The 55,183-nt window shown below is 65.6% G+C and carries 52 protein-coding genes and 1 pseudogene (2 of these 53 only partly in view); 31 read left to right on the top strand and 22 right to left on the bottom strand.

The features are described from left to right. Positions 1 to 1,646: the 5' portion of an NHL repeat-containing protein gene (locus Q9Q79_RS02155; protein ID WP_043033944.1), read on the bottom strand. The gene continues 436 nt to the left of window position 1, outside the view; only the first 1,646 of its 2,082 coding nucleotides appear in the window; its start codon is at positions 1,644 to 1,646; the stop codon falls past the left edge of the window. Between the two features lie 165 nt (positions 1,647 to 1,811). On the opposite strand from Q9Q79_RS02155, the gene Q9Q79_RS02150 reads away from it, so the two are divergent. Then, positions 1,812 to 3,332 carry a hypothetical protein gene (locus tag Q9Q79_RS02150; protein ID WP_109338020.1) on the top strand — a complete coding sequence of 507 codons (1,521 nt, stop codon included), beginning with the start codon at positions 1,812 to 1,814 and terminating at the stop codon, positions 3,330 to 3,332. Positions 3,333 to 3,380: 48 nt separating this feature from the next. Here the strand turns inward: Q9Q79_RS02150 and Q9Q79_RS02145 are convergent, their stop codons facing one another. Both Q9Q79_RS02145 and cycA read right to left on the bottom strand, forming a co-directional pair. Further along, the gene (locus tag Q9Q79_RS02145; protein ID WP_012479002.1) at positions 3,381 to 4,157 is read right to left on the bottom strand and encodes a lytic transglycosylase domain-containing protein; all 777 of its coding nucleotides are present in this window, start codon (positions 4,155 to 4,157) and stop codon (positions 3,381 to 3,383) included. Between the two features lie 231 nt (positions 4,158 to 4,388). After that, the gene (gene cycA, locus Q9Q79_RS02140) at positions 4,389 to 5,762 is read right to left on the bottom strand and encodes a D-serine/D-alanine/glycine transporter (protein ID WP_005412098.1); all 1,374 of its coding nucleotides are present in this window, start codon (positions 5,760 to 5,762) and stop codon (positions 4,389 to 4,391) included. A 230-nt stretch (positions 5,763 to 5,992) separates the two neighbouring features. Here cycA and Q9Q79_RS02135 point away from each other — a divergent pair, with 230 nt between their 5' ends. After that, positions 5,993 to 7,609: an EAL domain-containing protein gene (locus Q9Q79_RS02135; protein WP_049395143.1), complete on the top strand. Its 1,617-nt coding sequence runs from the start codon at positions 5,993 to 5,995 to the stop codon at positions 7,607 to 7,609. Positions 7,610 to 7,930: 321 nt separating this feature from the next. Here the strand turns inward: Q9Q79_RS02135 and Q9Q79_RS02130 are convergent, their stop codons facing one another. Next, a complete protein-coding gene (locus Q9Q79_RS02130) occupies positions 7,931 to 9,115 on the bottom strand; it encodes an MFS transporter (RefSeq protein ID WP_060380814.1) in 1,185 nt (394 codons plus the stop codon). Further along, positions 9,112 to 10,290: a serine hydrolase domain-containing protein gene (locus tag Q9Q79_RS02125; RefSeq protein ID WP_201862337.1), complete on the bottom strand. Its 1,179-nt coding sequence runs from the start codon at positions 10,288 to 10,290 to the stop codon at positions 9,112 to 9,114. The genes Q9Q79_RS02130 and Q9Q79_RS02125 overlap by 4 nt, the downstream gene beginning before the upstream one ends. Before the next feature lie 228 nt (positions 10,291 to 10,518). On the opposite strand from Q9Q79_RS02125, the gene Q9Q79_RS02120 reads away from it, so the two are divergent. Together Q9Q79_RS02120 and Q9Q79_RS02115 are read left to right on the top strand one after the other, a co-directional pair. Continuing rightward, positions 10,519 to 11,418: a LysR family transcriptional regulator gene (locus Q9Q79_RS02120; RefSeq protein ID WP_049459182.1), complete on the top strand. Its 900-nt coding sequence runs from the start codon at positions 10,519 to 10,521 to the stop codon at positions 11,416 to 11,418. 225 nt (positions 11,419 to 11,643) lie between these two features. Beyond that, positions 11,644 to 13,251 carry an ATP-binding cassette domain-containing protein gene (locus Q9Q79_RS02115; RefSeq protein ID WP_012478998.1) on the top strand — a complete coding sequence of 536 codons (1,608 nt, stop codon included), beginning with the start codon at positions 11,644 to 11,646 and terminating at the stop codon, positions 13,249 to 13,251. Between the two features lie 105 nt (positions 13,252 to 13,356). On the opposite strand, the gene Q9Q79_RS02110 is transcribed toward Q9Q79_RS02115, so the two are convergent. Next, on the bottom strand, positions 13,357 to 14,682 hold the full coding sequence (locus Q9Q79_RS02110) for a GTP-binding protein (RefSeq protein ID WP_012478997.1): 1,326 nt from the start codon (positions 14,680 to 14,682) through the stop codon (positions 13,357 to 13,359). Between the two features lie 69 nt (positions 14,683 to 14,751). Here Q9Q79_RS02110 and Q9Q79_RS02105 point away from each other — a divergent pair, with 69 nt between their 5' ends. Continuing rightward, complete coding sequence (locus tag Q9Q79_RS02105; RefSeq protein ID WP_049418630.1) at positions 14,752 to 15,126, top strand: MerC domain-containing protein; 375 nt, start codon at positions 14,752 to 14,754, stop codon at positions 15,124 to 15,126. 76 nt (positions 15,127 to 15,202) lie between these two features. Here the strand turns inward: Q9Q79_RS02105 and Q9Q79_RS02100 are convergent, their stop codons facing one another. Beyond that, a complete protein-coding gene (locus tag Q9Q79_RS02100) occupies positions 15,203 to 15,487 on the bottom strand; it encodes a metal-sensing transcriptional repressor (protein ID WP_049417847.1) in 285 nt (94 codons plus the stop codon). Between the two features lie 50 nt (positions 15,488 to 15,537). Here Q9Q79_RS02100 and dmeF point away from each other — a divergent pair, with 50 nt between their 5' ends. Further along, positions 15,538 to 16,503: a CDF family Co(II)/Ni(II) efflux transporter DmeF gene (dmeF, locus tag Q9Q79_RS02095; RefSeq protein WP_049417849.1), complete on the top strand. Its 966-nt coding sequence runs from the start codon at positions 15,538 to 15,540 to the stop codon at positions 16,501 to 16,503. Positions 16,504 to 16,591: 88 nt separating this feature from the next. Here the strand turns inward: dmeF and Q9Q79_RS02090 are convergent, their stop codons facing one another. Next, entirely contained in the window at positions 16,592 to 16,876 is a 285-nt protein-coding gene (locus tag Q9Q79_RS02090; RefSeq protein WP_012478993.1) for a hypothetical protein, read from the bottom strand. 90 nt (positions 16,877 to 16,966) lie between these two features. Between Q9Q79_RS02090 and Q9Q79_RS02085 the strand changes: the two genes are divergently transcribed. From Q9Q79_RS02085 to Q9Q79_RS02075, 3 genes are all read left to right on the top strand, one after another. Continuing rightward, positions 16,967 to 17,383 carry a hypothetical protein gene (locus tag Q9Q79_RS02085; RefSeq protein WP_012478992.1) on the top strand — a complete coding sequence of 139 codons (417 nt, stop codon included), beginning with the start codon at positions 16,967 to 16,969 and terminating at the stop codon, positions 17,381 to 17,383. A gap of 67 nt (positions 17,384 to 17,450) precedes the next feature. Further along, complete coding sequence (locus Q9Q79_RS02080) at positions 17,451 to 17,774, top strand: hypothetical protein (protein WP_049417851.1); 324 nt, start codon at positions 17,451 to 17,453, stop codon at positions 17,772 to 17,774. 127 nt (positions 17,775 to 17,901) lie between these two features. Next, positions 17,902 to 18,744 carry an MnmC family methyltransferase gene (locus Q9Q79_RS02075; RefSeq protein ID WP_201862339.1) on the top strand — a complete coding sequence of 281 codons (843 nt, stop codon included), beginning with the start codon at positions 17,902 to 17,904 and terminating at the stop codon, positions 18,742 to 18,744. Between the two features lie 3 nt (positions 18,745 to 18,747). Here the strand turns inward: Q9Q79_RS02075 and Q9Q79_RS02070 are convergent, their stop codons facing one another. Beyond that, on the bottom strand, positions 18,748 to 19,716 hold the full coding sequence (locus Q9Q79_RS02070; protein ID WP_076739370.1) for a polysaccharide deacetylase family protein: 969 nt from the start codon (positions 19,714 to 19,716) through the stop codon (positions 18,748 to 18,750). Positions 19,717 to 19,812: 96 nt separating this feature from the next. Between Q9Q79_RS02070 and Q9Q79_RS02065 the strand changes: the two genes are divergently transcribed. Continuing rightward, positions 19,813 to 20,955 carry a hypothetical protein gene (locus Q9Q79_RS02065; protein ID WP_076739369.1) on the top strand — a complete coding sequence of 381 codons (1,143 nt, stop codon included), beginning with the start codon at positions 19,813 to 19,815 and terminating at the stop codon, positions 20,953 to 20,955. On the opposite strand, the gene Q9Q79_RS02060 is transcribed toward Q9Q79_RS02065, so the two are convergent. Next, positions 20,952 to 21,614 (bottom strand): hypothetical protein, encoded by a 663-nt coding sequence (locus Q9Q79_RS02060; RefSeq protein ID WP_076739368.1) that lies wholly within the window; start codon positions 21,612 to 21,614, stop codon positions 20,952 to 20,954. The genes Q9Q79_RS02065 and Q9Q79_RS02060 overlap by 4 nt on opposite strands. A 133-nt stretch (positions 21,615 to 21,747) precedes the next feature. Between Q9Q79_RS02060 and Q9Q79_RS02055 the strand changes: the two genes are divergently transcribed. Then, the gene (locus tag Q9Q79_RS02055) at positions 21,748 to 22,428 is read left to right on the top strand and encodes a hypothetical protein (protein WP_076739367.1); all 681 of its coding nucleotides are present in this window, start codon (positions 21,748 to 21,750) and stop codon (positions 22,426 to 22,428) included. A gap of 91 nt (positions 22,429 to 22,519) precedes the next feature. On the opposite strand, the gene Q9Q79_RS02050 is transcribed toward Q9Q79_RS02055, so the two are convergent. Further along, the gene (locus Q9Q79_RS02050) at positions 22,520 to 22,693 is read right to left on the bottom strand and encodes a hypothetical protein (RefSeq protein ID WP_005412082.1); all 174 of its coding nucleotides are present in this window, start codon (positions 22,691 to 22,693) and stop codon (positions 22,520 to 22,522) included. A 9-nt stretch (positions 22,694 to 22,702) separates the two neighbouring features. After that, positions 22,703 to 23,515, bottom strand: coding sequence for an alpha/beta hydrolase (locus Q9Q79_RS02045; protein ID WP_076739366.1), 813 nt, complete (start codon positions 23,513 to 23,515; stop codon positions 22,703 to 22,705). 221 nt (positions 23,516 to 23,736) lie between these two features. On the opposite strand from Q9Q79_RS02045, the gene Q9Q79_RS02040 reads away from it, so the two are divergent. Continuing rightward, positions 23,737 to 24,216 (top strand): DUF4440 domain-containing protein, encoded by a 480-nt coding sequence (locus Q9Q79_RS02040; protein ID WP_076739365.1) that lies wholly within the window; start codon positions 23,737 to 23,739, stop codon positions 24,214 to 24,216. A 76-nt stretch (positions 24,217 to 24,292) separates the two neighbouring features. Then, positions 24,293 to 24,685: an XVIPCD domain-containing protein gene (locus Q9Q79_RS02035; RefSeq protein ID WP_099531127.1), complete on the top strand. Its 393-nt coding sequence runs from the start codon at positions 24,293 to 24,295 to the stop codon at positions 24,683 to 24,685. A 66-nt stretch (positions 24,686 to 24,751) separates the two neighbouring features. Here the strand turns inward: Q9Q79_RS02035 and Q9Q79_RS02030 are convergent, their stop codons facing one another. The 3 genes from Q9Q79_RS02030 to Q9Q79_RS02020 all read right to left on the bottom strand — a co-directional run bounded on the left by Q9Q79_RS02030 (position 24,752) and on the right by Q9Q79_RS02020 (position 28,042). After that, a complete protein-coding gene (locus Q9Q79_RS02030) occupies positions 24,752 to 25,897 on the bottom strand; it encodes a YncE family protein (RefSeq protein WP_076739363.1) in 1,146 nt (381 codons plus the stop codon). A 160-nt stretch (positions 25,898 to 26,057) separates the two neighbouring features. Continuing rightward, positions 26,058 to 27,014 (bottom strand): hypothetical protein, encoded by a 957-nt coding sequence (locus Q9Q79_RS02025; RefSeq protein WP_201862341.1) that lies wholly within the window; start codon positions 27,012 to 27,014, stop codon positions 26,058 to 26,060. Between the two features lie 101 nt (positions 27,015 to 27,115). Continuing rightward, positions 27,116 to 28,042, bottom strand: coding sequence for an XVIPCD domain-containing protein (locus Q9Q79_RS02020; RefSeq protein ID WP_076739817.1), 927 nt, complete (start codon positions 28,040 to 28,042; stop codon positions 27,116 to 27,118). A gap of 214 nt (positions 28,043 to 28,256) precedes the next feature. On the opposite strand from Q9Q79_RS02020, the gene Q9Q79_RS02015 reads away from it, so the two are divergent. From Q9Q79_RS02015 to Q9Q79_RS01995, 5 genes are all read left to right on the top strand, one after another. Beyond that, entirely contained in the window at positions 28,257 to 29,126 is an 870-nt protein-coding gene (locus Q9Q79_RS02015) for a hypothetical protein (RefSeq protein WP_201862343.1), read from the top strand. 21 nt (positions 29,127 to 29,147) lie between these two features. Continuing rightward, on the top strand, positions 29,148 to 30,473 hold the full coding sequence (locus Q9Q79_RS02010) for an XVIPCD domain-containing protein (protein ID WP_076739819.1): 1,326 nt from the start codon (positions 29,148 to 29,150) through the stop codon (positions 30,471 to 30,473). A 90-nt stretch (positions 30,474 to 30,563) separates the two neighbouring features. Continuing rightward, complete coding sequence (locus Q9Q79_RS02005; protein WP_099479136.1) at positions 30,564 to 30,779, top strand: hypothetical protein; 216 nt, start codon at positions 30,564 to 30,566, stop codon at positions 30,777 to 30,779. Positions 30,780 to 31,265: 486 nt separating this feature from the next. Next, complete coding sequence (locus Q9Q79_RS02000; protein WP_071306540.1) at positions 31,266 to 31,634, top strand: hypothetical protein; 369 nt, start codon at positions 31,266 to 31,268, stop codon at positions 31,632 to 31,634. A gap of 624 nt (positions 31,635 to 32,258) precedes the next feature. Further along, entirely contained in the window at positions 32,259 to 33,146 is an 888-nt protein-coding gene (locus Q9Q79_RS01995) for an HNH endonuclease signature motif containing protein (RefSeq protein ID WP_076739822.1), read from the top strand. Positions 33,147 to 33,154: 8 nt separating this feature from the next. Here Q9Q79_RS01995 and Q9Q79_RS01990 read toward each other — a convergent pair. Beyond that, positions 33,155 to 33,504, bottom strand: a pseudogene (locus Q9Q79_RS01990) (integrase core domain-containing protein); the annotation flags it as partial. Here Q9Q79_RS01990 and Q9Q79_RS01985 point away from each other — a divergent pair. The 3 genes from Q9Q79_RS01985 to Q9Q79_RS01975 all read left to right on the top strand — a co-directional run bounded on the left by Q9Q79_RS01985 (position 33,504) and on the right by Q9Q79_RS01975 (position 36,240). Then, positions 33,504 to 33,707: an ATP-binding protein gene (locus tag Q9Q79_RS01985; protein WP_224481893.1), complete on the top strand. Its 204-nt coding sequence runs from the start codon at positions 33,504 to 33,506 to the stop codon at positions 33,705 to 33,707. The pseudogene Q9Q79_RS01990 and the gene Q9Q79_RS01985 sit on opposite strands and share 1 nt — an antisense overlap. A gap of 261 nt (positions 33,708 to 33,968) precedes the next feature. After that, positions 33,969 to 35,330 carry a hypothetical protein gene (locus Q9Q79_RS01980; RefSeq protein WP_201862344.1) on the top strand — a complete coding sequence of 454 codons (1,362 nt, stop codon included), beginning with the start codon at positions 33,969 to 33,971 and terminating at the stop codon, positions 35,328 to 35,330. 61 nt (positions 35,331 to 35,391) lie between these two features. Next, a complete protein-coding gene (locus tag Q9Q79_RS01975; protein WP_180856280.1) occupies positions 35,392 to 36,240 on the top strand; it encodes a DNA adenine methylase in 849 nt (282 codons plus the stop codon). Between the two features lie 782 nt (positions 36,241 to 37,022). On the opposite strand, the gene aceE is transcribed toward Q9Q79_RS01975, so the two are convergent. After that, the gene (gene aceE / locus Q9Q79_RS01970; protein WP_201862348.1) at positions 37,023 to 39,710 is read right to left on the bottom strand and encodes a pyruvate dehydrogenase (acetyl-transferring), homodimeric type; all 2,688 of its coding nucleotides are present in this window, start codon (positions 39,708 to 39,710) and stop codon (positions 37,023 to 37,025) included. Positions 39,711 to 40,278: 568 nt separating this feature from the next. Between aceE and Q9Q79_RS01965 the strand changes: the two genes are divergently transcribed. Both Q9Q79_RS01965 and Q9Q79_RS01960 read left to right on the top strand, forming a co-directional pair. Further along, positions 40,279 to 40,839 carry a PadR family transcriptional regulator gene (locus Q9Q79_RS01965; protein WP_012478969.1) on the top strand — a complete coding sequence of 187 codons (561 nt, stop codon included), beginning with the start codon at positions 40,279 to 40,281 and terminating at the stop codon, positions 40,837 to 40,839. Between the two features lie 59 nt (positions 40,840 to 40,898). Next, positions 40,899 to 41,696: a siderophore-interacting protein gene (locus tag Q9Q79_RS01960; RefSeq protein ID WP_201862350.1), complete on the top strand. Its 798-nt coding sequence runs from the start codon at positions 40,899 to 40,901 to the stop codon at positions 41,694 to 41,696. 93 nt (positions 41,697 to 41,789) lie between these two features. Here Q9Q79_RS01960 and Q9Q79_RS01955 read toward each other — a convergent pair whose 3' ends face one another. Further along, positions 41,790 to 42,611 (bottom strand): hypothetical protein, encoded by an 822-nt coding sequence (locus Q9Q79_RS01955; protein WP_165711204.1) that lies wholly within the window; start codon positions 42,609 to 42,611, stop codon positions 41,790 to 41,792. A gap of 209 nt (positions 42,612 to 42,820) precedes the next feature. Between Q9Q79_RS01955 and Q9Q79_RS01950 the strand changes: the two genes are divergently transcribed. Further along, positions 42,821 to 43,222: a hypothetical protein gene (locus Q9Q79_RS01950; RefSeq protein WP_201862352.1), complete on the top strand. Its 402-nt coding sequence runs from the start codon at positions 42,821 to 42,823 to the stop codon at positions 43,220 to 43,222. Positions 43,223 to 43,398: 176 nt separating this feature from the next. Here the strand turns inward: Q9Q79_RS01950 and Q9Q79_RS01945 are convergent, their stop codons facing one another. Continuing rightward, a complete protein-coding gene (locus Q9Q79_RS01945) occupies positions 43,399 to 44,106 on the bottom strand; it encodes a YceI family protein (RefSeq protein ID WP_005407837.1) in 708 nt (235 codons plus the stop codon). Between the two features lie 86 nt (positions 44,107 to 44,192). Then, a complete protein-coding gene (locus Q9Q79_RS01940; RefSeq protein WP_005407836.1) occupies positions 44,193 to 44,783 on the bottom strand; it encodes a malonic semialdehyde reductase in 591 nt (196 codons plus the stop codon). Positions 44,784 to 44,909: 126 nt separating this feature from the next. Between Q9Q79_RS01940 and Q9Q79_RS01935 the strand changes: the two genes are divergently transcribed. The 6 genes from Q9Q79_RS01935 (at position 44,910) to Q9Q79_RS01910 (ending at position 48,848) form a co-directional block, all read left to right on the top strand. After that, positions 44,910 to 45,869, top strand: coding sequence for a mitochondrial fission ELM1 family protein (locus Q9Q79_RS01935; protein WP_049417673.1), 960 nt, complete (start codon positions 44,910 to 44,912; stop codon positions 45,867 to 45,869). A 153-nt stretch (positions 45,870 to 46,022) separates the two neighbouring features. After that, positions 46,023 to 46,253, top strand: coding sequence for a hypothetical protein (locus tag Q9Q79_RS01930; protein ID WP_005407834.1), 231 nt, complete (start codon positions 46,023 to 46,025; stop codon positions 46,251 to 46,253). Between the two features lie 48 nt (positions 46,254 to 46,301). Further along, positions 46,302 to 47,153: a DUF2145 domain-containing protein gene (locus Q9Q79_RS01925; protein WP_201863673.1), complete on the top strand. Its 852-nt coding sequence runs from the start codon at positions 46,302 to 46,304 to the stop codon at positions 47,151 to 47,153. Between the two features lie 19 nt (positions 47,154 to 47,172). Then, positions 47,173 to 47,667: a hypothetical protein gene (locus Q9Q79_RS01920; RefSeq protein WP_005407832.1), complete on the top strand. Its 495-nt coding sequence runs from the start codon at positions 47,173 to 47,175 to the stop codon at positions 47,665 to 47,667. A gap of 32 nt (positions 47,668 to 47,699) precedes the next feature. Beyond that, a complete protein-coding gene (locus tag Q9Q79_RS01915; RefSeq protein WP_049397247.1) occupies positions 47,700 to 48,212 on the top strand; it encodes a hypothetical protein in 513 nt (170 codons plus the stop codon). 75 nt (positions 48,213 to 48,287) lie between these two features. Beyond that, positions 48,288 to 48,848, top strand: coding sequence for a queuosine precursor transporter (locus tag Q9Q79_RS01910; protein WP_201863681.1), 561 nt, complete (start codon positions 48,288 to 48,290; stop codon positions 48,846 to 48,848). A 632-nt stretch (positions 48,849 to 49,480) separates the two neighbouring features. Here the strand turns inward: Q9Q79_RS01910 and glnE are convergent. Next, entirely contained in the window at positions 49,481 to 52,276 is a 2,796-nt protein-coding gene (gene glnE, locus Q9Q79_RS01905; RefSeq protein ID WP_201863683.1) for a bifunctional [glutamate--ammonia ligase]-adenylyl-L-tyrosine phosphorylase/[glutamate--ammonia-ligase] adenylyltransferase, read from the bottom strand. A gap of 421 nt (positions 52,277 to 52,697) precedes the next feature. On the opposite strand from glnE, the gene Q9Q79_RS01900 reads away from it, so the two are divergent. Continuing rightward, the gene (locus Q9Q79_RS01900; protein WP_005407828.1) at positions 52,698 to 54,212 is read left to right on the top strand and encodes an acetyl-CoA hydrolase/transferase family protein; all 1,515 of its coding nucleotides are present in this window, start codon (positions 52,698 to 52,700) and stop codon (positions 54,210 to 54,212) included. Positions 54,213 to 54,385: 173 nt separating this feature from the next. On the opposite strand, the gene Q9Q79_RS01895 is transcribed toward Q9Q79_RS01900, so the two are convergent. Further along, on the bottom strand, positions 54,386 to 55,183 hold the 3' portion of the coding sequence (locus tag Q9Q79_RS01895; RefSeq protein ID WP_201863685.1) for a VOC family protein. 567 nt of this gene lie beyond the right edge of the window; only the last 798 of its 1,365 coding nucleotides appear in the window; the start codon falls outside the window, past its right edge; the stop codon is at positions 54,386 to 54,388.

Genomic DNA, 55,183 nt, shown 5'->3' with positions numbered 1-55,183 from the left:
TCGCTGCCGGCGGCCATCGGCTGGTCGTTGTCATCCAGCAGCGCCACATCGGTGATGCGCGGTGCGAAGTGGTCGGCGTAGTTGTGGAAGCCCAGCGCCACGGCATTGGTCTCGAAACCACCGGTACCCACGGCCAGGTGCACGTGCGCCTGGTTGTTGATGCTGCCCAGGCGGTCGCCGACGTGGATGCGCATGCCGCGGCGCACGCGCATCCGCTCCAGCTTGCCCTGCTCGTCATACAACGCCTGCCAGCGCGCATCGTAGGGCTCATCGCGCGGGGTGCGGCCGACCCGCATGTGGATGTACTTGAGGCGGTCCACCGCCAGGCCCTCGGCCTGCTCACCCAGGTTCCAGGCGGCCACCGGGCTGCTGATCTTGCCCTCGGCAATCGCCAGTACGGTCTGGCCCACATCACCGCGCACGTCGAAACCGCCATGCAGGTGGTGGCGGCTCTCGCCGGTGAAGTTGCCGCGCACCTCACCCAACGTACCGACCACTTCATGCCAACCGTCCTGCGGTGCCAGCGGCCAGCGACCGCCCGTCTCCGGCAACGCCGCATCGGCAGCCGGGCCGACCAGTGCCGGTGCCGGTAGTTCGCCCACCGGCAGCGGGCGCAGGCGATGCAGACGGTAGCTGGCGGCGTCGGCCACCAGCACGCTGCCATCGGCATCCATCGCCAGCCCGCTGGGGCGGGCCAGGCGCGGCAGGCGACCATTGCCAACCAGCGCGATCTGGTGACCCTGCGGCGTCACCTGCACGATGCGGCCATCAAGATCGCCCACGTACAGCACGCCATCGTGGGTGGTGGCCAGCGACAGCGGCCCATTGATCACGCCACCAGCGGCGACCACGGTGCTCACCGTGCCGTCGGCGCCTACGCGGCGCACCGCGTTGTTGAACAGGTCGGCCACCAGCAGCGCGCCCTGCGCATCGAAGGCCAGCGCCACCGGCGTATCGAAGCGCGCAGTGGCGCCCGTGCCATCGGCCAGGCCGGGCCGATCGCCGCCGGCCAGGGTGCGCACGTTGCCATCAGTACCGATCACCCGGATGCGGTCATTGAAGGTATCGGCCACGTAGACCTGGCCCTGCGCATCCACTGCGATGCCCATCGGCGCATCGAAGCGTGCCTGCGCGGCAGGGCCATCGGCGTGGCCCTGTTCACCACCGGCCAGCGTGGTCACCTGGCCATCGATGCCGATGCGGCGGATGGCATGGTTGCCGGTGTCGGCCACATACAGGTTGCCCTGCGCGTCGGCGGCAATGCCCGAAGGCGTATTGAAACTGGCCTGCAGTGCCGGGCCATCAACGCGTCCCTCGCCCTGCCCGGCCACCGTTTCAACGCGGCCATCGGGCAAGCGGCGGCGGATCCGGTTGTTGTCACCGGCATCGGTGAAATAGACGCTGCCATCGGCACTGCGCAGCAACGCGTACGGATCGGCGAAACGTGCCTGCGCGGACGCGCCATCGCGGTCACCCGGGTGGCCATCGCCGGCCAGCGGTTCGATCTGCGCGGTCCACGCCAGCGGCGTTGGAACCGGACCCGCCGGTTCAGCCAGCGTATGCAGCGGTGTCTCCCACCAGGTTGCGGCCAATGCCACTACCGTCGCCAATGCTACGCCTGCCGCCATCCATTGCCACCGTGCCATCGTGCTGCGCTGCCTGCCTGCTGTCTGAAGAGGCACCGACAATAGTCGCTGAACGCACGATCCGCCATGGCCAATCGTGCGGTCAAACGCCAGAGTTCCATCCATCGCGCTTGTTCTCGCTGGCTGCAGCGGGTTCAATGCGGTTCCCACGGATGGAAATCCTCCATGCCCCGCATCCTCCCCGTCGCCGCCCTGCTGTTTGCCGCATTGGCCAGCACATCCGCCACTGCTTCGATCACGGTGGTGCCGCAGAAGCCGGCCGTCACCGCCGATGCGATGCACCAGGCCTATGCCACGCGATGGGATGAAGCCATCCAGCAGTCGCGCAGTGGCAACACGCTGGGCGCACTGATCGCAATGGAACGGCTGATGGAAGATCCGATGCTGGATGATTTCGATGCCGAACACCGCGGCCGCGCCGCGCAGGTGGCCGGCTGGACCGCAATGGTGCAGAAGAAGCCGGATCAGGCCCGCCGCTACCTGCAGCGCGCACAGGAAGCACTGCCGGACGACGCGCAGATCCTGCTGACCCTGGTCTCGGTGGAACTGTCCGAGAACCAACCGGCACCTGCCACGAAGCACCTGGTGCAGGCGCTGAAGCATGCCGACGCGCCGTTGCCGGTGGACCACCACGCGATCAACTACCTGCAGTTCCGCCTGCGGGACCAGCCCCAGCAGCGCATGGAACTGCTGCAGGCGCTGTTCGACAACGGCTGGAAGAGCGGCGGCCTGGAACCCACCGGGCTGTGGCTTGCACTGGCCACGCTGCAGGCCGACAACGGCCGTGGCGACAGGATTCCCGCCACGCTGGCGCGCATCACCGGCCCCGCCGAGATCATCCGCCTGCGCAGTGACAAGCGGTTTGATCGCTATGTCGACCGCGCCGATGCCCGCTTCGATCCGGTGCAGGCTGCACAGAAACACCTCGACGAACTGCGGGTCTCCGGCCTGCTCGACCGGGCGCTGGACGCACGCATGGCCGAGTTCAGCAGTACGCTGCTGATGCTGGACCGCAACGAGGAAGTGCTGGCACTGACCGATGGCATGGCCGGTGCGGCGGCCGAAGGTGAGTCGCCCTCGGCGGCGGAAGCCGAATGGGTGGCATGGCTGCTCAACAGCCGGCTTACGGCGCTGCGCCGGTTGGGCCGTACCGTCGATGCGCTGGCCACAGCCAGGCTGGCCGCACGCATCGGTGCGCTGGGCCCGGATGGTGCCGAGCACCAGTTCAACGTCGGTTTCGTGCTCAGTTCGCTGGGCCGCATGCAGGACGCTGCTGCCGCAGTGAATGACATGCCAGGCCTGGCCGGTTACGGCAAGGCGGCCCAGGCACTGCTGCAGTTCGCTGCCGCCCGCGAACGCGGCGATGCCCAGGCAGTGGAAGCCGCCCGCTCGGTGATCCTTGCCCAGCGCGACGACGCACGCCTGTTCCATCGCGAGATGCTGCTGGACGAAGGCAACCTGGACGGCGCAGCCGCAGTGCTGATCGAACAGCTGCGCTCCCCCACCGACCGTGGCGAGACGCTGGCCTCCCTGCAGGACATGCGCACCTACCCCTCGCTGCCCGGTGACGTGAAGATCGATGCGGCCTGGCGTGCGCTGAAGCAGCGCGCCGACGTGCAGGCCGAGGTGGCACGCGTCGGCCGCATTGAGCGCTACGACCTGGTCAGCGCTTCCACTTCGCGCTGAGCCGATTTTCTGTGGCGCCGAGCGTGGGCTCGGCACTACACCTTCCGCCTAGCGGGCTGGCACCTCGGTACGGATGCCCATCGCTTCGCGGTAGCGTGCATACAGGGCCATCACCTTGTCCACATAGGCCAGGGTTTCGGCGTAGGGCGGCACGCCCTTGTAGCGGGTGACTGCACCGATGCCCGCGTTGTAGGCGGCCGCCGCCAACGGGCGATCGCCGTTGTAGCGGCGCAGCAGCGCGCGCATGTAGCGCGCGCCGCCCTCGATCGACTGCTGCGGCGAGAACGGATCGCGCACGCCATATTCCTGTGCGGTCTCCGGCATCAACTGCATCACGCCCTGTGCGCCCTTGGTCGAGACCGCCAGCGCATCGAAGTTGCTTTCGGCATGGGCAATCGCGCGCAGCCATGCGTCATCGACACCGGTGGCCTTGGCCGCGGCCTTGAACTGCTTGGCGTGCTGCGCCAACTGCGGCTTGCCGACCTTGCCCAGGCCTTCGTGGGCAGGTTCGCCCGGCGGCGTGGCCACTGTGAACTTCAGGAACACCCGCGAGCCGGGCAGGTTGCGGGTGGAGTAGACCAGCGCGCCATCCTGCTCGCGCTCGTACAGCACGCCGCTGAACACGCCCATGTTGCCCCACAGGTTCGGGGTCTGGATGGCGTTGTCGTCGATTTCCTTCGCGGTGCAGCGTGAACCGGGTTCCGGCGCGGTGGCCAGGCTGACGGTGTTGCCCTGCACGCAGCGGTAGACGGTGCGCGCGGCGGCCAGCCCGGGCCACAGGCTGGGCAGCAGCAACAGCGCAAGCAGGAGAGGGTGACGGGGCATGGCGGCCGGATCATCCGGCCGCGCCCGCTAATGTTGGGTGAATGGGGGCCGGCAGGGCTGCGCCCTGCACCCGCGCGGGCACCGGCGCCGGCGCCGGCGGCGGTAGAGTCGGCTGTCAGTCGACTATCGCGCGCAGCGCGGGGTTTTCCGGAAGCCCACGGGAGAGCAGTCGACTAACAGTCGACTCTACCGACGTTCCCGATTTCGGCCTTGCCGCCCCCGCATCCCCGGTCATTTCGCGGTCCTCCGACGCACCCAATACCCCACGCCCAGCAGCACGAACCACACCGGGCTGGCGATCAACGCCTGGCGGGTGTCGGCCTGCAGGCTCAGCAGCACCAGCACGGCGGCGAAGAACACCAGGCAGGCCCAGCACATGGCAACACCGCCGGGCATCTTGAAGATCGATGCGGCATGGCGCTCCGGGTAGCGACGGCGATAGGCCATGTAGGCCACCAGGATCAGCGACCAGACGAAGATGAACAGCACCGTCGCCAGCGTCGTCACCAGGGTGAAGGCGGTTACCAGGTTCGGAATCAGGTAGATCAGCAGCGTGCCACCGAGCAGGCACAGGCACGAGAACAGCAGACCACGGGCGGGCACGGCGGCGCGTGACAACTTCGACAACCCGCGCGGGGCGTGGCCCTCTTCGGCCAGGCCGTACAGCATGCGGCTGGTGGAGAAGATGCCGCTGTTGGCCGAGGACGTGGCCGAGGTCAGCACCACGAAATTGATCAGGCTGGCGGCGGCAGGGATGCCGGCGAGCACGAACAGCTGCACGAACGGGCTCTTGTCCGGCACCACCTGGCGCCAAGGGGTGACGGCCATGATCGCGATCAGCGCCAGCACGTAGAAGATGATGATGCGCACCGGGATCGAGTTGATCGCCTTGGGCAGGTTGCGCTCGGGGTCGGCGGTTTCGGCGGCGGTGGTGCCGACCAGCTCGATGCCGACAAAGGCGAACACCGCAATCTGGAAGCCGGCGAAGAAACCGACCAGGCCCATCGGGAACATGCCGCCGTCGTTCCACAGGTTCGACAGCGACGCCGTGTGGCCGCTGGGCGAGGTGAAGCCCCACGCCACCAGGCCGGCGCCGGTGATGATCAGCGCGCAGATCGCCACGATCTTGATCAGCGCGAACCAGAATTCCATTTCGCCGAACAGCTTCACCGTCACCAGGTTCAGCGACAGCAGCAGCATCACGCACGCCAGCGCCGGCTTCCAAGCGTCAAGCCCGGGGAACCAGAACTGCGCGTAGGCGGCAATGGCGATCACATCGGCGATGGCGGTGACGATCCAGCAGAACCAGTACGTCCATCCACAGAAGAAGCCGGCCCAGGGGCCGAGCAGGTCGGTGGAGAAATCGATGAAGGATTTGTACTGCAGGTTGGACAGCAGCAGCTCGCCCATCGCGCGCATCACGAAGAACAGCATCGCGCCGATGATCAGGTAGACGAAGACGATGGACGGGCCAGCCAGGCTGATGGTCTTGCCTGAGCCCATGAACAGGCCGGTGCCGATGGCACCACCGATGGCGATCAGTTGCAGGTGGCGGTTGGACAGGCTGCGGCGCAGGTGCTCGGGGGGCGTTGCGGGCTCGGTCATGGGCGCGGGCAAAAGGGCGGGCGAAGCGTTCGACGGTAGTCCTCCGCAGGCCGGAGCGCCAGCGTCGGATGGGCCAATCCCGTCAAACTTGGCCGCTTTCATCACAATGTGACCGAATACCGGATTCATCCCATTCCGCCCGGCCCGGCGCCATGCTCAGATAGCCGCACCTGCCCAAGGATCGGCCCGACCATGCGCCCTGCCCCGCCCGCCCCGCTGGAGCCCCGGCCATGAGCCGGCTGCGCGTGATCATCGGCGGCACCGCACTGGCGCTGCTGGCCGCAGCCGTGCCGATCGCGGTGATGGCCTACGCCACCTGGGACCGTGCGGTCAGTGTCGAGCAGCAGCGCCTGCGCGACATCGCCGGCCGCACCCTGCGCCGCGCCGACCAGTCCTACCTGGAAGCGCTGGCCGCGTTGAAGTCCGCCGAGGCCGGCGCCTACGATCCGTGCGGGACGGACCACATCCGGCGCATGCAGACGCTGGTGATGACCTCGCCGTCGGTCGACCAGATGGGCTACTTCGAGGGTGGCAAGCTGCGCTGCACGTCGTGGGGCCCGTTCCTGTCCGACGTCAACCAGCCCAGGTCCGACCACGTCACCAGTGATGGCGCCGGCATCGCCGTGGATGTGCGCCCCGAGGCAAGCGGACGGCGCCAGGTCCTGTCGATCCTGTATGGCAACTACGACGTGCTGGTCGATCCGCGCCGCTTCGTCGATGTCATCGCCGACCCGAACGTGCGCCTTGCCCTGGCCAGCCCGGACGGCCGCCTCCTGGCCAGGCAGGACGGCATGGATCCGGCATTGCTGGAAACCCTGCTGCGCGCGCCCGGTGAGGGCCTGGACCACAACACCCTGTACGCCACCGCGCGCAACGAAGAGTGGCTGGCGATCGCAACCACGCCACGTACCGCGCTTGCCGCGACCTTCCGCCAGCAGGCCTGGCTGTTCGTGCCGATCGGCGTTCTGCTGGCCGCCATCGGTGCCGGCCTGGTGATCTGGCTGTCGCGTCGCCGCCTGTCCCTGCGCGGCGAGCTGGCCACGGCGATCCGCCGCCGCGAGCTGTACCTGCACTATCAACCCATCATCGAACTGGATACCGGCATCTGCGTCGGCGCCGAGGCGCTGGTACGCTGGCAGCGCCCGGATGGCACCCAGGTGCGGCCGGACCTGTTCATTCCGCTGGCCGAAGAGGCCGGCATGATCGCCGCAGTCACCGATCTGGTGATCGAGAACGTGGTGCGCGACATGCGCGAACTGCTGGTGGCCGACCGCAGCGCGCACATTGCGATCAACCTGGCCGCCGAAGACATCAGCAGCGGCCGTGCGCTGAAGATGATCTCCAAGCACATGGCCGGCAGCGGTATCCTGCCGCAGCAGATCTGGATGGAAGCCACCGAGCGCGGCTTCCTCGATCTGGACCGCGCCCGCACGATGCTGGCACAGGCACGTCGGGCCGGGCACAGCGTGGCCATTGATGATTTCGGCGTCGGCTTCTCCAGCCTGCAGTACCTGGAGCAGCTGCCACTGGATGCGCTGAAGATCGACAAGTCGTTCATCGATGCGATCGGCACCGAGAGCGCGACCAGCCCGGTGACGCCGCACATCATCGACATGGCCAAGGAGCTGGGCCTGTGGGTGGTGGCCGAGGGCGTGGAAACCGAGGCACAGCTGGCGTACCTGCATACCCGGAAGGTCGAGTTCGCGCAGGGCTGGCTGTTCTCGCGGCCGCTGCCACGGGATGAGTTCGTGGCGTTCCATCACAAGCGGCAGCAGCGCTATGGCGCGGCGCGGGAGCACATGCAGAATCCGCGCAGCGTGCCGATCGAGCGTGAGGGAGTGGAGTAGGACGGCGAACGGCGGAGCCCCTCGTGGCGGGTCGCGTATTGCTATCCCAGGGTTGGCCGGGACGGTCGGGTTCGCGGGGGGCGCCGTAAACCCGTCCGTGGGGGCTTGGCCGCGGCATCCATGCCGCGGACACCCCCGCGAACCCGACCGTCCCGGCCTCTGACAGGTTCCGGCGGCGTCCCGCCACGGAATCAACGGAAGAAGGCAAAGGCAATGGCAAACGCGGGTCGCTGCGCTCGGTGGATCCACGCCATGCGTGGATGGCGGGGACCACGGTAGTGCCGGCCGCTGGCCGGCACCTCCGTAACGTTTGCTCTGGGCCTACGCCCAGGCCTTCGGCCGTGCCAGCAGCCACGCCACGCTCACCGCCAGCAGCAGCAACGGCAGCCATCCCAACTGGTTCGGGCCGCCCGCCTGCAGCAGCACACCCCCTGCAACGCCTCCGGCGGCGATGGCGAGGTTCCAGCCGGTCACCAGCATCGACTGCGCCAGATCCGCGGCGGCACCCGCGCGCCGTGCCAATGCAGTCTGGAACAACGTAGGCACCGCACCGAAGGCCACGCCCCACAAGATCGTGGCCAGCAGCAGCGCGGTCGCGTCGCCCGGCCACAGCAGCAGCGCCAGCACCGGCACGATGAAGCCGATCACCGCCGCCCACACCAGCGTGCGCAGATGACGGTCCACGCCCCAGCCGGCAATGCCGATGCCGGCGATGGCGGCCACGCCAAAGGCCAGCAGCAGGCGGTCCAGCCACGGGCCGGCGCCGGCCTCCACCGCCAGCGGTTCGATGTAGGTGTAGAGCACGTTGTGCGCCAGCACGTACAGCACCATCACCGCCAACGCACTGCGCACGCCGGGCATGCGCCACACCGTAGCCAACGAGGTACGCTGACCGGCCGCCGCCGCCGGCAACGCGGGCAATGCCCAGCGCGCGTAGGCCAGCAGCACGACCGCCAGCACGCTCATCAGCGCGAATGCCCAGCGCCAGCCGATCTGCTGGCCCAGCAGCGTGCCCGCCGGTACGCCCAGCGACAGCGCCAACGGCGATCCGACCATCGCCACCGCGATTGCCCGGCCCTGCAGCGACGGCACCACCATGCGCGCCGCGTAACCGGCCACCAGCGACCACAGCAGGCCACCACTCACGCCGGCCAGGAAACGCGCGGCCAGGATCAGCGGATAACTGCTGCTCAGTGCGGTCAGCGTGTTGACCACCACGAAGCCGGCAATGGCGGCCAGCAACAAGGGGCGTCGCGGCAGGCGCTGGGTCAGTGCGGTCATCGGCAAGGCGGCCATCACCGAGCCCAGTGCGTACACGCTGACCAGCTGGCCGACCGCCGCATCACTCACGCCGAGGCTGTCGCCCATCGGCCGCAGTACACCGGCCGGCAGGGTCTCGGTCAGCAGGGTGATGAAGCCGCCGCCGGCCAGCGCCAGCAGGCCTGCCCACGGCAGGCGCGTGGCCTCACCGGCCGGGCTGGCCGCGTCGATGGCGTGGCCGCTCATCGCACGGTCTCCAGATCGGCATAGACCGCATCACGCAGTTCGTCGACGAAGGCACCATCCATGCCTTCGTACAGGGTATTGGTCAGTGCCACCACGCTCAGCCCGCGCACAGGATCGACAAACCAGCTGTGCCCGTAGGCACCGCCCCAGCGCCATGTACCTGCGTTCTGCGGCGTACCGGTTGCGGCCGCATCGCGCAGCACCGCAAAGCCCAGGCCGAAGCCCCAGCCGGCCGGTTCCGGCGGTCCCTGCTCGCCGACCTGCGGGCTGGCCATCTCCGCTGCCAGTGCGGACGGCAGGAGGCCTGAACGCTGCACATCACGCAAGGCTTCCAGCACCGCCATCACGTCATCGGCGGTACCGACCAGGCCGGCCCCGGCCGAGGGGAAACGGCTGGCATCGGTGGCGCGCGCGAGGCTGTATTCGATGCCGACCGTACCCTCGAACGGAGCGACCACCTCGCCTTCCTGCAGGCGATGCGGCTGCGGCGCGTCGCTTACATAGGGCGTGGCCAAGCGTGCCGCGTTGCGCGCAGCAAAGGCGGTGTCGCGCAGGCCCAGCGGTGCGGCCAGCAAGCGCTCGTACAGTGCCTGCAGGGTTTCACCCGTCGCTGCTTCGGCAACGGCACCGGCAACGTCCACGCCCAGCGAGTAGAGCCATTGGCTGCCCGGCGCGAACAGCAGTGGCGCCTGCGCGATGCGGCGCACGTTGTCGGCCAGGGAGAGCGGGTTCGCGTCCAGGCCATCGCTGACCCCAGCGCGCGCATACGGGCCGTCGGCATCGGCTTCGAGGAAGCGATAGCCCAACCCGCTACTGTGGCTGAGCAGTTGGCGCAGGCTGATCGGCGGGGTGCTGCCGTCGGCCAGTGCCGGGCGGAAGTCCGGCAGCCAGCGCTGCACCGGCATATCGAGGTCGAGCACGCCCTCTGCTACCAGGCGCAGGATCACCGTGGTCAGCAGCGGCTTGCTGACCGATGCCAGCCGGAACAACTGGTCGCGCTGCATCGGCGTTGCCGTCTCGCGATCGGCCAGCCCGGTCGCGCTGGCGTGGCGCAGCACACCGTGCTCGTGCACCAGCACCACCGCACCGACCAAGCGCTGCGGATGCACCTGCTGCAGCAGCCGCTGCACCGATGGCAGTGTCGGCGTGGGTTCAAGGGAAGGAGCGGCATTCATCGCGGGAATCCGTGGGGAGTGGCCCGCCACGTTAGGCAGCACGGCGCAGCGCAAAAAGCCGGTTGCCGCTCCGGGCATCATGGACCGTGCAGTCCGCAATCGGCATGATGGCCGGAACTGCAAGGCCGCAACGGTCCCCACGCCACCCCGCACCACAGTGTTGCGATGGCGGAGCCGTCCACTACGGCCGCGCCGACCTACCCTGCCGCTTTCATCGCCCACACGCCCATGTCAGTCCTGGACAACCTCGCCAACCTGCAGACCTTCGTGCACGCGGCCGATACCCGCAGCTTCGTCGAGACCGGGCGCCTGCAGGGCATCTCGGCCTCGGCCGCCGGCAAATGCGTTGCCCGGCTGGAACAGGCATTGGGCGTGCGCCTGTTCCACCGCAGCACGCGCAGCATCACCCTCACCGCCGAAGGCCAGCTGTTCCTGGCGCGTTGCCGGCGCATCCTCGACGAGCGCGATGCCGCACGCACCGAGCTGGCACAACCGCACGCCACGCCTCGCGGCACGCTGCGCATCGGCCTGCCACTGGTGGGCGACCTGACCCTGCCGCTGATGGCCGAGTTCATGGCGGCCTATCCCGATATCCGCCTCGACCTCGATTTCAGCGATCGGCTGGTCGACGTCATCGAGGAAGGTTTCGATGCCGTACTGCGCGTCGGCGAGCCCAGCGACTCACGCATGAACGCACGACGCCTGGGTGTGTTTCCACGCCGCATCGTCGCCTCACCCGCCTACCTGCAGCGGCGCGGCACGCCGCGCACACCGGCCGATCTGATGCAGCACACGCTGCTGCACTATCGCTTCCCCAGTACCGGCAAGCTGGAACTGTGGCCGATCCACTGGCCCGACCAGGAAACACCGCAGGAGCTGCCGGTGCACATGGTGGCTAACACCATCGAAGCGCGGGTAGCGCTGGCACTGCGCGATATCGGCCTGGCGTTCGTGCCCGTGCACTCGGTGCGCGATGCACTGGCCGACGGCCGCCTGGTCACCGTTCTGGACGAGCACGTGCACTCCTGCGGCATCTTCCACCTGCTGTGGCCCTCCGGCCGCCACGTGCTTCCGAAGCTGCGGGTGTTCATCGACTTCGTCAGCGCGCGCCTGGAAACCGTGCCGTAGGCGATCGATCCACCCCATGCCCGGCCCACAGTAGATCCACGCCATGCGTGGATGCCTTTGTAGAGTCGCGCCATCAAACCATTCAGCCAGCCCCGCTATACTGGCCGCTCATTCCTCCCAGAGGCTCGCGACCAATGCGCCATTGATGCCGCCGTCTTCCCACCAGACGGCCTGACTCTTCCCGCCCCTGCGCGCAGGGGAGAACCCGGCATCCATGGAGGTCGCATGACCCCGCATTCCCTCACGCTCGATCGCGTGTCGTATCGATTGGCCGACGGCCGCCCGCTGTTTTCCGATCTGACGTTTTCCTTCGAGCCGGTCGCCACCGGCCTGGTCGGTGCCAATGGCGCCGGCAAGAGCGTGCTCGCACGCCTGCTGGCCGGACGGTTGCTGCCCGACACTGGCCAGGTGCGCGGCAGTGGCCGCGTGTTCCTGTTGCCGACGCCCGGCTATCCGCCCGCCGGCACGGTCGGTGAACTGGCCGGCGTCGGCGCGGAACTGGCTGCACTGCAACGCATCGAAGCCGGCAGCGTGGACGAGGCCGACTTCGCCTGCGTCGGCGACCGCTGGGATCTGCGCGAACGCCTGCAGCAGCAATGGCAGGCGCTTCGGCTGCCCGACGATCTCGATCCCGCCCAGCCGGCCGCGCGCCTCAGTGGTGGCCAGGCCATGCAGGTCGCGCTGTCCGGTGCCTGGGCCAGCGGTGCCGATTGGCTGATCCTGGACGAACCCAGCAACCACCTCGATGCACGCCATCGCCAACAGCTGTACGAACGGTTGCAGCAGTGGCGCGGTGGCCTGCTGGTGATCAGTCATGATCGCGAGCTGCTGGCGCACATGCAGCAGATCGTCGAACTCGATGGGCGCGGGCTGCATCGTTACGGCGGACCGTGGCAGCACTATGCCGATGCTCGCGCCGCCGAGCGCGAAGCTGCCGCCGCCCAGCTCGATCATGCGCGCGCCCAGCACCGCCAGCAGCAACGCAGCGCGCGCGAACAGCACGAACGGCAACAACAACGCCAGGCGCGTGGCAACCGCGATGCGAAGCAGGCCAACCAGGCCCCGATCCTGCTCGGCCGGCAGAAGCAGCGCGCCGAGGCCAGCCACGGCCGCGCACAACAGGTGCAGGCCGAACGCCTGCAGGCCAGCGCAGAGCATCTGCGCGCAGCGGCATCGGCGGTGCACGCGGCGCCGGAACTGGCACTGTTCGCCGGTGCGGGTGACCGTGGCAGCATGCGCCTGCTACAGGCCGAGGCGCTGGTGCTGCCACATGGCTGCAGTGCACCGTTGCAGCTGGAGATCCGCCGCGGCCAGCGCATCGCCGTGGTCGGTGACAACGGCAGCGGCAAATCGACCCTGCTGCGTGTGCTGGCCGGCCAGCTGCCTGCACGCAGTGGCGCCGTGCAACGGCATGCGCCACTGGCCCTGCTCGACCAGCAGCTGCTGGGGCTGTCCGGCGAGCGCAGCATCCTCGACACCGTGCAGGCCGCCAACCCGGACGCGGACCCAGGCGAGCTGCGCACGCGGCTGGCCCTGCTCGGGCTGGATGCACAGCGCATCCAGCGGGCAGCCCACAGCCTCAGCGATGGCGAACGCGTGAAAGGTGCGCTGGCCAGCGTGCTGTACGCCGATCCCGCGCCCCAGCTGTTGCTGTTGGACGAACCCGGCAATGCGCTGGACCTGAGCGCATTGCAGGCATTGGAGGAACTGCTTGCGGCGTGGCCGGGCGCGCTGGTGATGGTGAGCCACGACCGGCACCTGCTGCAGGCATTGCGACCGACCCACGTGCTGCAGGTGAGCACCGGGGGCTGGCAGTGGCGCGACAGTCTGTAGAGTCAAGCCATGCTCGACTCCGCCATGCATCCATCCACGCATGACGTATCGACCAGGGGGTAGTGCCGGCCGCTGGCCGGCAACCCATGGATCCTCAATGCACCGTCAACGCTTCCACACCGGGAACGCCTGCGGCAACTGCTGCCACAGCAATGGCCCCGCACGCAGCTCCTGGTCGTTGAGCAGACACGCATCCAGCTTCGAGCGCACCGCGCGCTCATCCATGTGCACGCCAATCACCACCAGTTCCTGGCGACGGTCGCCCCACAAGGGATGCCACAGCCGCTGCATCGCCGTGTGCGCTGCCGCATCCGGGAATTCTTCCGGCCCCGGCAGCGGCGCGCTCCAGCAGTCGGCCTGCTGCCGCGCCCATCCCAAGTCGCTGTAAGGCAGCGGCGTGGGCGGCAACAACGGCGCGGTGTCTTCCAGCCCGGCCCGCACGCGGTCACGTGCGGCGTACCAGAAGCCCGCCGCCTGCGTGCGCGTCGCAGCGCCCACGGTGTTCAGCTCACCCACCCAGTCCATGCGGTTGGCCAGCCAGAACCAGCCTTTGCTGCGGATCACGCCGGGCATGCCGGACTGCAGCGCGCGGGCGAAGCGCGCCGGGTGGAACGGACGTCGCGAGCGGTAGACGAAGCTGCCGATGCCGTACTCCTCGGTTTCCGGTGTGTGCTCGCCCCGCAGTTCCTTCACCCAGCCCGGCGCGCGTTGCGCACGCTCCATGTCGAAGCGACCGGTATCCAGCAGCTCGGCCAGCGGCACATCGCCGAAGCTGGACAGCAGCAGCTTCGCGTCGCGGTTCAGGCCACGCAACACGGCCAGCGTGTCCTGCAACGCTTCGTCATCCACCTGGTCCACCTTGCTGACCACTATCACGTCGGCGAACTCGACCTGCTCGCATAGCAGGTCAACCACGCCTCGATCATCCTCCGGGCCGGCCTGTTGGCCGCGCTCGGCCAGTCGCGACGTCGAGCCGAAGTCGGCAAGGAACGCGCTGCCGTCGACCACCGTCACCATCGTGTCCAGCCGCGCGATATCACTCAGGCTGAAGCCATGTTCGTCGCGCACCGCGAAGGTGGCCGCCACCGGCATCGGCTCGCCGATGCCCGTCGATTCGATCAGCAGATAGTCATAGCGGCCCGCATCGGCCAGGCGCCGCACTTCCTGCAGCAGGTCGTCGCGCAGCGTGCAGCAGATGCAGCCGTTGCTGAATTCCACCAGCGTCTCTTCAGTGCGGCGCAGCTCGGCGCCACCTTCGCGCACCAGCTGCGCATCGATGTTGACCTCGCTCATGTCGTTGACGATGACCGCCACGCGCAGGCCCTCGCGGTTGCGCAGGATCTGGTTGAGCAGGGTGGTCTTGCCGGCCCCGAGGAAGCCGGACAGCACGGTGACCGGAAGGCGACGGTCGGCGCGGGAAACAGTGTTCATGTCGGAGCGGGTTGGCTGCGGAACAGGAATGTTACTGTATAACACTTACTGCGCAAGGAACCTCCCCCGATGAAGTCGCCTTCTGCCGCCCTGCTTGATGCCGGCGCGGTCGCCCTGTCCAGCCTGTGCCTGCTGCACTGCCTGGCGCTGCCCCTGCTGGCCGCCGCGCTTCCCCTGTTCGGCACCTGGGCCGAGGCGGAATGGGTGCACCTGCTGTTCGTGACCATCGCCCTGCCACTGACCGGCTACGCGCTATGGCGCGCCGAGCGCCGTCACCCGCTGCCGGTGCTGGCCTGGGCCGCCGCTGGCGTCGGTCTGGGCCTGTTGCTGGCCGGCGCGCTTGCGCTGCCCTCACATGACTGGGAAACGCCGATGACCGTCACCGGCAGCCTGCTGCTGGCGGCGACACATATCTGGAATGCGCGGCACCGGCACGCGGGGTAATGGCGGCCGCTGGCCGGCAACTGCGTGAGCTTGGATGCAACCTGCAGTTGCCGGCCAGCGGCCGGCACTACCCTTGCTATTTGCCGTAGCGGCGCAGCAGCTCCACCAGCACCGCGGCCTCGTCTGCCCGCTGCTGCGGGTCGTCGGCACCCACCACGTGTTCCTGCAGGTGCTCGTGCAGCAGCTCCATCAGCAGGCTGTGGGCGGCACCGCGCACGGCGGCGACCTGCACCAGCACGTCCGCGCAGTCGCCGGCTTTACCCTCGGGCTGGTCCAGCGCCTGCTCCAACGCCGCCACCTGGCCGCCGATACGGCGTACCCGGGTCAACAGCTGCTTTCGATTCTTGTGTACATGGGCCATGGCGGGATCGTATACCCTATGGGGGTATCCTTCCACCCCATGGTCTGCCCATGCATCTGGACGCCCTCGCCGCCGCCCGTCGCCACGAACACCGCTTCGACGACGGCAATCCGCTGGCCGAACGCAATACCCGCCGCGCCCTGTGGCTCACCGTCGGCATGATGCTGGTGGAGATCGTCGGCGGCTGGTGGTTCAACTCCATGGCCGTGCTCGCCGACGGCTGGCACATGAGTTCGCACGCGCTGGCGCTGGGCCTGGCGGTGTTCGCGTACCGCTGCGCGCGCCGCTACGCGCACGACCCGCGCTTCGCCTTCGGCACCTGGAAGATCGAGATCCTGGCCGGTTACACCAGTGCCATCGCCCTGCTCGGCGTCGCCGCGCTGATGGCCGTGCAGTCACTGCAGCGGCTGTGGGTACCGGCGCCGATCCACTACAACGAAGCCATCGCCATCGCTGCGGTGGGCCTGGGCGTGAACCTGCTCTGCGCATGGTGGCTGCACGACAGCCCGAGCCACGCGCATCACCACCACGGGCATGACCATGGCCATCATCACGGGCATGACCACGATCACGGCCACGCGCACGGTCACGACCTCAACCTGCGCTCGGCCTACGTGCACGTGCTGGCCGACGCCGCCACCTCGGTGCTGGCCATCGTCGCCCTGCTCGGCGGCAAGCTGCTGGGCCTGACCTGGCTGGACCCGGTGATGGGCCTGGTCGGCGCCGTGCTGGTGACGGTGTGGGCGGTGGGCCTGCTGCGCGACAGTGGCCGCATCCTGCTCGACGCGCAGATGGACGCACCGGTGGTGGCCGAAGTGCGCGAAGTGATCGAACAGGGCCCGTGGCCGGCACGTTTGGCCGACCTGCACGTCTGGCAGGTCGGTCGCGGCAAGTACGCGGTCAGCGCCAGCGTGGTTACCAGCGACGCCAATCTGGATGCCGATACCGTGCGCAACGCGCTGGCGATCCATGAAGAGCTGGTGCACGTGACGGTGGAGATTCACCGCATCGTGTGATCCATACCGGGTAGTGCCGGCCGCTGGCCGGCAACCTCATGAGCTTCGGACCCAAACTGCAGTTGCCGGCCAGCGGCCGGCACTACCGCTAGAGCTTCAACATCATCCGCAGCAGGTACATCAGCAGCGGCAGCGCACTCAGCACCGCACCACCGATGCCGATCCACGGCCAGCGCTCGCCGCGCACGCGCGAGGCCACCGCCAGGCCGCAGCCCACCAGTGCCGCGCCCAGCACGCCCACGCCCAATCCCGCAGCCATGCCATTGCCGCCTGCGGCCACCGCGGCCTGCGCCGCCAATGTGCCGGCTCCCCAACCCACAGCGATCCCCAGCCAACTGGCCATGCCGCACCACGGTGCCTTCCCCTGCGCCATCCGAAAACCCCTTTGTTCTTGCCGAATTTCTGTACGGGCGACGCCCGAGTGCCGCCTACACTAGCCGCACCTGCCCTGTAGGGACATCCCATGCGCATGCTCCGCCTGCTGCTGCCCGGTGCTCTCCTGCTGCTCACCGCCTGCGGTGGTGATGCCGGGCTTCCTTTCAGCGCCGACCCGTTGCAGGGCTGCTTCGCCACCGGCGCGCGCAAACCGGCCGACTTCCGCATCGACAGGGAAGGCGGCCAGTACTTCGTCTCCTTCAGCCGCGGCGACCAGTGGCAGCGCGAGCCGAATGCCCTGCACAAGGCCACCCGCAGCGAGACCAGCCGCTACTTCCGCGATGACGCCGAGCAGATCGACAGCGCGTTGATCCGCATGGCGGGCGGCTTCGGCATCTTCCACTTCAACAAGGACGCGACGTTGAAGGGCAAGGCCAGCGATAGTGACTACATGGCGTTGATGCTGATCGGTGCTGGGCCGGTGTATGCGGTGAAGTGCCCGTAAGGCGCAATGATTCTGATGGCGGCTCAGGGCACTATGGGCGCATCCTGTCTTCTGAGGAGCGATGCCAATGCTGCTGTTTCTGCTGCTTGCGGTAAGCTCGCCGAAGACCCAGGGGGCCTATGACGAAGTCCGGCAGCTGCCCGATGGCCAGACCCTGATCATGCGCACCCTGGACTGGGATCTCGGTGATGGTCGCCACGAGCGCGTTACCGTGCATTGGCTGCTGCAGGAAGACGGCAGCCTGCGCTACGACTTTGATCGGCAGCCACCAGAAACCCAGGACGTCCATCGTCGGTCGTGCGCCCGTGTAGGCATGCAGCCGTCGCGTGGCGTCGGCATGCTCTCGGGGGAAGGGACCACACACGGCTACAGCTGCACCAGCCAGCGGTAGCGCCGAGCCCACGCTCGGCTCCTCCCGTCTACATCCACGCATGGCGTGGATCTACTGCAGCAGCCACACGTGGCCCCGGCAACAGCTGCGGTACCATGCCCTCCCCCGAACCGCCCCGGTACCCGCCGTGCCCCATTACACCGGCCCCCTGCTGACCCGCGACAGCGCCGATACCCTGCGCCGTGCCCATGACAAGGGCGCCGCCGACTGGCAGGGCTCGCTCGACCTCGGCCGCAGCGAGGACAGCGTGGTGCTGGATGCCGACGGCTTCCACTTCCGTGGCCAGCCCTACCCGTGGCCGGGCAAGCTGAGGGACCGCACGCTGTACTACTGGGACGGCGAGGACTTCGCACCGATTTCGCGCTACAGCGGTTCGCTGATCAAGCTGGTGCCGACCGAATGGGGCGCACCGACCTTCGAGATCGACGGCATCAAGATGCTGCCGACCTCCAAGCTGTCACCGTTCGAGGACGCGCGTCGCAAGGTGGAGCTGGTCGCCCCGGCCGGCAAGGTCATCCTCGATACCTGCGGTGGCCTGGGCTACTTCGCCGCCTGCGCGCTGGAGGCCGGCGTCGGCCAGATCCGTTCGTTCGAGAAGAATGCCGACGTGATGTGGCTGCGCACGCTCAACCCGTGGTCGCCGGATCCGGAATCGGCTGCGGCTGGTGGCCGCCTGCAATTCAGCCACGGCGATGTCTCGCAGCAGATCGAACAGGTGGCCAGCAACAGCGTCGACGCGATCCTGCACGACCCGCCGCGCTTCGGCATCGCCGGCGAACTGTACTCGCAGGTGTTCTACGACCACCTCGCCCGCGTCATCCGAAAGGGCGGGCGCCTGTTCCACTACACCGGCGCGCCGAACAAGCTGACCAGCGGCCGCGACGTGCCGCGTGAAGTGGCCAAGCGCCTGGAAAAGGCGGGGTTCAAGGCCGAACTGGCGCTTGACGGCGTGCTGGCCGTCAAGCGCTGAGCCTCATTCCGAGTCCACCTTCGCCAGCTTCATCACCCACTTCGGCACTTCCGGTTCACCGGCGTAGAAGTCCTTCGGTTTCTTCTCCGCCATTGCCCAGCGGTGCAGCCAGCTCGGGCCGTAGCGACCGCTGTAGCCTTCGGCGCCCCGCGCATAGCCCGGGTCACGCATCGCTTCGTCCAGCGAAATGAAGCGATAGCCGCGGCGCTTCGTCGCCGCCACCAGTTCGGCAAACGTGGCTGCATTGAGTTCATTCGCGTGCATCAGCCAGACCTGCGGCAGCGCGTAGCCCAGCAGCGCCTGCGACTGCTTCTCGTAGTAGTCCAGCTTGTTCAGCATGTACGGCACATAGCCCTTGCGCAGCTGCGCCAGCGTCGCCTCGCGCGCCGGGGAATCCGGCTGCTCGTTCATCACGTTGGCATAGGCGAACGCCCACACCCACTCGCCGTTGTCGACCGTCACCGGTGCCACGCGGTAGCCATGCTGCTTGAAGAACACGTCCATCTGCGCGCGTTCTTCCGGCGTGCGCCCGGCACGCAGATAGGGGTGACGCATCCACTGAGGCTTGAGCCCGCGCTCGGCCAGCAACGGCCGCAGCACCGCCTCGCCACGCAGGAAATCCTGCTGGAACGCAGGCACGCCCTTGGCGTTCAGGTCCATGTGCGAGTAGGTGTGGTTGCCCAGCACATAACCGGCGTCCAGCCAGTCGCGCAGCATCTGCATCCGCGCCGGCTGCACCTGCCCGTCGATCTCAAGCTTGTTCTCGTTGACGAAGCCAACTACCGGCACACCCGCCTGGTGCAGCTGCGCCATCAGCGCTTCGTGCCGCGCCTGAAGATCCGGCGGAACGATCTCGTCCACCCGCGCCCAGGGCAGGTCGTCGATGGTCACCGCAATCCGGCGGTCCACCTCGGCGGCGTGTACCGCCAGCGAACAGAGCAGTAGCGGTACAGCGCGCAGCAACCAACGCATTGGCTTCTCCTCACCTAAACTGTAGGGATTACCCTGATTCCCGTGACAGGCTGTTTGGACGACGATTCATGCTCAGCCAACCAGACCAGGGTTTTCATGGACAAAACAAGCAGAACAAACGAATCTTCCTGGCAGACTGACCTAAAGGAAATCGCGGCTACAATCCGCGAGAATACGTCGTTCTTTGTCGGAGGCATTGTATTTCTCTGCGGCGCATCCATCGCGAACTTCTGCATGCAGGAACGAATTGCCATCAATGTCCTTTCCTCTGACTTCGTAGCATTCATACCGCTCTTCTTTGCAATCATCATTGTGCTGATTGCCGTGATCGGCGCATTCCTTGGCTACATCTGCACATTGGTAATGGAAGGCGCTGCCAAGAGCAAGAGAGGCCGGCTCATGGCCGTCGCCATCATTCCGGACCGCGGCTCTTTCTTTCGAAGGCCAGTTCAGAATTTCGTGAAAAGTAACTCGCCCCAATGGCTTCTTCTCCTCTGGTCGCCAGGGCTGCTCTTCACCGCCGCGGCCACAGGGATGCTCCTTTTCAATACAGATGATACGGCGTCCGTAATCATCATGATCCTATGGGCGCTCACCAGTCTTTCGGTACTAACGCTGTGTGTCCGACTGATACGCCGACCTCACCGGCATCGCTTCAAGCATTCCTCAATCCTCTCAAATCTTCCTTCGGGCATCCTGCAAGTTCTCGCCATGTTTCTGGTTGCTTTTGTAGCCGCCAATGCCGCTGATGGAGCTGGGTACGGCACAGTCATGGTTCTCCTGACTATTGCCCTGAGTACGTTGCTTGTTGCGCTTCTGCAATTCGCTACCGTTCTGGCAATCGTGCGCAGCAGCCACTTTGGTGTAGTCAGGCAAGCATTCTGGGGAGGACTACTGACGGTCTCACTGGCGTGCATCTTTCCCACTACGTCCGCCCCCATCACACGCGCAATCCTGAGCATGGGCAGCACTGGAACAGCGGGATGTGTTCGCCTTGCGATCGATGCTCAGGCCAAGCCAATGGCATCGCTAATTGACCGAACGCTACAGCGCGACGCGCCCGTCGTCTGGACGAAACCCTTGGGTCGGGTCATTCCATTCGGTGAATCACTGCAGTTGAAGCTTGCGGGAAAGTCCTCTCCTGTCTATATGCTCGATCGGAAGGATCTGCGCCAGAGCCTGTCGTGCAGAGAGGCCGATGAAATGATCAAAGCGGATGCCAGGCATTCCAGGCCTTAGCATTCTCCTGACGTAGCCCGAGACCTGGCCCTCACGATCGCCCGCCACAGCATGAATCCTGCAGCCATTGCCACCAGCATCAACGCGACCAGCACCAGGGCAAGGTCATCGGGATTGCGCAGCAGCGGCGCATGCTCATGGGTGAGGATCTCGAACACCACCTGCTGCGCCTGTGCCAGCGGCAGCCGGCCCTGCTCGCCCAGTTCAACCAAGCATGCGGCCGGAGACAGCTTGGCCACGCTGGTCCATGCCATGTCGTACAGATGCAATGCCCTGAGGGCCAGCGCCAGGATCGCGGCGTGCAGGGCCATCACCCCCAAATTGGCGCGTCGCAGGCGTTCGGACAGACGCCCCAGGCGGTAGACGCTGATCGACATCGCGCCCAGCAACGCCAGTACCACGCCCGCCATCGGAATCCACTGCAACGGTTGCCATGGTGCAAGCGCAGCGGACCGCGCCAGCAGCTGTTCTGCGACCTGCATGCGCGCGACAGGATCGGGCCCACCACATGCGTCATCCACCGGCTCCAGCAGCAATCCCACGCGGTAGTGGAAGAAGCCGGCTGCAAGGGCTACCGCCAGCAGCGCCACCACCTGCAGTGCCAGCAGAATCGGGCCAGGACCACAGATACGACAGAAGCGGGCAGCAGCAGAGACCATCGGTTCATCCGTGACAACAAAGGACCATCCTAACCAAGCGCCCTGTGCTTGTCGGCTGGCGGATACGACAACCGCCGCGTGGTCCCGGTAGGATGTGGATGAGCATGGATGGTCGCATGTAGAGGTGTTGTGGATGGTCACGCTGTATCTGTGGGTGCGAACGCTGCTTCCGCTGCTGGCGTTCGTGATCGCGTGGATGCTGCTGTCGCGCCTGATCACGGCCCGCGTGGCGCGCCTTCCACGGGTGCCCTTGAACCTGCCCGAGCACAGCAGCAGCCCGCGCAGGAAGGACCGGCGCATCTACGCGCGCAAGCTGCGGCGCAGACCGGGCCTGCGCACCGCAACGCGCCCGGCCACCGCGCCGCGCAGCTGGAACCTCGCGGCGGTGTTCGTTTCGTTCTCTGCGTTGATTGCCGCCGTGCTGGTCATGCCGGATGGCGCGCGCTTCCAGGTGCTGGTCGAGAGCCTTACGGGCTACCCGGCCACGATTGCTGAAGTACATGTTCCCGCTGCCGGTCAGCCCCTCGTGCTGCAGGCGTGGCAGCCCGCACTTGCGCAGCTGTCACGGCCGGTAACAATGCGCTACCCGATCGGGCGCACCGGCGGCCAGCATGACGCGCACGCCACGCTACCGGTACAGGTGAGGCATCAGAGTGATCGGCTGCAGGTGGCTACGGCCGCGCCGGTGGATTCCGAGCTGCTGCGTGCAGAGCTTGCGCGCTTGGCGGGGCTGCCGACGGGTGCAATCACCGTCCGCCAGAGCGAGATCTCACCATGGCTGGAACCCGGCTGGACGCCGCTGGACGGCATGTAGATGCCGGGCCAGGCCAGGCTGCTATTGCAGTAGATCCACGCCATGCGTGGATGGGCACCGTGCGGGGTCGAGCACGGCTCGACTCTACAGATCAGGACCCGCGCGGCAGCTTCGCGGCCCACATGTTGTCCACCAGATTCGGATAACGCCGGCCATTCTCTTCCGCCCGCTGCCGCGCCGCCTCTTTCTGTGCAGGCGACAGCGGCTGCGAGGTCTGGCCCTTGGGATTGGGCTTCTTCCACGGGGGTGTCTTGGTCTGGCGCATGGCTGCAGCTTACCGCTTCAGGAAGTTCAGCAGTGCCAGATTGAAGTGGTCCGCATGGCTGGTATTGCACCCATGTGGTGCGCCTTCCAGGATCACCACTTCGCTGCCCGGAATGGCCCGGTGCGTGCGCTGGCCAGAACCTTCAAACGGCACGATGGCGTCGCTGTCGCCGTGCAGGATCAGGGTTGGCACCGTGATCTTCTTCAGATCGTCGCGGAAGTCGGTAGTCGCGAACGCGTGCATGCAACCCAGCGCCGCCGTCTGGTCGGATTGATGGCACAGCGCGATGGCCGCCTGACGCGTCTCTTCGGTCACCATCAGCTGGCCATTGGCGCTGAAGAAATCGCGGGTGAAGCCATCGAAGAACGCCTCGCGATCTTTCTCCAGACCACTGCGCATTTCGTCAGCCTTGTCCTCGGTCAGCGGGCCTTCCGGGTTGTCGTCGCTGCGTAGCAGGAACGGCGGCACCGCTGCTGCAAACACCACGCTGTGCAGGCGCTCCTGCCCGTGATTGGCCACATACCGCGCCACCTCGCCGCCGCCCATCGAGAAGCCGACCAAGGTGACGTCGCGCAGGTCACGCTCCTCGATCACCCCGGCCAGATCCGCCGCCAGTGTGTCGTAGTCGTAACCTTCTGCCGGCTTGTCAGAACGGCCGAAGCCACGCCGGTCGTAGCTGATCACCCGGTGCTGCGCGTCGCGCAGGATCGACACCTGCGTCTTCCAGGCATCGGCGGACAGCGGCCAACCGTGAATCAGAATGACCGGGCGGCCGTCGCCACCGGTGTCTTCAACGTGCAGGCGGACGCGGGAAGCAGGCATGGGAGCTCCTGTGGAAGGGGAGGATTTCAGGCTATGGGCCGGCCCCTATCGCGGCCGTGATGGAATCGCCGGTCGCCATGACACCACCTGCACAGGGCACGCCACCCGGCCAATCCATGGATGCGGGCATTCACTCCCTGGAAATCCCGTTTCGTCGCAGGGCCGCTGCGGCCCTCGGAGCGCCGTGCGAGCCTGCATGAATCCCGCCCTGGAGCCTCGCCATGCTGCTGCTCACCCTGCCCCTGCTGGCCGCCGGCCTCGCCGCCGCACCCGCGCCCTCCGATGACCTGCGCGAGCAGATCCGCCAGGCCGACGCGCAGCTGTTCGCCGCCGCGTTCGACGACTGCGATGCCGACAAGGCCGCAGCCATGACCACTGAAGACATGGAGTTCTTCCATGACAAGGCGGGCAAGTCCGCCAGCAAGCGCGACGACTTCCGCCGCAGCGTGGCCGCCCTATGCGAGAGCACGCGCGTCAACCACACCCACCTGCGCCGCGAGCTGGTGGAAAGCTCGCTGCAGGTGTTTCCGCTGCACGACGATCGCGCCCTGGAGATCGGCGACCACCGCTTCCACGAGCGCGATGCAAAAGGTGTCGAGCGCTGGACCGGCCAGGCCCGTTTCATCCAGGTCTGGCGCCGCGTGGACGGGCGCTGGCTGGCCGAGCGGGTGATCAGCTACGACCATCGGCCGGCGGACTGATCGCCGCGATGCGGTGGTTCACGGACCGGTTCTATACTGCCCAGGTCCATCACGACCTACCGCTGCAGATCGCCCCATGGCAGAGATCACCCCCAACCATCCCGAGTACGGCCTCAACCAGCAGATCCGTCAGGGCGTGGCTGCCCTGGACGCGCAGCATGGCCGTCCGTTCGACCAGACCAGCGAGCGTCTGACCGCCAGCCTGACCGTGCTGGCCCGCGAGCAGGGCCTGCAGCAGGTCGACCACGTGCTGGTCAGCAACGCCACGGCCAACCAGCCGGCGGGACAAAACATCTTCGTGGTACAGGGCGACCCGGCCAATCCGGCGCACCTGCGCGCGATGATGCCGACGGCTGTGGCGGCGCAGACGCCGGTGGATCAATCGATGCAGAAGCTGGGGCTGGGTGTGCAGCCGCAGGTCGAAACCCAAGCGCAGGAAATGCAGAATCCCGCGCCGCGGATGGGATAAACGCTGCAGCTTGAAAAGGGGGCAGCGCATCGCGCCCTGCCCCCGCGTCTACAGCATGGGCACCGCTTACAGCTGAATTCGCGCCACGCTCTCGTCAGCGCCCTTGTCATCCTTCTCGCCGTTCTTGATGCTCACGAACAACACGTTGTTCTTCGCATCCAGCGCCAAGCTGTTCGGGTGGGTCGGCACCTTGTAGGTCGCCACCTTCTGGTAGCTGTCACTGTTGTACGCGGTCACCGTACCGGCTTCGCGGTTGGTCACGTACAGGCGCTTGCGCGGTGCATCCAGCAGGATGCCCAGCGGGCCGGCATCGGTCGGGATGCTGGCCAGTTCCTTGCCGGTACTGCGGTCCAGCACCAGCACGCGCTGGCCCGGATGCTTGCTGACCAGGCCGCTGCTCTTGGCCTGGTAGCCACGCAGGAATTCCGAGCCCTGGTCGGTCACGAACAGGCGCTTGCCGGCCGGGTCCAGCACGATGTTCATCGGCTGCTCGGCGGCGATCCTGTGCTGCGCCACCACCTTGTTCGACTCGGTGCCCACCACCACCAGGTCGGCCAGCAGGTTGCTGGTGTAGACGCGCTTGTTGGCCGCATCCAGCGCCAGGCCCGGTGCCTTGGCATTGCCCAGGCCATCAATGGTGTTGATCACCTTCAGCGTGGTGGTATCGATCACGAACAGCACGCTGCTCACGTCCGGCTGGCTGCTGTGGCCGGTCACGTACAGGCGGTTGGCCGCGCTGTCGACCACCAGCTCGCGCAGGTCGTGGGTGTAGGCGGCCTTGCCATCCTTGCCGGTCTTCTTCTCCATCAACTGGATGGTGCCGACGGCCTTGTTCTGCGCGGTGTCGACCACGGTCACCGACAGGTCCACGGTGTTGCCCACGTACAGGCGGTCGTGGGCGTCATCCAGCACCACGCCGAACGCCTTGCGCTCCAGCGGGATGCGGGTTTCCACAGCCAGCGTGGACGGGTTCAGGCGCAGCACCTGGGCCGGGCCGGCGTCATCGCCGAAACCGCCGGAGGAGGCCACGAACACGGCGTTCTGCTTCGGGCTGTAGGCCAGCTCGTACAGGCCCTTGGCCACGGCCTGGCGCTGTACGGCGGCGGTGGCGCTGGCGGCGGGTGCGTTGTCGGCGAATGCGAAGGGCACGCCGAGGCTGAGCGAAACGGCAACGGCCAGGGCGGCCGAGCGGAAGAGAGGATTACGGAACATGCGAGCGTCCTTGAATGGGCACGGGAAGGTGTCCTGGCTCGCTGGGCCGTACTGCGACGGCCCGCCCCGCATCTGTCTGCGCGGGGTGGGCTGGCTGGGGTTGCGGGGGAATGGTAGCAGGTGGGGGGCACTACCGGTGACAGGCCTGCGTTCCTTGAGATCAACTCAGATCATGGTACTCGACTTCAAATTCCCATACTGTCGTCGACAAATCCGAGTTTCTGTAAGAGGCCGACACCTCCCTTTCGCTCATTTTCGCGACAAGGTCTGCGACGAGACCTTGCTTGCTCGAGGTCGAAATATTAATTCTAGATGAGAGTGCATTCGCCTCCAACCGACTGAATGCCATATTTTCCAACTCAGTATCAGATTGAACCCAATCTCTCAGCTCCTCTGGGACAAATGGGGACTTGGAAGGCCGTCCGTAGGTGGTGCTGCGAGATTCTGAAACGTTCCCGCTCTTATCAACCTTAAAGTTAATACCCACAGTAGCACCGATCTCCTCAATCGGGACTCTCCCAGCGAAGATCGACTTCGCTTGTTTGGTCCTGACATGCCTCAAGGTGACGCTCTTTGCCCCAAGCGCGGCCGCCAGCTTCTGGAAGGCAGCGTGCTTCTCTGCTATGAACTTTGTGGAGAACTCGACGGCAAGAATGTACTGGTCTTTTCGAACAGGGTGCTGAATGTAGAACTCGCCATTCGTAGGGATATGCGATTTCTCGAACTTGAATAGCCTTAACGCGTCTGCTGCTTCAACGCGCACCGCTGGCACTGACATACCGAGCGCCGAATTCATGCGCTCAAGCAGTACGACGTCAGAAACACTTGCCAGCTCGTTCGAGCAACGCTCGATGTAGGAATTCTCACCAGCCTCAATCGCAGGGCCAGCCAAATAACTGGCCAGGGGATTTCCCAAGTAGCTCATCCATCCAGTCGCGTTCAAACCAAGTCCGGATCGGGTCGCGTTTCCGGCTGCGGCCATCCAGCCCTCTCTCTCGCTGTTCCCGGTCAAGCCTGCCCAGAATGGATGCATCTCGGCCTTCAGCATTTTCTTTTCAAGGGTCTGCCGATCCGCAATAAGCAAGATCCACGGCGTCCCGCTTTCTCTACTGTCCATGAGACCCCCTATTCAACTCTGACAATTATGACCGCCCAGCCCCACCATAGCGAGGCCGGAGAGGCCCTGCACAAAACAGTCGCGGGAATTGTCTTTCGCCCCTATTGCTTCTTCAACCGCAGCGAATCGGCCACATCCGTCTTGGCCGCCACTTCAGTGGCAATGCTGGCCCGGCGGTGCCCCGGGTCGTTGCGGTCGCCCTGCACGATGAAGATGCTCTCCGCCGCATGGCTGCTCTTGGTCGGCTGGCTGAGCAGCACGTGGTCCACGCGCGAGAGATTGTTCTGCTTGGCCAGCACCAGCAGGCTGGCACTGATGCGCTGGCTGGCGGCATCGAAGGGGCGCCCGTGCGCGGCATCCAGTTCGGCCACTTTCTGGATCAGCTGCGAGAACAGGCGATGGTCTGGATGCGAGGGGTCCAGCAGCGTGCCGGCCACTTCAATCGGCGTCGGTGGCGGCTCATCGCTGGCGCGGTCGCCCTGGCGATGATGTTCGGCCTCGCGCTCGGGCATCGCGTGATGGGTTTCGGCATTCAGGTCGCTGCCCGGGAACGGCGCGGCAATGCACTGGATTTCCGGCAGGTTGAACAGCACCGCGAACTCGCCCAGGTTGCTGCCGCCATCCAGCGGTGCCGGCAGCGGATGCAGGCCCGCGTAATGCAGCGCTGCCCATACGAAATCGCTGCAACGGTTGATGGTGGCCGGGCGATCCACATCGAATTCGAACTCGGCCGGTTCCTCGGCGAAATCACGCAGGCAGCCGTAATGCTCCTCAGTGATTTCCAGGGTGCGGCTGTAGTACGGGTCCAGATGTTCGTCGGCATCATCGTGGCGCACCTGCGCGTACTGCACGCCGGTGGGGGCTTCGCCCGGCGCGTGGCGCGGTGGCGCGAAGCCGTAGCTGTGGGCCTCGTCGCCCGCGACCACCTGAAGGTACATATGGCCGCGCGGCGAGATGCCCCCGCTCTTCAGCGGGGTGCCGGGGGCGGCCAGGTACAGCGTTGCGGTGTAGCGTGTTGCCTGCTCCATGCCTGTTCAGCCTTGATGGGTGCTGCGGTCCTGGCCGGATGATGGCATAGGTGGTATGGGGGGCAGGTGGAGGAATAGAGGACGCCGATCGCGACTTGCCGAATATGTGAGCCAGCATGCAGTAATGACCCCGCGGTGGCCGCGGTCCCGGCTGCGACTGGAGCTTGCCATCCCACCGTTCTATAGTCGTTTCGATCATGCAAGGGAATCGCCCATGAGCAGAGCACCGGCTTGCCGGCTTGCCTCCTTCGCCCTGGTGGCCGTGCTGAGCACCACCGCCTGCGCGAAGGCCCCATCCACGGAAAAGGACCCGAACGGAACCCCCATGTCCGAAACCGCAACCAGCCCACGTACGGTGGGCGGACAGACCTACACAATGCAGCCGGTGGAAGCTCGGCTTGGCCCGCACCGCTTCACGTTCCCGGCCAACCTCTACTACAACCAGACGGGCCCCTTGGCCGATGGGGGCGTCATGCTCACTGTGTTCTGGCCTGATTTCGATGCAGCGCCTCCTGGTGATCGCCCGGTGCGCAGCACGCAGGACAGCCGGCGGCAGGTACTGGTCGAGCTTAGGTACATCGATCGCGTTCCCATCCAGAACTATCTGGCACGTCGGTCCAGCAGTGAGGCCACCAGCGCGCCGGGGTCGCTGGAGCGAAGAGACCCGGTAGAGAATCTTGCGCTACGCGTTGCACAACCCGAACGCTGGGGTTTGACGCCGTATGCGATCGACCCATCGTTGATGGAAGCCTATGCGAAGGAGTCAGAGGCTGCGCTGGGCAGGCCTTACGTGCACAACCCGGGGATGGAGCCAGACTGGTATGTGGCCCGCTCGGCGGAGGGGCAACTGACAACGTTCATCAGCTGCGACCCGGCAGATCGCATTCCTGACGGACTTGTAGCTCAGGGAAAGACACTTGAACGCGTCGGAGAAGGCCAGATCGCAATGTGCCGCCATTCCATCGTGGATGTGGGCGACAGCATCGCAATCGAGATGAACTATGCACGCGTAATTCTGAGCGACTGGCAGCGTCTGGAAACCAGCGTGCGTGATCTTCTGAGCCGCTATCGCGTTCAGCCGTAAACCGCATCTCAAGGATGAATCATGAGCGGACTTACCGATAAGGACATTCGTGTCCTGTCCTCCTACGCGAAGGAGGGAAATCGCGAGCTGTATTGGAACTATCTCGCGCAACTTCCCGACAATGATGGCTACGGCCTGCTGGCGTTGGGTGTTGTGCGCAACGACAGCCTCCCCGGCCGGGTGGCCAACAGCTTTGCAACCGCCGTTGCCGAGCAACAGGCCACGCTGTTCGGCAACGAGAAGAACGTCGCGTTCACCGAACGCAGGCAAGAGACCTTCGGCCAGGATCTGATCAGGAACGACCTTGCCGAGCGCAGAAGCTGGGTGGAGGCCGGCAGGCCCGATCTGGCACTTAACCTGCCCTACACGAGCACGCTCAAATCTCACGATGTTTCGTTCGAAAAGAACGACCTCAATGTGAACTGCTGGACGCCGCGCTTGCTGCTGGTGTCCACGGAGCACAAACGCGGTGAGCAGGCAGCCGAGAAGGTCTGGCAGAACATGCTGGACAACAGCGCTGCCGGAGCATTCCGTGCCGGCAAAACGGCGGTCAGCGTGCACCTGGATATGCCGCAGCCGGCCGGGCATTTCTACTTCGTTGAACTGAGCAAGTTCGAGGGCGCAGCGCTCCTGCAGCGCGACGCCGTCGATCCGAACGTGATTGGTACCAAGTTCGACTATCACAGCTACGACCCCAAGGACGGCAGCTGGAACCGCACGGTGGGCGTCCCCCCACTCGATAGAACAACCAAAGAGACCGATCCCGCCGAGATTTCCGTGTTGAATGAGACCCGCGAGGTTCGCTTGGAACGCGAGGTCAAGGCGAAGCAGTTTCATCCTGAAGATCCCTACAGAGAGATCGCCAAGAGCCCACGCGTGGTGTCTACGCAGGAACCCGAGCCTCTCTTTACGGAAGGACGCCGCATCGCGGCGATAGAGCCAGGCAGTCCGGACTACGCGCTCCATCAGCAGATTCGCCAGGGCGTCGCTGCACTGGACGAGAAGCACGGCCGCCCCTTCGACGCGACCAGTGAGAACCTCGTCGCCAGCCTGACAGTGAAGGCACGCGAGCAGGGTCTGGAACAGGTGGACCACGTGGTGCTGAGCAACGCCACGGCCAATCAGCCGGCGGGTCACACCATCTTTGTTGTACAAGGCGACCTATCTGACCCTGCCCACCTGCGTGCAGGAATGCCCACTGCCGTGGCTGCACAAACGCCGGTGGCTGAATCGCTGCAGCAACTGGCTGTGGTGGGCGATCAGCACGAGCTCGCCCGCCAGAATGAGCAGCAGGCGCTGGATGCACGTACGCAAGAACAGCAGAGCCACGCCATACGCATGGGCTGACCAACCGGCTGAGGCGACCTCCCACGGGGCCAGATGTCGCAGCCCCTGAGACCTCCCCAGGTCATCCTCCCGTGCTTCGGGAGGACGACTGTGACCAAGCTCGACCCCGCATGGCTGGAAGCCTTCGACAAGGAGCTTCTCTACCTGTTCGCCATCGACCATGGCGACGCCGGCATGGATGAGTACCTGCTGGGCTGCTACGCAGACCTGCCGCCACGCGAGGCGGCGCTGGCGTTCGGAAGCGACTACGACCTGGAGCGCGACGATGCGCTGTGGCCTCGGTCGGGCTTAGGAGTGCAAAGTTAAGCTGTGTCGCAATCGGCACGCCGCGCGTGTCAGCTCGGCGGGCTAGGTGTCGCTTTTGGGATCCTACACGGCTGCAAACCGTACTTTTTGAAGCGCATTCGGGCGGTAGCTTAACAACGGCCGAAACCACTGCACCGCAAGGGTTATGTCGCGCGTGCGCCATGCAACAATGCCGTAAGCGTCAGCATTTGCGGCCTCTGCGGCCTACGGTTTCTTGGCATCTCGCAGCCATGCGAGTACACCTTGGCATGCCACCTCACACAGGGTGGCACGGGCGTCGAAAACCCGGTCAACAACCATGTGTTTGCGCTTGTCAGCCGGCGTCACGTTCGTGTGACGCCGGCTGGCAATCCGTTCGCGGTCCATGGCGGGCGGTGCGTGGGGGTCTTCGGACCCGCCGGATTGGTTGTTGACCGGTTTTCGAGCCTCGCATCGTCCGCCACTTTTATCGGTGGCGCTGCTGTCTGTCCTGTACGGAGCATTGCCATGAACACATCGGACTTCCGTTCCCTGCACGCGCAGTACGATCCGGACAACGCCGAACCCGACCGCGAACGGTCCATCGATCCCAACGCCTTCGTCGCCACGTTGCATCGCATCGGCACTGGTGCGGCTGCGGACGGCCAGCCTTGGCCGGAGCGGCATCAACTGCCTGGGCGTTGCCTTCAGCTGGCGGATGCGGATTGCGCGTTGGCCGGGCTGCGCGTGGTGGCGGAGCTGATGCTGGCTGCGGAGCGCACGCGGCAGAACGGCGCGCCCGAGGAGTACCTGGGGGATCGGGTGATGGAAGGATTGAAGATGGCGTGTGTGGCGCTGACTGCACAGGTTGCTGAGCGGTTGCATGTGCGGGAGTAGAGCGCGCCTCGCTGCGCACATCGAATGCAATGCGCGGATCGTATGCACGGTCCGAAGCATTCTCCGCTGTCTGAGCCTTTAGCCTCCAACACTGGCCTCACTATGCCGAGCCGGACTTTGCTTGCCCTGACGACGGCAGCGCTATCGGGATTGATCATTGGAGGGACGTACGCGCCAGCCACCACAATGAGTCTTGAGAACTACCCAAGACTCACTGACTCGGAGTTTGCCCTGTTTCAGGCCGAAGCCGAGAGCTTCGCCGAAGCATTGGCTTGCCAAGGCGTCATCATCGGAAAGCATGATTCCAGTAGACGCTTCTTTGATATCAGCGTACGCGGCGATGCCGTTCTGTTCGTGGACAACTCTGGGCCGAGTCTTCTGATAGTCAATATGTCTACGGGCGCAAGCGATGCAATAGAGCTACAGCGCTGGAAAGATGGTTGGGGCTCACCAGATAGACGCAGGAGGAACTTGAGCGCACCTGAGAACAGCTGCTCTAGGTCTACGTCCCGATAGCCCGCCATCTGCACCCTCTCCTGGCGGCCAAACGCGTCAACCAATGACACAAGGAACCTGGTTCTGGCTAAAATCCTGGGCACTTAGCTTCTGGGACAGGGATCTAGGATGGAACTCCCATTCGAGGTGGGCGCGCTCTACAACCGTCAAAAGCAGATCCACGGTGTATTTGGCGGGCAACAGCAAGGCGGCATTTCGACACCCAAGGAGCATCCGCTAGTCATCGCGTTCACTGGCGAGGCCGGCGTATCTCACGGCTACCATGACTTTTGGGACGACGACGAAGTCTTTCATTACTTCGGCGAGGGTCAAGTCGGAGACATGAAGTATGTGGCGGGCAACCGAGCGATCGGCGAGCACGTCAAAGATGGCAAGACGCTCGTGGTATTTCAGATGATGGGCAAGGGGCGGCCCTACCGGTACCTTGGCAGGTTCATGTGCCAGTCCTCCTACGTGCAACCTGGCACGCCAGATCGAGAAGGGCAGCTTAGATCTGCGATCGTGTTCCGGTTGAGATCATTGGAAGCCTCGCTGGGCCTTGCGGCAAGTGAGAAGGACCAGGCTGAGATCGATGCCGCGATCGATGACGTCGGCGCGACCAGCGCAAGGCGCGAAACCGAAGTGCGGACGAAGCAGCGTCTGTTCCGTGAGCGGCTGATTGGCGTTGAGAAGGGCTGCCGGCTCACCGGCATTGAGGATCTGAGATTTCTCCGTGCGAGCCATATCAAGCCCTGGGCGGACTGCAGTCACAGCGAACGCGTGGATGGGGAGAACGGTCTTCTACTGGCTCCCCATGCAGACCTGCTGTTTGATCGCGGGTGGATAAGCTTTTCGTCGACCGGTCGCCTGCTAGTTTCTAGCAGCCTACCGCTCGAAGTCCAAGATCGGCTCGGTCTGAAGTTGGATACATCGCTTCGGCATGGAATTTTCTCAACGAAGCAACTTGGCTTCTTGGAATTCCACCGAGACGTTGTTTTTGTGAACCACCCCCGATAGCAGGGCCATCAGCTGGTAGAGATTTCGCCCTCTTTTGGCGCCGGGGAATTCGCTTGGGACCCGTGTTCTCGGGCGAATTCCGCAGGGATTTTCCATGCGAGTGCACTGTGGGGGTGCTCCTCGATGTAGAAGCGCCCCCACGCTTCGATTTTGCTCCTTGCATCGGCCAGCGACAAGAATCAATGGTCGTCCAAGCACTCCTGCCGCAGTTTGCCGTTGGAGCGCTCCACCATCGCATTGTCCGTCGGCGTACCAAGCCGGGAGAAATCCAGCGCCCGCCGTTCTCACAAGTCCAGCGGTCCATCACCTTACCGGCAAATTCACTGCCGTTGTCCACCTTGATCGCGTCCGGCCTGCCTGTTCAGCGACCAGCCGCGCCGCCGGCGGCAGCGTCCCTTTCGATCACCGCACCACAGTGTGAGTGCGGCGGCGCTGGTCGGCTGTGAGCTAGCGAAGAGGATGCAACTAGGGCAAACACAATGCAGCACACGGACCAGTACGCCCGCTGAGCCAGCTGCAACGCCCCCCCTCTCCTTTGATGCTGGAGGTGCCCCTCCATAACAGCATGTTCGGGCCAGTCTTGGCCTATCAAAGAACCTGGGCCTGTCATGCAGGAGGTCTCGAAGCGAGCGGACCGGGTCAATCAGCATCTGGAAAGCGGCAAAACCCAGCTACCAGAGAGCTCTAGGGGGCACTTTACGCGGCGGGGAAGTACAGGCAAAGTCAGCCTGGTGTAAAGGGCCAGGCCAAAGATCTAAGATTGGCAAGCTTAAAGGGACGATCAGGTTGAGGTTAGTCGTCAATTGAGCCATCTCCAGCGCCGTGGACTATTTCGAGTACAAGGGAGTTTCGAATATGGGGCATAGAACCATCACCGTCGGTGTGAGCAAGTTGCTACTGGACCGCACAAACGCCCGACACGATGCGATGGACAACGAACCAGAGATCATCGCGCAACTATTGCGTCGTGAGAAAGCTGGGGAGGTAGCCAAGAGTATCGCCCAAGCAGGTGCATTGAATCCCCTAGAACGGATCGGCGTCATCGCTCATCCAGCGATTAAAGACGCGTACATCGTCCTCGAGGGCAATCGCCGCGTCTGCGCCCTAAAGATGCTACATGACCCGGACAAAGCACCCGATGCCTTCAAGAAGAAGGTTTCGGACTACAAGCTGAAGGGACAGCCGATTCCGAGTCGCATCGAAGTGGTGCTCTTTGACAGCGAAGAGGATGCCGAGCCTTGGATTAGCATGCGTCACCGCGGCGAGGATGGCGGAAAGGGCCTGCGCCCATGGGGTGTAGCAGCCAAAGCACGGCACGCCGAAAAGGCAGGTGGCGCCACAGTCAACCAGTTAGCGGCCGGGCTTATAGATCACGCATTGAAGGCTGGTCTTATTACTCAAGAGCAGTACGAAGAATTGCCGATCACGACCGTGACGCGTTACTTAGGGAACCCCATATTTCGCCATACCTTGGGACTAGCCTCCAACAAGGCGCTAGATTTGGATGTGCCCCAGGATGAGTTCGACACTGGTTTGAGGGTGTTTCTAGTCGACTCACTTCCCAAGAGCATGACCGGCAAAGAGCCTAAAGTGCATTCTCGCTCCCGTTCAGCAGATTGGAAATCCTACGCTCAAGATCTGAGCAGCCGTGGGCATGCCCCAAAGACGCGCCTTCCGCAAACCGTACCTCTTAAGACCACCAAACCATCGGCTACCAAGAGGGCGCCACGGCTCTCGAATCCGGACAAGCGTACATCCATCGTAAATTCCGGATTCCGGCATAGCTTCAGCGCTGACAACATTCTCAGTCGATTGTTCCGTGAACTTCGCAGCATTGACGCCGACGAGCATTCTTTTGCGGCCGCCTATCTATTGCGTGCGTTCATTGAACGACTGACTAAGCTCTATGCTAAACGCCATCGCCTTGGGATGGAGGGAGATTTGCACAACGTGATTGATCGCTGTGTCAAGCACTTGGAAGTGCACTCAAGCGCGGAGCAAAAGGCTCTCAAGTCAGCCCTGCAACCACTGAAAGGAATGGTCTCGGATCGCTATTCGCGCACCTCGCCTGATTCGCTGGGAAGCTGGGTGCACGGCAGCACCATCCCTACTCGTGCCGAGATCAATCGACGCTGGGATACCTTGGAGCCTGGACTTGAACTGCTCGCGAAAGGCTTAGCCTGACAGGCTGGCCAAGTGAGCTCACTTCGGCTAGATTCTTAGTCCCACACGAAGGTCTGCGGCCATGCCAGTCACTGACTCCCCCCTACGCTATCCGGGCGGGAAAACCCAGCTTGCGCCTTTTGTAATAGAAATTCTTCGCGAGAATGAGCTGTTCTATGGGTCCTATATCGAGCCATTCGCTGGCGGATGTGGAATTGCCTGGAAGCTGCTACTTGACGGCTATGTGTCGCAAATCCACATCAACGACATCGATCCGTCGATCTACGCGTTTTGGGCATCAGTACTGCGCAAAACAGACGAACTATGCGAGTTGATCGAAACCACACCTGTCACGATGGAAGTCTGGCATCAGCAAAAGGCCATCCAGCAGAATCGGCGCTCGCGACAGCTGGAACTTGGGTTCTCTACGCTCTTTCTGAATCGCACCAACCGTTCCGGCATCCTCAAGGGTGGTGTAATCGGCGGCAAAAAGCAGGAAAGCGCTTACCCGATGGACTGCCGCTTCAATAAAGCCGAGATTCTGCGGAAAATTCAGCGCATCGCTAAGTACCGTGACCAGGTGTCCCTGACGAAAATGGATGCTGAAGACTTCATCCTTAGCGCGTTGCCCCGCCTACCGAAGCATGCCCTAGTCAATATCGATCCTCCGTATTACAGCAAGGGGCGTGATTTGTACTGCAGCTTCTACAACCATGAAGACCACGTCCATCTCGCCAGAGCTATTCCCAGCATTAAGCAGCGCTGGATGGTTACGTATGACAATGCTCCCGAAATTCAAGAACTATATCGACGTTTTCCCAGCATCAACCTGAACCTCAACTATTCCGCTCAGATTAAGCGTGTAGGCGTGGAGTTGATGGTCATCGATCCCAAGCTAAAATTACCTCCGGTGATCCAACAAGCGGCATAGACGTTGTGGCACCAGCAGCCGTGCTTCTCGAAGCACGTCAAATAGACGATCGCGCCCCAGGGCGATCCCCGCCGCCTGTAGCTTCGGTTCAATCAGATGGTGCAGCTTGCGCGTACCCAACCGCGACTGACCCGCCCGGCAGTTGCTCACCGGCGCCGGTGCCGTGGCTTCAGCAGCATCTCGCCACTGATGGCGCTGCCCGGCCTGATACTACGCCTGCCGACTGATGCCAAAATGACGGCAAGCCCTTGCCACGCTTACGCCCTGGAGGCGCCCTTGCGCGAGGAATTGCCGGAAGGCTTTTTTTTTCGATTTTTAACCCCGTAATCCTCTTTGAGGACGTCCACGATGGCCTCAAAGAGCTGCGCCTTCTCGTTTGCCTCCCGCAACTAGACCCGCGGGGCCTTGATCTGTTGCTTTGGGGTAAGCGGCTTGGCCGCCCCGGCTTTGGGGACAGTGCTCATGGGAGGAAATGATGCTCCAGCCGCCCAGTCTTGCCGACCATGTCGGCGAAGCAAGGTAAGCACCGTGCTGCGATCTTGAATCCCATAGCGCTCCTGGGCCTTTTGTAGGTCAGCTCCCCGCGTTCGACCTGATCTACCACCGACAACTTGAAGGCCAGCGAGTAATCCCCCTGACTGCGCCTGATTGTTGATTTCATTGAACATTCCTTTTCCAGAGGGAAAAGGTGTCAACCCAATTCAGGACGGGTCAAGCAAAAAAGAAAAGGCCCGCTACGCGGGCCTTTCTTTACCTCTTGCAGCAAATCGATCCAGACCTAATCAAACCCCAACAGGATTAGCCTTCTCCGGATCAATCTTGTACTGTTTGATCGCCCGGGCCACATCCTTCGCGGTCATCTTCCCTTCCTTCGCCAGCGCCGCAATCGCGGCATGGGCGATGTAGTAGCGATCCACCTCAAAGAACCGGCGCAGGTTCGCACGCGTATCCGAACGACCAAACCCATCCGTACCCAGCACCGTGTAGCTCATCGGCACGAACGCGCGGATCTGGTCCGCATACGCACGCACGTAGTCAGTGGCGGCAATCGCCGGGCCCTGGCGACCTTCCAGCAGCTCGGTCACGTAGGCCTTGCGCTGCTCACCTTCCGGATGCAGGCGGTTGGCACGCTCCACGTCGAAACCATCGCGACGCAGTTCGTTGAAGCTCGGGCAGCTCCAGATGTCGGCGGTCACGCCGAAGTCCTTGTCCAGCAGCTCGGCAGCGGCAATGGCTTCGCGCAGGATGGTGCCCGAGCCCAGCAGCTGCACGCGCAGCTCGCCCTTCTTCGGCTTGCCGGCGTCGGTCAGCAGGTACATGCCCTTGACGATGCCTTCGGCCGCGCCTTCCGGCATTTCCGGGTGGGTGTAGTTCTCGTTCATCAGGGTGACGTAGTAGTACTCGTCCACCTGGTCTTCCATCATGCGCTTGGTGCCGTGCTGCAGCACCACGGTCACTTCGAAGCCGAAGGTCGGGTCGTAGCTGCGCACGTTCGGGATGCCACCGGCCACCAGATGGCTGAAGCCATCTTCATGCTGCAGGCCTTCACCGTTCAGCGTGGTGCGGCCGGCGGTGCCACCCAGCAGGAAGCCGCGGGTACGCATGTCGGCGGCCTGCCAGGCGATGTCGCCCACGCGCTGGAAGCCGAACATCGAGTAGTAGATGTAGAACGGCAGCATCGGCACGTTGCTGACCGAGTAGCTGGTACCGGCGGCCATCCACGAGCTGATCGCACCCGGCTCGCTGATGCCCTGCTGCAGCACCTGGCCGCTCTGGTCTTCGCGGTAGAACATCAGCTGGTCGGCGTCGACCGGCTTGTACTTCTGGCCGAACGGCGCGTAGATGCCGATCTGGCGGAACAGGCCTTCCATGCCGAAGGTACGCGCTTCGTCGGCCACGATCGGCACGATGTGCGGGCCCAGTTCCTTGTCGCGCAGGGTGATGTTCAGGCTCTGCACGAAGGCCATGGTGGTGGAGTAGCTGCGCTCGCCGCTGCTCTTCAGCAGGCGTTCGTAGGCTTCCAGCTTCGGCGCCACGAAGGTCTTGTCGGCCTTGCGGCGGCGCTGCGGCAGGTAACCACCCAGCGCGGCACGGCGTTCCTGCAGGTACTGCACTTCCGGCGAATCCGGGCCGGGGTGGTAGTACGGCACCTGGCCGTCGGCCAGCTGCGCGTCGGTCACCGGAATGTTGAAGCGGTCGCGGAAGTGGCGCACCGCTTCGTCGTCCAGCTTCTTGGTCTGGTGGGTCGGGTTCAGTGCTTCACCGGCGCTGCCCATGCCGTAGCCCTTCACGGTCTTGGCCAGGATGACGGTCGGCATGCCCTTGGTGTTCACGGCCTGGTGGTAGGCGGCGTACACCTTGTGCGGGTCGTGGCCACCACGGTTCAGGCGCCAGATGTCGTCGTCGCTCAGGCCGGCGACCATCGCTGCGGTTTCCGGGTACTTGCCGAAGAAATGCTCGCGGGTGTACGCGCCGCCGAAGGCCTTGCAGTTCTGGTATTCGCCGTCGACGGTTTCCATCATCAGCTTCTTCAGGACGCCGTTGGTGTCCTTGGCCAGCAGGGCATCCCAGTAACCGCCCCACAGCAGCTTGATCACGTTCCAGCCGCCGCCACGGAACACGCCTTCCAGTTCCTGGATGATCTTGCCGTTGCCGCGCACCGGGCCGTCCAGGCGCTGCAGGTTGCAGTTCACCACGAAGATCAGGTTGTCCAGGCCTTCACGGCCGGCCAGCGCGATGGCACCCAGGGTTTCCGGCTCGTCGCTCTCACCGTCGCCGATGAAGCACCATACCTTGCGGTCGGACTTCTCGATCAGGCCACGGTTTTCCAGGTAGCGCATGAACTGCGCCTGGTAGATGGCAGCCAGCGGGCCCAGGCCCATCGACACGGTCGGGGTCTGCCAGTAGTCCGGCATCAGCCACGGGTGCGGGTACGAGGACAGGCCACCGCCGTCCACTTCCATGCGGAACTTGTCCAGCTGCTCTTCGCTGATGCGGCCTTCCAGGAAGGAACGCGCGTAGATACCCGGGGCGCTGTGGCCCTGGATGAACAGCAGGTCGCCCGGGTGGTTTTCGCTCGGGGCGCGCCAGAAGTGGTTGAAGCCCACGTCGTACAGGGTGGCGCCGGAGGCGAACGAGGCGATGTGGCCGCCCAGGTCACCCGGCTTGCGGTTGGCGCGGACCACGGTGGCCATCGCGTTCCAGCGGATGATCGAACGGATGCGCCATTCCAGCTCGGCATTGCCCGGGCTCTTGGCCTCGAACTGCGGTTCGATGGTGTTGACGTATTCGGTGGTGGGAGAGAACGGCAGGTAGGCGCCCGAACGACGGGTCAGTTCCACCATGCCTTCCAGCAGCTGATGCGCGCGCTCGGAGCCCTCGACATCAATAACGGCCTTCAACGACTCGATCCACTCCTGGGTTTCCACAGGATTCGGGTCGTTGTTCAGCACCTCGTTCAACCAGTTCATTAGCGCTCCCATAACCGCACGCACGCGCGCGACTGTTGTATAGATTTCTAGACCGCAAAGTGTAGCGCACCAAGGGCTTTCGTCACTTGGCTACGCAGGCGTATGGATGCAACCGGCCAGTGTCCGCAAGGGGCTTGCCGGGCCCGCTGAAGGCCCTGCGGCGGGCCTTGGTGGCTGCGCGGGCTGTCGCTTGCGGGCCGCTGCGCCCATGTGCAGGACGCAGTGTTACCGCTGCCGATGACGGTTGTAGGGCAGCGCCATGCCCACCTGTATCGGCTGCGCGTGCCGGCGCTGAACCGGCGACAACGTGTCGCACCTGCCTCTGGATCGCCCCCCGCCCTGCCCTCAGGGTAGGCCTCGAGTGTTGGCCTCGCCCGCTTCGGTCCGCCGTCTGGCCCTGCCTCACTCCCTTCCACAGTGTTGCCCGGGGCGCCTCGCAAGGGGCGCCCCTTTTGCTGTGCGCGGGGCCGGCCGTGGCCCAAAACTGACCCGCTTGTGGCCGGATCGGTGATTGTCGTCTTCGACATATCGATATATCGTTTGCACACTCGTTTACCGATATATCGAAATGAGCCGTACCGCTTCTCCCAGAGCCCGTTCCACCCATCCGGAAGTGCCGCGCCGCAACGGCCAGCCGCGGGTGCTCAGCCGCGGCGACCTGCGCCTGCTGGTGCTGGCCCTGATCGGCGAGCAACCCCGTCATGGCTACGAGCTGATGCAGCTGATCAGCAACCAGTTCATGCAGGCCTACACGCCCAGCGCCGGCACCATGTACCCGCTGCTGACCAGCTTCGAGCAGGCCGGCTGGATCGAGGCCGAGGAAGTGGACGGGAAGCGGATCTTCCGCATCACCGCCGCCGGCGAGTTCGAGCTGAAGGTGCAGCGCACCCAGGTGCGCCTGGCGCAGCGGCGTGCCTTCGACCGCGCCCGCGAGATCACCAAGGCCTCGCTGCCGCCGCCGCTGGCCACGGCCCTGCGCGAGTTCAAGCGGGCGCTGGTGCATCACCACGGCCGCTGGGCCGAGGGCGAAGCGGAAGAAGTAGCGGCGCTGCTGACGCGGGCGTCTGCCCTGCTCAACGGTACGGCCGGTAGCGAGAGCCCACCCATTTCAACGACCCAGCCAGACTGACTCCAGCCAGGTCTCCCCTACGCCGCGCGCCCCCGCGCGACACCTTTGCAGGTAACCCCATGACCGAACACAACAACACGCGCCTGCGCCTGGATGTGCGCTTCCGTGAACTGACCGTGCTGCGCTCCGAAGAGGTCACCCCGCACATGCGCCGCATCGTGCTGGGTGGCGCCGAGCTGGCCGGTTTCGATTCGCCCGGCGCCGACGACCACATCAAGCTGTTCTTCCCCAACGCCAGCGGCGAGATGGTGCTGCCGGTGCTGACCGCCGAAGGCCGCAGCTATCCGGCCGGAAAGGAGCCGTCGCCGGCCCGCGACTACACCCCGCGCTGGTGGGACCACGAAACCGGCGAGCTGGCCATCGACTTCGTGCTGCACGACCAGGGTATTGCCGGGCCGTGGGCCGAGCGCGCGCAGCCGGGCGACACGCTGGTGATCGGCGGCCCGCGCGGCTCGTTCGTGGTGGCCGACAGCTACGATGCCTATGTGCTGATCGGCGATGAAACCGCGCTGCCGGCCATCGCCCGCTGGCTGGACGTGCTGCCGGACGGTGCCGAGGTGCAGGCCTTCATCGAAGTGAGCGACGAGGCCGAACGCCAGGACCTGCCGCAATACGAGAATGTGCGCATCCACTGGCTGGAGCGTAATGGCTTCCCGGCGGCCACCAGCACGCTGCTGGAAGACATGCTGACCGACTTCGAGGCCCCGGACGGCGACGTCTTCTACTGGATCGCCACCGAATCGCGCCGCGCACGGATGATGCGCAAGTTCATCGAAGGCCACCTGGGCGTGCCACGCGACTGGATCCGCTCGACCGGCTACTGGAAGGCCCACCCGGACGAAACCGACGGCGATTGATCCAAAGACGGTGGGTGCGGCCCCTCCTTGGTAGGTGCGGACCGTTGGTCCGCACGCCCTGCAACAGGTAGTGCCGGCCGCTGGCCGGCAACCTCATGAACCTTCGGCAGGAACCCGCAATTGCCGGCCAGCGGCCGGCACTACCACCTGCTGCGCCCACCCGAACCGCTGCGCGGCCCAGATCTCCAGCGCCACCAGCAGCGCGATGACCAGCAGCGGCAGCAACAGCCCGAAGTACACGCCGGGCATCATGCCGTTGATCTGCGCCTTCACCAGCCGCAGCACACCACGGGTGTGCAGCAGCTCATCCACATGCATGGTCAGCGCCTCGCGCACCACCTTGGGCTCCAGGCCCACGGTGCCGGCCTTGTCCACCAGCGTGTCTTCCACCATGCCGCGCAGCAGGCCTTCGCGCACCTTGCCGATCACCCAGCCGGTGCCGCGCGCCAACGGGCCGTTGCCAAGACGATCCAGGCCGGGCAACGGATGTTCGCTGAGGTAGGCCGATGCGATGGTATCGGCCACGTCGCCCACCGTGCCCTGGCTGCGCAATGCCTCGCGCATGCGCGGGTCGTCCAGCGAGTCGGTGAAGCCTTCGCTCCAGCCTTCCACCAGGGTCTGCAGGTGCGGTTGGAAATAATCGAGCTGCTTGAACAGCGCGCGGTGCGCACCAGCAGTAAAGCCCAGCTGCAGGCCGAAGAAGGCGGTGGCCAGTGGCAGCAGCACCACGTAGCTGGCCAGCAGCCAGTGATGCCAGCGCTTGCGCCGCTGCAACCACCCCCGGCGGTGCAGCCCGCGCCAGGCGAAGATGCCCAGCACCAGGCCAAGCAACGTGCCGAGCACGCTGCCGCCCAGCAGATCGAGCACGCTCAGGCCCGACCAGAATTCGTTCAACCAGTACTGCGTGTCCTGCATGGGTCTTCCTTCCGTGGGTGCGGCTGCGCCTGAAACGCCAGCCAGGTAGAGTCGACTGTTAGTCGACTACCGCGCGCAGCGCGGGGGTTTCCGGCATCGCGCCAAGAGCAGTCGACTAACAGTCGACTCTACCAAACGGAAGACCGCCGCTCCGGAACACGCCAAGCAATGCGACAATCGCGCTCCTTTCCTGCAGCAACGAGGCCCACATGGCCAAACTGACCCTGGCCAGCGTGGATGCGCTGCGTACCCGCTTCACCGATGACGCCGCCTGCGATGTGGCGCTGGCCGCCTTCGCCGACACCGTCGTACTGCGCGCGCCGCTGCGCGAGCTGGTGGCGGCACAGCACCGCTACCTGCAGGCCGAATTCGAAGTGGCCCAGGTGGCCGATGTACTGCGCCGCGACCAGAAGTACGCGCCGGCGGGCCGGCCGTCGGTGCACATCGTGCAGCTGCGCAAGCAGCAGGCCGCGACCAAGCAGGCAGCGCTGATCGCACGCCAGGTGGTGGCGCAGGCCGCACAGACGTTCGTGCGCGTGAGCGGCATGACGGTGAAGGCCAAGCAGAGCCCGAGCGAAGCGTGCGTGGCATGGTTGGGCGCGTTGCGCTGAGAGATTGTGCGGACCAACGGTCCGCACCCACCAGACGCAGGTTGGCGTCTACCGGGTAGTGCCGGCCGCTGGCCGGCAACCCCATCGGCATCGGGCACCTCGCATGCAGAGCCCAAAAAAGAAGGCCCGCTTTTCAGCGGGCCTTCTGCCTTCTCACGACGAGTGAGTTGGATGCATCAAGCCGCCGGCTTTTCGCCGGTGGCTTCGGTGGTGATGCGGATCTTCACTTCATCGCTGACGTTCGGGGCATACGCGCCGACGCCGAAATCGCTGCGCTTCAGGGTGGTGGTGGCATCGAAGCCGGCGGCCGGAACCTTGGCCATCGGGTGCTCGCCGCCGCCGTTGACGGTGACGTCCAGGGTGACCGGCTTGGTGATGCCCTTGATGGTCAGGTCGCCGGTGACGGTCAGCTTGTTGGTGCCGGCCGCTTCCACCTTGGTGCTCTTGAAGGTGGCATCGGCGAACTTGGCGGCGTCGAAGAAGTCGGCGCTCTTCAGGTGCTCGTCGAACTTGGCGGTGAAGCTGTTCAGGCCGCTCAGCGGCAGCTTCACTTCCACGGTGGACTTGGTCACGTCTTCGGCGTTGTACACCAGGGTGCCTTCGACGTTGCCGAAGTGCGCGCTCGGGTTGGAGAAGCCGAAGTGGCTCCACTGGGCCAGCACGTCGGTGTGGGTCGGGTCCAGCTTGTAGGTGCCCGAGGCGATCTTGATCGCTTCGGCGGCCGGCGCAGCGGCGGCGGCATCGGCAGCCGGGGTGGCGGCCTGCTCGGTGGTGGCCGGGGCGGCGGCATCGGCGGCCGGGGCAGCGGTGTCGGCCGGCTTGGAGCAGGCGGCGATGGCCAGGGTCAGGGCCAGCGGCAGCAGCAGTTTACGGGTGGCGCTCATCTCAGGAACTCTCCGGATCGTAGGGTGGGTACACGGTGCAGCAAGAGCCCGCCGCGGGACGGCGGGCCCGAAACCGATACAACGACTTACGCGATGCGCGCCGCTTCGTCGAACGACAGGCGCGGCAGACGCGGGAACAGGCCCGCCGGGTCACCGTAACCCAGGTTGACCAGGAAATTCGACTTGATCGAAGTGCCGGCGAAGAAGGCTTCGTCGACCTTGGCCGGGTCGAAGCCGGACATCGGGCCGGCATCCAGGCCCAGCGCGCGTGCGGCCAGGATCAGGTAGGCGCCCTGCAGGCTGCCGTTGCGGAGGGCGGCTTCGTGGCGGCCTTCCTGCGGGCCGTCGAACCAGGCCTTGGCATCGGTGTGCGGGAACAGGTACGGCAGCTTCTCGTGGAAATCCAGGTCGAAGCCGATGATGGCGGTCACCGGAGCGGCCATGGTCTTGTCGTGGTTGCCTTCGGACAGGGCCGGGGCCAGCTTGGCCTTGGCTTCCTTCGAGGTGACGAAGACGAAGCGGGCGGGCGTGGTGTTGGCGGCGGTCGGGCCCCACTTCACCAGGTCATACAGTTCCTGCAGCAGGCTGGCCGGGACCGGCTTGTCGAGGAAGGCGTTCTGGGTGCGGGCAGTACGGAACAGCTGGTCGAGGGCAGCAGCGTCGAGCGCGTGGGACATCGTTGGATCTCCAGGGCGGCTAAGGGAAGTCAGTGCCCGCGGGCGGCGCGGGGCGAAACGACGAGCCGCAGTGTAGAGTGTCGCGACTGTTGCAACACCCAGCAGGGCTGAAACGAATTAATGCCAATGGTGAAACGATCGAGCGCGCCATGGACGGTCACTGACGGCCGTGCGGGCAATGTCCGCCAGGCGGTCGCGCTGGCCTCGGCGCTGCGCCAGGGCACCCACCGACCGCTGGTCCTGCAGCCCCGCGCACCCTGGCGCTGGCTGTCGCCGCGGCGCCTGCCGGGTGATGTGAACGGCTATGGCGAGGCTTTCGCGTCATTGGCTGCCGAGGCCCCGGCGCTGGCGATCGGCTGTGGCCGCCAGGCCGCCGGCGCACTGCGCGTGCTGCGCGCACGTGGCAGCCAGGTGGTGCAGATCCTCGACCCGCGCATCGGCGCACGCCACTGGGATGTGGTGGTGGTGCCCGAACACGATGCCCTGCGTGGCAGCAACGTGCTGACCCTGCTCGGCAGCCTCAACCCGGTGGACGACGACTGGCTGGCCTGGGGCCGCGCCGCGTTCGCCGGCTTCAGTACCTTGCCCGGCCCGCGCACCGCGTTGCTTGTCGGTGGACCGACGCCGCTGGCGCCGTGGGATGAAACGGCGATGGTGGGCGTGTTCCAGGCGCTGGCCGGGCAGATCCGCAGCGAAGGCGGCAGCCTGCTGGCGACCACCTCGCGGCGCACGCCACCGGCATTGGCCGAGATCCTGCGCGCGACGTTCGCCGACCTGCCGCACGTGATCTGGGGCGATGGCGGCGACGGTACGAATCCTTATGGCGGCCTGCTCGGCTGGGCCAACCGCGTGGTGGTCTCGCCCGATTCGGTGAACCTGCTGTCTGAAGCCTGCGCCACGCGCATGCCGGTGATGGTGGCGCTGGCCGAGACTGCGCAGGGCCGGCTGGCACGCTTCCAGCAGCAGCTGCGCGAGCGCGGGCGGCTGCAGGCGCATTGGCTGGACTGGCAGTACGACCGCATCGAACCACTGCGCGAGACCGCGCGGGTGGCCGCGGAAGTGAAACAGCGTCTGGCATTGGGGTAGTGCCGGCCGCTGGCCGGCAATGCTCTACGCGCTACCGAAGATCCTGACGTTGCCGGCCAGCGGCCGGCACTACCGGGTGCGCAGCATTTTCTGAACATTTCGATCCGACTGTGCGGTTAGAGTCCAGCGTCCCCCATCACGCTGAACGTCTTCATGCGCACCCTGCTCCTGCTGCCCCTGGCCCTGCTCGCTGCCTGCTCCACCACGCCCACCGAGCTGGATCCGATCTCGTATCAATGCCAGCAGCAGCTGGACGCGTACCGCGAACAACCGGCGCTGCGCGATCCGAAGACTGGTCAGCGCCCGCCGCTGCCGGTGGCCCCGATCAGCGACGCCTGCGACAAGGAACTCCAGCGCAAGGGCCTGGACCGCCCGTTGCGCTGACCGGCGTATGATCGGCGCGCGGGCCTGCCCGCCGTTGAAGGTACCGACATGGATCGTTTTTCCCGCCTGCCCCGCGCCGTGCTGCTGATCGCCAGCCTGCTGGTGACCGCGCCCGCTTGGGCCAACAGTTCCGAGTGCCGCGAACGCTACCCGAGCGTGGCGTCGCAGGCGGCGATGCTGGACGTGGCCTGGACCACCGCCGAACGCCTGGACGCGCTGCCCGATGTGGACGTGGTGGTGGCCGCGCGCGGTGGCCAGGACCTGAGCCGCTACGGCCTGCGCCACAGCCACCTGGCCTTCCTGCTGCGCGAGGACGACGGCCGCTGGCGCGCGATGCACCTGCTCAACCGCTGCAAGACCGACAGCTCGCAGCTGTACCACGAGGGCCTGGGCAACTTCGTCGGCGAGAGCGGCGGGCATACCGACCTGCGCATCGGCGTGCCGTCGGCGCCGCTGCGTGCTGCATTGAAGGCGATGCTGGTGTCGCCGTCGATCCAGCCCAAGGCGCTGCACGAGACCAGGTACAACGTGGTCGCCTACCCGTTCGCCACCGACTACCAGAACTCCAACCAGTGGGTACTGGAGGTGCTGGGCGCGGCGATGGCGCAGGCCGATGGCGCACCGGCCATCGTCAAGCGCGAACAGGCCCAGCAATGGCTGCGCCAGCAGAAGTACCAGCCCAGCGTGCTGCATATCGGCCTGGGCAAGCGCGTGGGTGCACGCCTGTTCATTGCAAACGCCACCACCACCGACCACCCCGCCGGCGAACGCATTTCCGGCAACTATTCGGTGGTGACGGTGGAATCGGTATTCGACTTCCTGCACCAGCGCAGCCAGCTGCAGCAGGAACTGGTGATCCCCCATGTGCCGGTGGCCGGTGCTGCTGCCGCCACGCCCTGAATCCCGCGAGGAGAACGACATGCGTCCGCTGCCTGTTTCCCTGATGTCGATGGTGATCATTGCCGGCCTGCTCGGCGCGAACACCGCCCATGCCGAACGCCGCATCATCATCCTGCAGGACCCGGGTCCGCAGGGGCCGAGCCTGGAAATGTCCGCGCCCCTGGTGGCTTCGGCGCGCGCCGCCGCTGCCAAGGAAGCCCGGGATGCCGGGCTGCCGCCCGGCCACGGCGCATCGGTGAAGCTGCCGCAGATGCAGGTGAGCGCCATCGCCACCACCGTCGACGGCCGCCGCGAAGTACTGCTGCGTGATGCCAACAACCCGCAGAACACCGCGTCGATGCAGTGGCCGAAGCGCCCCGGCGATCCCGCCGTGCAGTTCACCGTGGGCCAGACCGTGAACTTCGAGCCGACCGGCACCGACCAGGGCTGGCAGGTGAAGGACAACCAGGGCCGCCCGCTGGAATATCTGCCCGAGGCCACCGGCCCGCGCGACATCTTCGATACCCGGCGCTGAGCCGCCGCCCCCACGTTGACCAGGAGGTCTCCATGTTCCGTTGCCTGCGCATTCCCGCGTCCGCCCTGCTGCTCTCGGTGCTGCTGGTGCCCACTGTCCATGCTGGCGCCGCGCCGCAGTTGAACAGCAGCGAGGCCAGCGTGATCGTGACATCGTTCGTGGTGCTGTCGTTGCCACTGGCGGCCTCGATGGGCTTGTCCGAACTGTCCAAGGCGCCGTTCAAGGCCAGCGAACGCAACGGCCGAGCCACGCGCACCAAGGCAGTGCCGCTGCCGCCGATGGAGGTGAAGAAGGTGGAGACCACGCCGGAGGGCGAGCGCCAGGTACAGCTGCAGGTGCCGGACAAAGCCGACCAGACCGCCACCCTGCGCTGGCCGGCGCACGTGCATGAAGACCAGGCGGCAGGCTTCGTGGTCGGCCAGCAGGTGCACTTCGACCCCACCGAAGCCGGTGCCGGCTGGACCGTGAAAAGCGCGCAGGGCCAGGCACTGGCTTACGTGCCCACCGCCTACGCCGCTGGCGATGTGATGAGCGAAGCGCTGTAAAGCTGAACGACCGGTTTTGGCTTTGACGCGGGCCGGGCGGATAATGGGCGATCCCCTTTGTCCCCCTGGCTCGCCATGTCCGTGCGTCCTGCCCCTCTTTTTGCCCCGCTGACCCCGCGCGCCCTGGTGCTGGCGGTACTGGCGATGGGCGCGGTGGTGCTGCTGTCCAACGTACTGGTGCAGTACCCGATCAACGATTGGCTGACCTGGGGTGCCTTCAGCTATCCGGTCGCGTTCCTGGTCAGCAACCTGATCAACCGCCGCTTCGGCCCGGGCCCGGCGCGCCGCGTGGCGTGGATCGGCTTCCTGGTGGCGGTGGTGTTGTCGGTGTGGGTGGTCACGCCGCGCATCGCCATTGCCTCGTGCTCGGCCTTCATCGTGGCGCAGCTGCTGGACATCACCGTGTTCGACCGCCTGCGTCGTGGCAGCTGGTGGCGCGCACCGATGGTGGCCACCACCTGCAGCGCGACGGTGGATACCACCATTTTCTGGTCGATCGCGTTTGCCGGTTCCGCCCTGCCGTGGGTGAGCTGGGCAGCGGGCGACCTGGCGGTGAAGCTGGCGATCGGCGTGTGCCTGCTGGCCCCGTTCCGCGCGTTGTTGTGGAAGATGGCGCCGCTGCGGGCCACCAGCTGACCGCACATGCTCTGGTGCGTGCCGACCGTTGGTTGGCACGCTCCATCGGAGTTCATTACCGCTGGCGGATTGTGCCGACCAACGGTCGGCACCTACCAGGAGCGGGCATCGCAGGGCCATTGATCCGGTGGGTGCCGACCGTTGGTCGGCACGCCCTGCAGAACTCATCGCTGCCGACAGATTGTGCCGACCAACGGTCGGCACCTACCAGAGCGGGCATCGCAGGGCCATTGATCCGGTGGGTGCCGACCGTTGGTCGGCACCCCCTGCAGAACTCATCGCTGCCGACAGATTGTGCCGACCAACGGTCGGCACCTACCAGGAGCGGGCATCGCAGGGCCATTGATTCGGTGGGTGCCGACCGTTGGTCGGCACGCCCTCCAGAACTCATCGCTGCCGACAGATTGTGCCGACCAACGGTCGGCACCTGCCAGGAGCGGGCATCGCAGGGCCATTGATCCGGTGGGTGCCGACCGTTGGTCGGCACGCCCTGCAGAACTCATCGCTGCCGACAGATTGTGCCGACCAACGGTCGGCACCTACCAGAAGCGGGCCACCGCAGGGCCATTGATCCGGTGGGTGCCGACCAACGGTCCGCACCCACCCAAAGTTGTTGCAGCATTTGCCCCCGCTCAGGCGAACGGCAACCCTGCGGCTCTGCACGCTGCCGTAATCGCGGCACACGCGTCTTCAATCGCGGGCGTGGTCGGCGCCAACCGCGGGCGCCGATCCAGCGTGCAGGCCAGGCCCACGTCCAGCAGCGTGGCATGCGCTCCGTGCAGTGCCTGCGCGGTGGCATCGGGCAGGAAACCGGCAACCGCCAGCGCATCGATCAACGACGGCGTATCGCGCGGCTGCAGCAGCGCCGCATGCTGCGCACTGCGTGCCAGCACGCCGGTCTGCAGCAGGAACTCCAGGTCCACTACGCCGCCGGCACCCTGCTTCAGGTCCAGTCGTGCGGCATCGCTGCGGTCCAGTTCGGTGCGCATGCGGCCGCGCATCTTCAGCACGTCCGCATACAGCACACCCGTGTCGCGCTCACGCCCAAGCGTCTGTGCACGCACCTGCTCGAAGTCGGCCAGCAGGCTGGCATCGCCGGCCACGCCACGCGCGCGCACCAGCGCCTGGTGTTCCCAGGTCCATGCGCGTTCGCGCTGGTATTCGGTGTAGCTGGCCAGCGAAGACACCAGCGAACCCTTGCCACCGTCCGGGCGCAGGCGCACATCGATGTCGTACAGGCGGCCGGCGGCGGTAACCGCGCCGAGCAGGGCCATCACCTTCTGCGCCAGGCGCGCATACCAGCGGCCCGGCTCCAGCGGCCGCGCACCATCGCTGGCATCCACGCCGGCCGGGTTATCGTGCAGGAACACCAGGTCCAGATCGGAACCGAAGCCCAGTTCAAGGCCACCGAGGCTGCCGTAGCCGATGATCGCGAAACGGCCACCGGGAATCTCACCGTGCGCGGCGCGCATGTCCGCCTCGGCCATCGCCAGCACGGTGACCACCACCGCCTGCGCCAGCTCGGCCAGTTGCCGCGTGCTGTCCACCGCACCCTGACGCCCATCCAGCGTGGCCATCGCCATGCGGAAGCTGAGTGCCAGCCGCGTTTCATTGAGCCAGCGCAGCGCGGATTCCGGATCTTCCACCGCCAGCACCTGCTGGCACTCGGCCAGCATGCCGGCGGCATCCGGCATCGGCCCGGACACGCGTACGTCCAGCAGTTCGTCCAACAGCAGCGGATACGCCGCCAGGCGCTCGGCCAGCAGCGCGCTGCGCGCCAGCACATCGACCAGCCGCGCCAACGCGCTGGGTTGCTCGTCCAGCAGCGCGAGATAGCTGGTCCGGCGCAGCACCGCCTGCAGCAGGCCAAGCACACGCTTGAGCGCGGCATCCGGCTGCGGCGAACGCGTGGCCGCATGCAGCAGTGCGGGCAGCACGCGATCCAGCCGCGCACGCGCGGCATCGGACAAGGACTTCACGCCGGTGCCCTGGGCGAAATCGCGCAGTGACTGGTCGGCGCCGTTGGCATCGAGGAAGCCGGCTTCGGCCAGCAGTGGTGCGTTGCTGCCTTCGGGCAGGCTGCGCCAGTAGTTGGCCAGCGCGTCGGGCGCGGCCTGGCCCTTGCGCGGCGCCAGCAGCGCGGCGAATTCAGTACTGACCCGCTGCTGCTGTTCGGCCAACGCCGCGCGCAGCACGTTCCAGTCCGCATAGCCGAGGCCGACGGCGATGCGTTCGCGGTCCAGCGCGTCACTGGGCAGTACGTGGGTCTGCGCGTCGCGCAGCATCTGCAAGCGGTTCTCCAGCCGGCGCAGGAACAGGTAAGCCTCGCGCAGTGCGGCGCCATCCTCGGGCGCGATCTGTCCGGCGGCGACCAGTGCATCCAGCGCCACCAGCAGGCGACGCTCGCGCAGTGCCGGTTCACGGCCACCGCGGATCAGCTGCAACGCCTGGCACAGGAATTCGATTTCGCGGATGCCACCGGCGCCACGCTTGATGTCCTCGTGCAACTCGCGGCGCGCGACCTCGGCGGTGATCGCCGCCTTCATTTCGCGCAGGCCATCGAGCGCGGTGAAATCGAGGTAGCGGCGGTACACGAACGGGCGCAGGGTCTGCAGCCACGCTTCACCGGCGGCGATGTCGCCGGCCACCGCGCGCGCCTTCAGCCACGCATAGCGTTCCCAGTCGCGGCCCTCGCGCTGGAAATACTGGTCCATCGCCGCGAACGACAGCGCGACGCGGCCGGCGCTGCCGAACGGGCGCAGGCGCAGGTCGACACGGTGGCTGAAGCCATCGACGGTGGTTTCGTCCAGCAGCTTGGCCAAGCGCTGGCCGAGGCGGGCGAAGTACTCTTCGGCGGCCAGCGCGCGCGGGCCATCGGATTCGCCGCCGTGCGGATAGGCGTAGACCAGATCGATATCGGAACTGAAGTTGAGCTCGCCGCCGCCCAGCTTGCCGAGGCCGAACACGACCAGCTGCTGCGGCGTGCCTTGGTCATCGGCGATGACGCCATGGCGCTGGGCGAATTCCTGCTGCAGGGCCTCCAGCGCCAGCCGCAGGCAGTCTTCGGCCAGGGTGGTGGCGCCGGCCAAGGTCTGCGCCACGTCGTCCAGCCCGGCAAGGTCGCGCCAGATCAACCGTGTGGACATCGCCGCACGCCAGCGCCGCATCTGTGCCGGCCAGTCGCTGGGCTGCAGCGGGTCGAGCACCGGCGCCGGGATCGGCGGGCAGCCGGGCGTGGCCAGCTGCGCCAGCAGCGCAGGTTGACGCACCAGGGTGTCCAGCGCGAAGTCGCTGGCCACCGCCAGCCGGGTCAGCAACGGCAGCAGGTCGGCCGGGATGGGCTCTGGCAGGACTTGAGCCAGGCGCGCCAGGGCGCGGTCGACAAGAGGCTGCAGGGAGGCGGGCAGATCAGCGGGGGCGAGGGTCATGCACCGATTGTATCGACCCGGCCGGGGCGCAACGGACCCGGTAGTGCCGGCCGCTGGCCGGCAACCCCGGTAACCTTCGGCAGCATCATCGGATCTGCCGGCCAGCGGCCGGCACTACCAAGTCAACGGATCTGCCGGCCAGCGGCCGGCATTACCAACAATGGAGGCCGCGTATTCATACTGGTCGACAGGCAATAAAAAAGCCCGCTTGCAGCGAACTGCCAGCGGGCTCTGCTCCCTCCCCCACGTCGGGATGCAGGGCCATCGTGCGGGCTGCGAAAGCACTTTGCACGCTGCACTGCAAAACAAAACCGACGGGTTTGGGTGAGCCCCTGGGGAAAAGCCATTCCACGAAGGTAGAACCCCCCGTACGGATGAGGATGGCCGATAATCGGAATTCCCCCCAGCAACACGTGTCGTCATGTCTGTTGATCGCATCGCCAACGCGCGTCTCCGTGACCGCGTGGTTTCCGCAGAGGCCGCAGCCGCGCTGATCCAGCCCGGTGAAACCGTGGCCATGAGCGGCTTTACCGGCTCCGGGTATCCCAAGGCCGTTCCCGTCGAACTGGCCCGCCGCATTGAAGCGGTGCATGCCCAGGGCAACCCTTTCCAGATCAAGCTGATGACCGGCGCCTCCACCGCGCCGGAACTCGATGGCGCGCTGGCCAAGGCCGATGGCATCGCCATGCGCATGCCGTTCCAGAGCGACCCGGATGCGCGCAACCGCATCAACGAGGGCAAGCTGGATTACATCGACATCCACCTCAGCCACGTTGCCCAGCACGTGTGGTTCGGCTTCTACGGCGAGATCGATACCGCCGTGATCGAAGTCTCGGCCATCCGCGAGGATGGCTCGCTGGTGCCCTCCACCTCGGTCGGCAACAACAAGACCTGGCTGGACCTGGCGAAGAAGGTGATCGTCGAGGTCAACGAATGGCAGCCGGCCGGCGTCGACGGCATGCACGACATCTACTACGGCACCGCGCTGCCGCCGCACCGCAAACCGATTCCGCTGGTGAACGCCAACGACCGCATCGGCGACACCGCGCTGCGCTGCGACCCGGACAAGATCGTGGCCGTGGTACGCACCAACGGCCCGGACCGCAACAGCCCGTTCAGCCCGATCGATGCGACCAGCGAACAGATCGCCTCGCACCTGATCGAGTTCCTCAAGCATGAGGTGAAGAAGGGCCGCCTGCCGCCGAACCTGCTGCCGCTGCAGTCGGGCGTGGGCAACATTCCCAACGCGGTGCTGGCCGGCCTGGCCAAGAGCGGTTTCCGCGACCTGGCCGCGTTCACCGAAGTGATCCAGGACGGCATGCTCGACCTGCTGCGCGACGGCGTGCTGAGCTATGCCTCGTGCACGGGTTTCGCGCTGAGCCCGCAGGCCAACGAGACGTTCAAGGAGAACATCGATTTCTACCGCGAGCGCATCATCATGCGCACGCAGGAAATCTCCAACCATCCGGAACTGGTGCGCCGCCTGGGCTGCATCGGCATGAACGGCATGATCGAGGTGGACATCTACGGCAACGTCAATTCGACGCACGTGATGGGCACGCGCATCATGAACGGGATCGGCGGTTCGGGTGACTTCGCCCGCAACGGTTTCCTGTCGGCGTTCCTGAGCCCGTCCACCGCGAAGAACGGCACCATTTCGGCGATCGTGCCGATGGCCAGCCATGTCGACCACACCGAGCACGACGTGTCGGTGATCGTGACCGAACAGGGCCTGGCCGACCTGCGTGGCCTGACCCCGCGCAAGCGCGCGCAGGTGCTGATCGACAACTGCGCGCATCCGGATTTCCGTCCGCAGCTGCAGGATTACTTCGACCGCGCCAGCCGCGAGAGCTACGGCAAGCACACCCCGCACCTGCTGCCGGAAGCGCTGTCGTGGCACCAGCGTTGGCTGGATACCGGAACGATGAAGGGCTGATTGCGTTGGGGGTCAGAGCCCTTTTCTACCAAAAGGGGATCTGACCCCGATCATGCGCAACGTCGGGGTCGGATCCCTTTCCACAGGAAAGGGCTCTGACCCCAGCTACGGAATCGGGTAGAGCCGGCCGCTGGCCGGCTTCCCCAACAGCCGGCCAGCGGCCGGCTCTACCTTCACGCGATGCGCAGGCTCGCCAGCGATTCGGCCTGCAGCCGCTCATAGATCTCGAACTCGTCATGCACCGCCACGCCCAGCGCCTGCTCGAAGGCCTCGCGGTTGGCATGTACGGCATAGGCGCGCTGTTCTTCACCACCCAGGTTCGACTGGAAGATGCCCGCGGCACTGACCGGCAGGAAATCCTCATAGACGATCGGGTCGGCCGTGGCCAGGCCGGCGGCCACCAGCACTTCGGCCGGCAGATCCGCCACGCGCTCGGGCGCGGCACGGCCGGCGTCGGTCAGCTGGTAGCGGTAATAGCCCAGTCCTTCCTGGCGCAGCGTGTCATGGTCATCCGGGAAGCTGGCGAACACCGCCTGCAGGCGCTGGCCGTAGTCGCCGCCAGTGCTGCCTTCGCCACCGGCATCGCGTGCCTGCGACAGCAGCTGGTCGTACAGCGCGCGGCCCTTCGGGGTGAGCGCAAGGCCGCGCTGTTCGATCTCGCCGAAGCGCGCGGTGTGGGTGCCGGCATCGCCGCCTTCGCCGCCCGGGAAATGCACGGCCTCTTCCAATGCCTTGAAGCTGGTCTGGCGCAGCAGGATCGGGCAGGCGCGGCGCGGCGGGCCCTCGATCACCGCCTTGGCCGCCATGCCGTGTTCGATCATCGCCGCCTGCGCAGCGTCGATGTCCAGCGTGCGCGGTGTCAGGTGATTGATGTGCGGGCCACGGAAACTGACCACGTCGGCCACCAGGCGGTGCGCGTTGTGCAGCGCGTGGTAGGTCGGCAGGTCGACCGTGGCATCGCCGTGCCAGCG

It is taken from the genome of Stenotrophomonas sp. a6, assembly GCF_030913325.1.
Lineage (GTDB): Bacteria > Pseudomonadota > Gammaproteobacteria > Xanthomonadales > Xanthomonadaceae > Stenotrophomonas > Stenotrophomonas maltophilia.
The sequence above is the reverse complement of the archived record's forward strand: the minus strand, read 5'-3'. Positions and strand labels throughout refer to the sequence as shown.

What these genes read in the sequence shown, in the direction of transcription:
- Q9Q79_RS02150 (WP_109338020.1), top strand. Translation starts at nt 1,812, where the DNA reads ATGCCCCGCATCCTCCCCGTCGCCGCCCTGCTGTTTGCCGCATTGGCC.
- Q9Q79_RS02145 (WP_012479002.1), bottom strand. Translation starts at nt 4,157, where the DNA reads ATGCCCCGTCACCCTCTCCTGCTTGCGCTGTTGCTGCTGCCCAGCCTG.
- cycA (WP_005412098.1), bottom strand. Translation starts at nt 5,762, where the DNA reads ATGACCGAGCCCGCAACGCCCCCCGAGCACCTGCGCCGCAGCCTGTCC.
- Q9Q79_RS02135 (WP_049395143.1), top strand. Translation starts at nt 5,993, where the DNA reads ATGAGCCGGCTGCGCGTGATCATCGGCGGCACCGCACTGGCGCTGCTG.
- Q9Q79_RS02130 (WP_060380814.1), bottom strand. Translation starts at nt 9,115, where the DNA reads ATGAGCGGCCACGCCATCGACGCGGCCAGCCCGGCCGGTGAGGCCACG.
- Q9Q79_RS02125 (WP_201862337.1), bottom strand. Translation starts at nt 10,290, where the DNA reads ATGAATGCCGCTCCTTCCCTTGAACCCACGCCGACACTGCCATCGGTG.
- Q9Q79_RS02120 (WP_049459182.1), top strand. Translation starts at nt 10,519, where the DNA reads ATGTCAGTCCTGGACAACCTCGCCAACCTGCAGACCTTCGTGCACGCG.
- Q9Q79_RS02115 (WP_012478998.1), top strand. Translation starts at nt 11,644, where the DNA reads ATGACCCCGCATTCCCTCACGCTCGATCGCGTGTCGTATCGATTGGCC.
- Q9Q79_RS02110 (WP_012478997.1), bottom strand. Translation starts at nt 14,682, where the DNA reads ATGAACACTGTTTCCCGCGCCGACCGTCGCCTTCCGGTCACCGTGCTG.
- Q9Q79_RS02105 (WP_049418630.1), top strand. Translation starts at nt 14,752, where the DNA reads ATGAAGTCGCCTTCTGCCGCCCTGCTTGATGCCGGCGCGGTCGCCCTG.
- Q9Q79_RS02100 (WP_049417847.1), bottom strand. Translation starts at nt 15,487, where the DNA reads ATGGCCCATGTACACAAGAATCGAAAGCAGCTGTTGACCCGGGTACGC.
- dmeF (WP_049417849.1), top strand. Translation starts at nt 15,538, where the DNA reads ATGCATCTGGACGCCCTCGCCGCCGCCCGTCGCCACGAACACCGCTTC.
- Q9Q79_RS02090 (WP_012478993.1), bottom strand. Translation starts at nt 16,876, where the DNA reads ATGGCGCAGGGGAAGGCACCGTGGTGCGGCATGGCCAGTTGGCTGGGG.
- Q9Q79_RS02085 (WP_012478992.1), top strand. Translation starts at nt 16,967, where the DNA reads ATGCGCATGCTCCGCCTGCTGCTGCCCGGTGCTCTCCTGCTGCTCACC.
- Q9Q79_RS02080 (WP_049417851.1), top strand. Translation starts at nt 17,451, where the DNA reads ATGCTGCTGTTTCTGCTGCTTGCGGTAAGCTCGCCGAAGACCCAGGGG.
- Q9Q79_RS02070 (WP_076739370.1), bottom strand. Translation starts at nt 19,716, where the DNA reads ATGCGTTGGTTGCTGCGCGCTGTACCGCTACTGCTCTGTTCGCTGGCG.
- Q9Q79_RS02065 (WP_076739369.1), top strand. Translation starts at nt 19,813, where the DNA reads ATGGACAAAACAAGCAGAACAAACGAATCTTCCTGGCAGACTGACCTA.
- Q9Q79_RS02060 (WP_076739368.1), bottom strand. Translation starts at nt 21,614, where the DNA reads ATGGTCTCTGCTGCTGCCCGCTTCTGTCGTATCTGTGGTCCTGGCCCG.
- Q9Q79_RS02055 (WP_076739367.1), top strand. Translation starts at nt 21,748, where the DNA reads ATGGTCACGCTGTATCTGTGGGTGCGAACGCTGCTTCCGCTGCTGGCG.
- Q9Q79_RS02050 (WP_005412082.1), bottom strand. Translation starts at nt 22,693, where the DNA reads ATGCGCCAGACCAAGACACCCCCGTGGAAGAAGCCCAATCCCAAGGGC.
- Q9Q79_RS02045 (WP_076739366.1), bottom strand. Translation starts at nt 23,515, where the DNA reads ATGCCTGCTTCCCGCGTCCGCCTGCACGTTGAAGACACCGGTGGCGAC.
- Q9Q79_RS02040 (WP_076739365.1), top strand. Translation starts at nt 23,737, where the DNA reads ATGCTGCTGCTCACCCTGCCCCTGCTGGCCGCCGGCCTCGCCGCCGCA.
- Q9Q79_RS02035 (WP_099531127.1), top strand. Translation starts at nt 24,293, where the DNA reads ATGGCAGAGATCACCCCCAACCATCCCGAGTACGGCCTCAACCAGCAG.
- Q9Q79_RS02030 (WP_076739363.1), bottom strand. Translation starts at nt 25,897, where the DNA reads ATGTTCCGTAATCCTCTCTTCCGCTCGGCCGCCCTGGCCGTTGCCGTT.
- Q9Q79_RS02025 (WP_201862341.1), bottom strand. Translation starts at nt 27,014, where the DNA reads ATGGACAGTAGAGAAAGCGGGACGCCGTGGATCTTGCTTATTGCGGAT.
- Q9Q79_RS02020 (WP_076739817.1), bottom strand. Translation starts at nt 28,042, where the DNA reads ATGGAGCAGGCAACACGCTACACCGCAACGCTGTACCTGGCCGCCCCC.
- Q9Q79_RS02015 (WP_201862343.1), top strand. Translation starts at nt 28,257, where the DNA reads ATGAGCAGAGCACCGGCTTGCCGGCTTGCCTCCTTCGCCCTGGTGGCC.
- Q9Q79_RS02010 (WP_076739819.1), top strand. Translation starts at nt 29,148, where the DNA reads ATGAGCGGACTTACCGATAAGGACATTCGTGTCCTGTCCTCCTACGCG.
- Q9Q79_RS02000 (WP_071306540.1), top strand. Translation starts at nt 31,266, where the DNA reads ATGAACACATCGGACTTCCGTTCCCTGCACGCGCAGTACGATCCGGAC.
- Q9Q79_RS01995 (WP_076739822.1), top strand. Translation starts at nt 32,259, where the DNA reads ATGGAACTCCCATTCGAGGTGGGCGCGCTCTACAACCGTCAAAAGCAG.
- Q9Q79_RS01975 (WP_180856280.1), top strand. Translation starts at nt 35,392, where the DNA reads ATGCCAGTCACTGACTCCCCCCTACGCTATCCGGGCGGGAAAACCCAG.
- aceE (WP_201862348.1), bottom strand. Translation starts at nt 39,710, where the DNA reads ATGAACTGGTTGAACGAGGTGCTGAACAACGACCCGAATCCTGTGGAA.
- Q9Q79_RS01965 (WP_012478969.1), top strand. Translation starts at nt 40,279, where the DNA reads ATGAGCCGTACCGCTTCTCCCAGAGCCCGTTCCACCCATCCGGAAGTG.
- Q9Q79_RS01960 (WP_201862350.1), top strand. Translation starts at nt 40,899, where the DNA reads ATGACCGAACACAACAACACGCGCCTGCGCCTGGATGTGCGCTTCCGT.
- Q9Q79_RS01955 (WP_165711204.1), bottom strand. Translation starts at nt 42,611, where the DNA reads ATGCAGGACACGCAGTACTGGTTGAACGAATTCTGGTCGGGCCTGAGC.
- Q9Q79_RS01950 (WP_201862352.1), top strand. Translation starts at nt 42,821, where the DNA reads ATGGCCAAACTGACCCTGGCCAGCGTGGATGCGCTGCGTACCCGCTTC.
- Q9Q79_RS01945 (WP_005407837.1), bottom strand. Translation starts at nt 44,106, where the DNA reads ATGAGCGCCACCCGTAAACTGCTGCTGCCGCTGGCCCTGACCCTGGCC.
- Q9Q79_RS01940 (WP_005407836.1), bottom strand. Translation starts at nt 44,783, where the DNA reads ATGTCCCACGCGCTCGACGCTGCTGCCCTCGACCAGCTGTTCCGTACT.
- Q9Q79_RS01935 (WP_049417673.1), top strand. Translation starts at nt 44,910, where the DNA reads ATGGTGAAACGATCGAGCGCGCCATGGACGGTCACTGACGGCCGTGCG.
- Q9Q79_RS01930 (WP_005407834.1), top strand. Translation starts at nt 46,023, where the DNA reads ATGCGCACCCTGCTCCTGCTGCCCCTGGCCCTGCTCGCTGCCTGCTCC.
- Q9Q79_RS01925 (WP_201863673.1), top strand. Translation starts at nt 46,302, where the DNA reads ATGGATCGTTTTTCCCGCCTGCCCCGCGCCGTGCTGCTGATCGCCAGC.
- Q9Q79_RS01920 (WP_005407832.1), top strand. Translation starts at nt 47,173, where the DNA reads ATGCGTCCGCTGCCTGTTTCCCTGATGTCGATGGTGATCATTGCCGGC.
- Q9Q79_RS01915 (WP_049397247.1), top strand. Translation starts at nt 47,700, where the DNA reads ATGTTCCGTTGCCTGCGCATTCCCGCGTCCGCCCTGCTGCTCTCGGTG.
- Q9Q79_RS01910 (WP_201863681.1), top strand. Translation starts at nt 48,288, where the DNA reads ATGTCCGTGCGTCCTGCCCCTCTTTTTGCCCCGCTGACCCCGCGCGCC.
- glnE (WP_201863683.1), bottom strand. Translation starts at nt 52,276, where the DNA reads ATGACCCTCGCCCCCGCTGATCTGCCCGCCTCCCTGCAGCCTCTTGTC.
- Q9Q79_RS01900 (WP_005407828.1), top strand. Translation starts at nt 52,698, where the DNA reads ATGTCTGTTGATCGCATCGCCAACGCGCGTCTCCGTGACCGCGTGGTT.